The 41,670-nt window shown below is 40.7% G+C and carries 34 protein-coding genes and 1 riboswitch; of the genes, 18 read left to right on the forward strand and 16 right to left on the reverse strand.

Translation table 11 applies throughout. The features are described from left to right. Positions 1–148: 148 nt before the first annotated feature. The gene (locus tag AABI99_RS07920) at positions 149–1,168 is read left to right on the forward strand and encodes a GGDEF domain-containing protein (protein WP_338365104.1); all 1,020 of its coding nucleotides are present in this window, start codon (positions 149–151) and stop codon (positions 1,166–1,168) included. A 361-nt stretch (positions 1,169–1,529) separates the two neighbouring features. On the opposite strand, the gene recN is transcribed toward AABI99_RS07920, so the two are convergent. The 3 genes from recN to nadK form a co-directional block, all read right to left on the reverse strand. Next, positions 1,530–3,203, reverse strand: coding sequence for a DNA repair protein RecN (recN, locus tag AABI99_RS07925; protein WP_338365105.1), 1,674 nt, complete (start codon positions 3,201–3,203; stop codon positions 1,530–1,532). A 75-nt stretch (positions 3,204–3,278) separates the two neighbouring features. Then, positions 3,279–3,845: a hypothetical protein gene (locus AABI99_RS07930; RefSeq protein WP_338365106.1), complete on the reverse strand. Its 567-nt coding sequence runs from the start codon at positions 3,843–3,845 to the stop codon at positions 3,279–3,281. Positions 3,846–3,920: 75 nt separating this feature from the next. After that, positions 3,921–4,805: an NAD(+) kinase gene (gene nadK / locus AABI99_RS07935; protein WP_338365107.1), complete on the reverse strand. Its 885-nt coding sequence runs from the start codon at positions 4,803–4,805 to the stop codon at positions 3,921–3,923. Between the two features lie 278 nt (positions 4,806–5,083). On the opposite strand from nadK, the gene AABI99_RS07940 reads away from it, so the two are divergent. Together AABI99_RS07940 and grpE are read left to right on the forward strand one after the other, a co-directional pair. Next, positions 5,084–6,049, forward strand: a complete 966-nt coding sequence (locus AABI99_RS07940; protein WP_338365108.1) for an HrcA family transcriptional regulator — start codon at positions 5,084–5,086, stop codon at positions 6,047–6,049. A 58-nt stretch (positions 6,050–6,107) separates the two neighbouring features. Next, positions 6,108–6,722, forward strand: coding sequence for a nucleotide exchange factor GrpE (grpE, locus tag AABI99_RS07945; protein ID WP_338365109.1), 615 nt, complete (start codon positions 6,108–6,110; stop codon positions 6,720–6,722). A gap of 27 nt (positions 6,723–6,749) precedes the next feature. Here the strand turns inward: grpE and AABI99_RS07950 are convergent, their stop codons facing one another. Further along, complete coding sequence (locus AABI99_RS07950; RefSeq protein ID WP_338365110.1) at positions 6,750–7,949, reverse strand: Bcr/CflA family multidrug efflux MFS transporter; 1,200 nt, start codon at positions 7,947–7,949, stop codon at positions 6,750–6,752. Between the two features lie 195 nt (positions 7,950–8,144). Here AABI99_RS07950 and AABI99_RS07955 point away from each other — a divergent pair, with 195 nt between their 5' ends. Next, complete coding sequence (locus AABI99_RS07955) at positions 8,145–8,942, forward strand: M48 family metallopeptidase (RefSeq protein WP_338365111.1); 798 nt, start codon at positions 8,145–8,147, stop codon at positions 8,940–8,942. A 45-nt stretch (positions 8,943–8,987) separates the two neighbouring features. Here AABI99_RS07955 and AABI99_RS07960 read toward each other — a convergent pair whose 3' ends face one another. The 3 genes from AABI99_RS07960 to AABI99_RS07970 all read right to left on the reverse strand — a co-directional run bounded on the left by AABI99_RS07960 (position 8,988) and on the right by AABI99_RS07970 (position 12,388). Then, the gene (locus AABI99_RS07960) at positions 8,988–10,001 is read right to left on the reverse strand and encodes an alpha/beta hydrolase (protein WP_338365112.1); all 1,014 of its coding nucleotides are present in this window, start codon (positions 9,999–10,001) and stop codon (positions 8,988–8,990) included. 151 nt (positions 10,002–10,152) lie between these two features. Further along, positions 10,153–10,941 carry a nucleoside-binding protein gene (locus AABI99_RS07965; protein ID WP_338365113.1) on the reverse strand — a complete coding sequence of 263 codons (789 nt, stop codon included), beginning with the start codon at positions 10,939–10,941 and terminating at the stop codon, positions 10,153–10,155. Positions 10,942–11,074: 133 nt separating this feature from the next. Then, positions 11,075–12,388 carry a Na+/H+ antiporter NhaC family protein gene (locus AABI99_RS07970; protein ID WP_338365114.1) on the reverse strand — a complete coding sequence of 438 codons (1,314 nt, stop codon included), beginning with the start codon at positions 12,386–12,388 and terminating at the stop codon, positions 11,075–11,077. 339 nt (positions 12,389–12,727) lie between these two features. Here AABI99_RS07970 and dapB point away from each other — a divergent pair, with 339 nt between their 5' ends. From dapB to greA, 4 genes are all read left to right on the forward strand, one after another. Next, positions 12,728–13,525: a 4-hydroxy-tetrahydrodipicolinate reductase gene (gene dapB, locus AABI99_RS07975; protein ID WP_338365115.1), complete on the forward strand. Its 798-nt coding sequence runs from the start codon at positions 12,728–12,730 to the stop codon at positions 13,523–13,525. 362 nt (positions 13,526–13,887) lie between these two features. Then, entirely contained in the window at positions 13,888–15,024 is a 1,137-nt protein-coding gene (gene carA / locus AABI99_RS07980) for a glutamine-hydrolyzing carbamoyl-phosphate synthase small subunit (protein WP_338365116.1), read from the forward strand. 16 nt (positions 15,025–15,040) lie between these two features. Beyond that, positions 15,041–18,259 carry a carbamoyl-phosphate synthase large subunit gene (carB, locus tag AABI99_RS07985; RefSeq protein WP_338365117.1) on the forward strand — a complete coding sequence of 1,073 codons (3,219 nt, stop codon included), beginning with the start codon at positions 15,041–15,043 and terminating at the stop codon, positions 18,257–18,259. Between the two features lie 46 nt (positions 18,260–18,305). After that, complete coding sequence (gene greA, locus AABI99_RS07990; protein WP_338365118.1) at positions 18,306–18,782, forward strand: transcription elongation factor GreA; 477 nt, start codon at positions 18,306–18,308, stop codon at positions 18,780–18,782. Between the two features lie 332 nt (positions 18,783–19,114). Here the strand turns inward: greA and AABI99_RS07995 are convergent, their stop codons facing one another. Further along, positions 19,115–21,229, reverse strand: coding sequence for a TonB-dependent receptor (locus tag AABI99_RS07995; protein WP_338365119.1), 2,115 nt, complete (start codon positions 21,227–21,229; stop codon positions 19,115–19,117). A gap of 157 nt (positions 21,230–21,386) precedes the next feature. Between AABI99_RS07995 and AABI99_RS08000 the strand changes: the two genes are divergently transcribed. The 7 genes from AABI99_RS08000 to AABI99_RS08030 all read left to right on the forward strand — a co-directional run bounded on the left by AABI99_RS08000 (position 21,387) and on the right by AABI99_RS08030 (position 28,154). Continuing rightward, positions 21,387–22,379, forward strand: coding sequence for a helix-turn-helix transcriptional regulator (locus AABI99_RS08000; RefSeq protein WP_338365120.1), 993 nt, complete (start codon positions 21,387–21,389; stop codon positions 22,377–22,379). Between the two features lie 160 nt (positions 22,380–22,539). Further along, a complete protein-coding gene (locus AABI99_RS08005) occupies positions 22,540–23,598 on the forward strand; it encodes a S66 peptidase family protein (protein ID WP_338365121.1) in 1,059 nt (352 codons plus the stop codon). 67 nt (positions 23,599–23,665) lie between these two features. Continuing rightward, positions 23,666–23,846, forward strand: a riboswitch (FMN riboswitch). A 241-nt stretch (positions 23,847–24,087) separates the two neighbouring features. Next, positions 24,088–24,741 carry a 3,4-dihydroxy-2-butanone-4-phosphate synthase gene (ribB, locus tag AABI99_RS08010; RefSeq protein WP_138612293.1) on the forward strand — a complete coding sequence of 218 codons (654 nt, stop codon included), beginning with the start codon at positions 24,088–24,090 and terminating at the stop codon, positions 24,739–24,741. 189 nt (positions 24,742–24,930) lie between these two features. Next, complete coding sequence (locus AABI99_RS08015) at positions 24,931–25,422, forward strand: cupin domain-containing protein (protein WP_338365122.1); 492 nt, start codon at positions 24,931–24,933, stop codon at positions 25,420–25,422. An 8-nt stretch (positions 25,423–25,430) separates the two neighbouring features. Then, complete coding sequence (locus AABI99_RS08020; protein ID WP_338365123.1) at positions 25,431–26,564, forward strand: L-dopachrome tautomerase-related protein; 1,134 nt, start codon at positions 25,431–25,433, stop codon at positions 26,562–26,564. 189 nt (positions 26,565–26,753) lie between these two features. Beyond that, positions 26,754–27,386, forward strand: coding sequence for a glutaredoxin 2 (gene grxB / locus AABI99_RS08025; RefSeq protein WP_338365124.1), 633 nt, complete (start codon positions 26,754–26,756; stop codon positions 27,384–27,386). Between the two features lie 183 nt (positions 27,387–27,569). Continuing rightward, positions 27,570–28,154 carry a class I SAM-dependent methyltransferase gene (locus AABI99_RS08030; protein ID WP_338365125.1) on the forward strand — a complete coding sequence of 195 codons (585 nt, stop codon included), beginning with the start codon at positions 27,570–27,572 and terminating at the stop codon, positions 28,152–28,154. Between the two features lie 52 nt (positions 28,155–28,206). On the opposite strand, the gene AABI99_RS08035 is transcribed toward AABI99_RS08030, so the two are convergent. From AABI99_RS08035 to AABI99_RS08045, 3 genes are all read right to left on the reverse strand, one after another. Next, the gene (locus tag AABI99_RS08035) at positions 28,207–28,860 is read right to left on the reverse strand and encodes a nitroreductase family protein (protein ID WP_338365126.1); all 654 of its coding nucleotides are present in this window, start codon (positions 28,858–28,860) and stop codon (positions 28,207–28,209) included. A 78-nt stretch (positions 28,861–28,938) separates the two neighbouring features. After that, positions 28,939–29,727, reverse strand: coding sequence for a glycine betaine ABC transporter substrate-binding protein (locus AABI99_RS08040; protein ID WP_338365127.1), 789 nt, complete (start codon positions 29,725–29,727; stop codon positions 28,939–28,941). A gap of 102 nt (positions 29,728–29,829) precedes the next feature. Next, positions 29,830–30,933, reverse strand: coding sequence for an L-dopachrome tautomerase-related protein (locus AABI99_RS08045; RefSeq protein WP_338365128.1), 1,104 nt, complete (start codon positions 30,931–30,933; stop codon positions 29,830–29,832). 525 nt (positions 30,934–31,458) lie between these two features. Between AABI99_RS08045 and AABI99_RS08050 the strand changes: the two genes are divergently transcribed. Beyond that, positions 31,459–32,394 carry a LysR family transcriptional regulator gene (locus tag AABI99_RS08050; protein WP_338365129.1) on the forward strand — a complete coding sequence of 312 codons (936 nt, stop codon included), beginning with the start codon at positions 31,459–31,461 and terminating at the stop codon, positions 32,392–32,394. A 355-nt stretch (positions 32,395–32,749) separates the two neighbouring features. Then, positions 32,750–32,914, forward strand: coding sequence for a hypothetical protein (locus AABI99_RS08055; protein WP_338365130.1), 165 nt, complete (start codon positions 32,750–32,752; stop codon positions 32,912–32,914). A 45-nt stretch (positions 32,915–32,959) separates the two neighbouring features. On the opposite strand, the gene AABI99_RS08060 is transcribed toward AABI99_RS08055, so the two are convergent. The 5 genes from AABI99_RS08060 to AABI99_RS08080 all read right to left on the reverse strand — a co-directional run bounded on the left by AABI99_RS08060 (position 32,960) and on the right by AABI99_RS08080 (position 40,755). Next, on the reverse strand, positions 32,960–33,850 hold the full coding sequence (locus AABI99_RS08060; protein ID WP_338365131.1) for a dienelactone hydrolase family protein: 891 nt from the start codon (positions 33,848–33,850) through the stop codon (positions 32,960–32,962). Positions 33,851–33,983: 133 nt separating this feature from the next. Beyond that, the gene (locus AABI99_RS08065; RefSeq protein ID WP_338365132.1) at positions 33,984–34,151 is read right to left on the reverse strand and encodes a hypothetical protein; all 168 of its coding nucleotides are present in this window, start codon (positions 34,149–34,151) and stop codon (positions 33,984–33,986) included. Positions 34,152–34,283: 132 nt separating this feature from the next. Further along, positions 34,284–36,080: a SulP family inorganic anion transporter gene (locus AABI99_RS08070; RefSeq protein ID WP_338365133.1), complete on the reverse strand. Its 1,797-nt coding sequence runs from the start codon at positions 36,078–36,080 to the stop codon at positions 34,284–34,286. A gap of 347 nt (positions 36,081–36,427) precedes the next feature. Further along, positions 36,428–39,577, reverse strand: a complete 3,150-nt coding sequence (locus tag AABI99_RS08075; protein ID WP_338365134.1) for an efflux RND transporter permease subunit — start codon at positions 39,575–39,577, stop codon at positions 36,428–36,430. Beyond that, the gene (locus tag AABI99_RS08080; RefSeq protein WP_338365135.1) at positions 39,574–40,755 is read right to left on the reverse strand and encodes an efflux RND transporter periplasmic adaptor subunit; all 1,182 of its coding nucleotides are present in this window, start codon (positions 40,753–40,755) and stop codon (positions 39,574–39,576) included. Before AABI99_RS08080 ends, AABI99_RS08075 begins: the two co-directional genes overlap by 4 nt. Positions 40,756–40,924: 169 nt before the next feature. Here AABI99_RS08080 and AABI99_RS08085 point away from each other — a divergent pair, with 169 nt between their 5' ends. Beyond that, positions 40,925–41,188 (forward strand): YkgJ family cysteine cluster protein, encoded by a 264-nt coding sequence (locus AABI99_RS08085; protein WP_338365136.1) that lies wholly within the window; start codon positions 40,925–40,927, stop codon positions 41,186–41,188. Positions 41,189–41,670 lie beyond the last annotated feature (482 nt).

Below are 41,670 nucleotides of genomic sequence, written 5' to 3' on the forward strand. Positions count from 1 at the left end.
AAAAAGTATTAAAAAATTGTCATAAACCAATAATTAACGTGTAAATCTTGCTTAAAGTACTATTTCAGTACAAACTTGCTGCTAACTTCTTTTTTAAATCCTCGGAAAAAGAGCTTTTAAAGCTCGCTTGCGAATAAAAAATAATAATATGAATGCATACTCAGACAACAGAGAAAGAAAGCTAATTGTTCGCTTTTTTTCGACCATCGGATTTATAGCTACCTTCGCTATGGCGTGTAATGCATTATCTAATGCTAATGCAGTGCTTGGTATTATGTTGTTAGTTTCTGCAGGGTTTTATGCATGGGCATTTAGTCTCTATCGTGCAGTCGAAAAATCAGCGACGACCATTTTATATAATCTTTACTGTTTAATGCTCTATTTAGTGATCACGGGCGGAGCTGAAGGTACCGGACCCATTTGGATATTTATTGTATCACCGGTGACTTACTCTATTAGAGGCCTTAAAAAAGGAACATTTGATATTATTGCCTTTTTAATTGCCGTGATCGCCGGCTTTATTATTACAGATAACTTTAATATTTATGATTATCAACCGGAGGAACTTCCACTAAGGGTGGTCATTTCTTTTATTATTGTTGCTTTATTAAGTGGTTTTTATGAGCGGTCACGCGAGAAATACAATGAAAAAATAGTCGCGCTGAGTCAAAAAAATGAGCGCCTTGCCACAATAGATCACTTAACTGACTTACCTAACAGACGCTTTATGATGAAAGAACTTGCTGAGCTTAAACATCTTCATAAAAAAATTAAGCAGCCGTATGTAGTTTTGTTAGCTGATGTTGATAATTTCAAAAAAATTAATGACAACTTCGGGCACGACTTTGGTGATGAAGCGTTAACACAACTTGCCACTATTTTAAAAAAGAGCATGCCAAACCAAGGTATTGCTTCTCGGTGGGGCGGTGAAGAATTTTTAATGGCATTACCATGCAGTAATAAAGAGCAGGGGCAAAGTATTGCAGAAAAAATTCATACGGAATTACAAAAACACCCAGTGCGCATGAATGGAAAATCAGTGGTACTAACCCTAAGTATAGGGCTTGTGCAAAGCCAGTTAGATACAACCATCGCCCAAGACATAAAGCTGGCCGACGATCGATTATACAAAGCAAAAGAGCAAGGTAAAAATAGAACTTGCTCTTAACGCTGATGTTAGTTAATCCATAGAAAAACTATCAAGGTTGGGGCGGCTTTTACTTTTTCGCCGCTGCACACTTAAATAGCACATTACACTACAAAGTATTTGTGCTAATAAAAGTAACCATTGGTTATAAGCGAGTATGTTGCCAATAATAAACCACTGCCAAACACTCACCGTTACTTGATAAAACAATATCAGTTTTAAACAGCTAAAAAGTTTTAGCTTAAATTCTGCGTGCTTAAACTTACTAAAACCGATAAGCAAAAAGCTCAAAACAACAAGTAGCCACCCAATAACATGGCAAAAATTTATCATTATGCTTTGCATTTAAAACGTCTCTCCACTTTTGCAGCAAAAGTATAACTTAGGCGTGAGCCATAATAAGCTCTTTAGCATTTGCTTTAGCGGTTTTACTTATATTATCGCCACCAAGTAAGCGTGCAATTTCATTAATACGGCCGTCTTTGTTTAGGCTGAGCATTTGGGTAAATGTTTCGCCTTGTGCTATTTCTTTTGCTACAAAAAACTGCTGATGCGCACTACTTGCAACTTGCGGTAAGTGGGTTACACAAATAACCTGTGTTGATTTTCCTAGTTGGCGTAGTAGCTTCCCGACAGAGGAGGCGGTAGGGCCCGATATGCCTACATCCACTTCGTCAAAAATAAGCGTTGGCGTTGTCACTTTTTGGGCAATAATCACTTGTATTGCAAGGCTTATACGCGACAGCTCACCACCCGAGGCAACTTTAGCTAAAGGCTGTAATGGCTGCCCTGGGTTGGTAGAGACCAAAAATGAGACGCTATCAAACCCTAGTGCGTTAGGTTGGCGCTCAGCTTCTTGAGTCAGCTTAATTTCAAACAGACCATTTTCCATTGATAAATTAGCCATACTTTCACTAATTAATTGATTTAGTGTATTAGCATACTTACTACGGCTGTCGCTTAGTTCTTCGCTTGCGTGCTGGTAAGCGCTTAGCGCATTGTTTATTTCATCATCTAATTGCGCTAAACGTGAGCTATCGTTGCTAATTGACTCCAGCTCTTGTGTTAAACCTTGGTGAAATTCAACCAGCTCTTGTGGCTTTATATGGTGCTTGCGGGCTAAGTCCATAGCGCCACTTAAGCGTGCTTCTACTTCTGTTAATCGAGTGGGGTCTAAGTCTGCTTGATCAGCGTAGTTTCTTACTTCTCTACTTGCTTCTTCAACTTGTACGGCAGCTTCATCTAACAAAGTGGCTACGTTCGCTAAACTCTCATCATAGTTTGCAAGTTCGGCAAACTGTTGAGCGCTTTGTTTAAGCATCGAACAAGCATTTTGCTGATCACTTTCATACAAATGTTGCAGTTCACGCTGACAGGCTTCTAAAATAGTTTGGCTGTTGCTAAGTTTATAGTGCTCAGCTTCTATTTGTTCGAACTCACCGTCTTGCAACGCAAATTCGTCCAATTCGGCTACCTGATACTCGAGTAACTGTTTTTGGGCTGCTTGTTGTAATTGCTGTTGCTCAAGCAGTTTAAATTCTTTTTGTAAGTTTGCGTATTGTTTAAAGCTTTGACTCACCGCATTTACTAGTTGATTATGACCTGCGTAGGCGTCGAGTAGTTGTAGCTGGTGTTCTGCTTTTAAGAGGTGTTGATGAGCGTGTTGTCCGTGTATAGATATTAAATATTGTCCCAACTCTTTAAGCTGTGCTGCAGTAACAGCGCTACCATTGATATAGCTTTTACTGCGGCCATTTTTACATACAATGCGTCTAAGTAGGCATTCGTTGTCGCCACTTGTTAGCATGTGTTTTTCTAAAAATGCTTGGGCAAGGGGGAGGGCGGTTAAATCAAATTGTGCACACACCTCTGCTTTATCTGTACCAGGGCGAACTGCCGATGCTTCAGCACGCTCGCCTAGACACAATGACAGTGCATCAATGGCAATTGATTTACCTGCGCCGGTTTCACCCGTTATCGCCGTCATGCCGCTGTGCCATTCAGTGCTTAAGTTGCTTACAATTGCAAAATTTTTAATTTCTAAACCAATTAACATACTGTTCATCCATCCAGTGAATTAACTGTTAATTTATACAGTGTTTAGGTTTTTTGCAAATTAATTTTTTACTTTTTAAGCAACACTCGTATTTTGAGAAAACTGCGTATCCGAATCGCTACTTTCATCAAAAGGAGATTCGTCATTATTTTCAAGGCTTTCGCTTGGGTTAGTAGGTGTTTCAGTTTTTATTTGTACAATGAGTGAGGGTAAAATTTCGTGATAAAACGCCTTATTATAAAGTATGCCTTGCTGGGGTAGCTCTGAAACAAAGTACTGTATACTATCTTGAAGGGGCTGTATGTTGTCACTCTGTAATGCTTTTTGCAGCTCGCTATACAGTGTACTGACTAGGTTTTCATTAAGGTCTTCTAAGTGCTGAAGGTTATCTTCTGTGTGGGGCTGCACAACAAAGAAATTAGATACAATTGCCTGAATTTGTCCAACATATTTAGGCCTAATGACTTTGGCTTCTAACAAATTATTTAATTTACTCTTGAGGCGGTTATTTACGTGAGCGACACGATCGTTAAATAGCTTTTTCTTGGCCTCTAATGCTTTTTTTCTATTGTTTTCAACTTTTATATATGCGCCAAGCAACGTAATAAGCAATAATAGAGCAAAGATAACAACATAAGTCATTGCTAGATATTCCTAGTTTATTTAATTTTTATTTGCTTTGTATTTTGCGCTAAAGCACTGCGCTTGGCAATAAGATTAGTATAAACGGCTGCCCCAATTGAGTTTAGTACGTAAAACGTTGTAATAAGAGTAGTTTTTGGGGTGAATTAAGCGCAATTTTCTATCGGCTTTTTTTATAACCACCTCATCGCCGGGTAAAACGGCAAGGACTACATGGCTGTCGCAACTTACCTGTAAGCTATCGGTGTTCTCAAGACTTAACTTTAAGCGTACCTCGTTATCGGCATCAACGACTAAGGGTCTGCTTGATAATGTATGCGGAAACATTGGCACTAACGAAATTGCATTAAGCTCAGGCGTTAAAATGGGCCCGCCACCTGATAAAGAATACGCTGTAGAGCCGGTAGGGGTTGATACAATCAAACCATCAGAGCGCTGAGAAAACACAAAGTCATTATTGATAAAAGCTTCAAATTCGATCATGTGGGCAACTTTGTCGGCATGAAGTACTGCTTCGTTAACGGCTGAATTTGCGCTTTTCAATTCGCCATGGCGATAAACTTCTACCTCAAGCAAAAAACGTTTTTCTTCTAAATATTCGCCACTTAACACTTGCTCTAAGCTACCTTCAAAACCTTCTGGGTTTAGGTCGGTTAAAAACCCTAAGTTACCTCTGTTAACGCCTATTACTGCCACATCAAAGCGTGCCAAAACACGTGCTGCACCAAGCATATTGCCATCCCCCCCCACAACAATAGCAAGGTCTGCTTGCTCGCCTAAGCTAACCAAGTCAACTTGATGAGTATCCGGGACATCAGATAATTGCCCGCCGGTACGCTTTTCTAAAATCACGGTAAAGCCAAGTGCTGATAAAAACGTATATAAACGCTGTAACGTAGTCGCAGCTCGTGGGTGGTTTGGTTTTCCTATAAGACCAATAATTTTAAACGGTGAATGCATAATGGCTGCAATTAAAAAAGATAATATTTTTGTAGGGTAACTCAAAATAGAAGTGTTTGAAAACACAGAATTACCAATATGATAATGATTCAATTAAGCCTTTATGTGGTAAAGCGTAAGTACTATATATTGGTGTAATAAAGTAAAGCGGGGTTTAACTTTTATATGTAATGTTGAAAATAGCCGTAGTAGTCTTTAGCTGATGTACATATATCCACATATTCACTTAAAGCGTGCTTTAGGCTTGAATTTATTTTAACTGCCCCGATATCTCTTTCATGCAACAAGATGTAGATAACATGAATATAAATCCTCGAGATCAACAAATTTTTTCTGCGGTAATGAGCCTTTATTGCAATGGTGAAGGGCTACCTGTTCCTTCTACAAAAATAGCAAAGCAAAAAGGTATGGCAGTTTGCTCTGCGACAGTACGTAACGCAATGGCACGTCTTGAAAAAGTTGGCTTGCTTTACTCGCCTCATACATCTGCTGGACGAGTACCTACCAGCCAAGGCTTTGATTATTGGTTTGATGAGTTTTTCCCTTTGTCCGACATTGCTAACTATTGGCAACCAGCACAAGCACAGCTTGTAGAGCTTGCTCACAGCTTAAGTAAAAAGTACCAAGTATGTTGTTGTGTAGGTTTACCCCAAGCAAGCTCACAACAGGTGTTCAGAGTTGAAGTACTTGATTTTGACTCAAACAGTTGGTTGGTTTTATTAATTGATAGAGCAGGGCAAAGCCATAATATCTGTATCAATAAACCTGATGATTCATCCGATTCAGTGCGTTATCAATTTGCTACGTGGTTAAATACGGTATTTAGCCAACAAACGTTGATGGAAGGTTTGTACAGAATGCAGGCAATGGCAAATACCGCCCCGCAAAATTGCCATGATTCACTCACACAGTGGACGCGCCAGCTTAGTCAAAAATTAGGATCAGATAACAGCATTGTAGTAGGCGAAAACTATTTATATAAAAAAATCGATTGCGAACAAAGCTTGAATATTGGTGTCTCGTTTTTAAATTTTGTAGAAGACAAACTTGCATTTAAAAATGGGGTTTCGGTATTAAACACCGAAAATCTACCCTTTACACAGTGCGATGAACTTATTGTTATTAGTGTGCCGTATTTTCAAAATCAGGAATATCAGAGTCGCTTTTGCATTATTTGTCCTAAATCAGCGCAAATCGAACAATTAATCCAAGAATTTAAATTATTAGAGTCATCTAACTCTTGAATCTTTTTATTCAATCCCCATAATTACCGCAGTTGTAAAGAATTGGAGCACGTATTTTATGTCTGAGCAGACACAAAACCCAGAGCAAGAAGTAGAATTAAACGAAGAAGTCGCTCAAATGGAAGCTGACGTTGAAGCAGCAGTAGAGGCCGCAGAGCAACACGAAGCAGAGCAAGAGCAAAGACCTGAAGCTGAAATTGCAATGTTGTATGCTGAGCTTGAAACGGCCAAACAAACAATTGCAGATCAAAAAGACAGTGTTGTTCGTGCTGCTGCAGATGTTGACAATATTCGTCGTCGTGCTGCGCAAGATGTAGAAAAAGCGCATAAATTTGCACTTGAGAAGTTTGCAAATGAATTACTACCGGTAATTGATAACTTAGAACGTGCGATTGAGTTTTCTGACAAAGAAAATGAAACCTTAAAGCCAGTGCTTGAAGGGATTGATATGACAGTTAAGAGCTTTAACGATGCGGTTGCAAAGTTTGGTGTTGAAATTGTTAACCCACAAGGTGAGCAATTTAACCCAGAGTTTCATCAAGCTATGTCGATTCAGCCAAGCAACGATGTATCTCCAAACACAGTACTAGCGGTAATGCAAAAAGGGTACACATTAAATGGTCGTTTATTACGTCCTGCAATGGTTATGGTATCTAAAGCAGCTGATGCATAATAAGCCGATAATTTAAAAAATGCCTCATTATGAGGCATTTTTTTTGTCTGTTTTGTAGTGAATTAGCTGTGCAAGTATAGTCAAAAGTACAGCACTAAACATTAAGCTTGAAAACGGCACAGCACTTTTGGCATGCAGCATGGCAAGTAGAGGGCCAACGAGCGCACCACTACCAAATCGAAGCGTACCAATCACTGCTGTCGCAGTACCGGTGTTTTTTTCAAATTTGATTAGAATTAGAGAGTCTGCATTACTCGCTGTGACCCCTAAGCTCATCATTAAAGGCGCAATGGCCGCGACTATGTAATATAAAGATAAATGTAATAAGCTAAAGCTTAACAATAAAAGTCCCGATATAAACCCGCAAGTAAGCCCAATATAGAGCATTTTACGTGAGCCTATGCGAGGGACTATTCGAGTATTTAAAAAGTTACCGAACATCAGAGCCATTACATTAAAGGCAAATAAAATGCCAAATAACTGTTCTGATACATTATATAAGTCCAAATAAACGAAAGGGACTGAAGTTAAAAAACAAAAAAAGCCAAACGAGACAAACATAGAACTTAAAATATCTGCACGTGCACTTTTGTTGCTAAGCACAGTTTTGTAGCTATCAAAAAATAAGGCGAGGCCTTTTTTTTCATTTGTGTGAATGGGGATATCGATTAAATACAGCTGCACGAATGTAAGTATTAAAAAGCTATACGCCGCTAAAACTAAAAATATAGTCGACCAAACAGAGAACCCTAAAATAAAAGAGCCTACAGAAGGAGCAACTAAAGGGGCAACCATCATGATCATCGATACGTACGACATGCCTTTGGCTGTATTCTTTTGATAAATATGCCTTATGACACCAGGCACAATAACGGTTGCGGCAGCACCGGTAAATGCTTGTACAGCTCTAAGCGCCCAAAAAGTATGTATTTCACTGGTAAATGCTAGCGCACATGAACTTGCGCCAAATAAAGTTAAACCAATACGGGCTAGTTTTCGTCTGCCTAGCTGATCGGCAATAGGGCCAAAAAACAGCATACCAAGTGAATAACCCGCTAAATAAATACTTAAGGAGATTTGTACATTTGGCATAGACGTTTGTAAATCGTTCGCAATTACCAGCATGGCTGGCAGGTACATATCTATCGCCAGTGGTGTGATGGCAACAATACTGGCTAACAAAGGTAACAATATGCGGGTATTAAAAGACGAAGCTGAAGCGTCCATGTAATTACTCTACTATCACAAATACAGAGCCTATAGTGTAACAGGGCTATAGCAGGGTATAAACTTAGTTTGCCTGCTAAGTTAATTTATTTATGACTGAGCTTAAAATAGTCCTATTAAAGAGCAAATATTCTAAATTGGCACTGTGTTTGCTATTCTACAGCTAATAAAGAATAAAGAATTGAAGGAAGCACCATGAAAAAATTAGCCTTTGCCTTGCTTGCTACTGCAGTGTTAGCTGGCTGTAAGACATCGCCTACTGGGCGTACTCAAATAGCGTTATATTCAGATCAGCAAATGAGTGAAATGGGCAGTGCAAGTTTTGCGCAAATGAAGGAATCTCAGCCTATTAATAAAGATTCCAAAACAAATGCATACGTAAATTGTATTGCAGATAAAGTGGTGGCTGTTTTACCAAAAGAATATGCATCCCAAAAATGGGAAGTTGTGGTGTTTGAAGATGAGTCGGCTAATGCGTTTGCATTACCGGGCGGTTATATTGGTGTACACACAGGGCTTTTAAAAGTAGCGACTAATCAAGATCAGCTTGCAACCGTGATAGGCCACGAAGTCGGTCATGTTATTGCTGAGCACTCAAACGAGCGTGTATCACAAAGCTCAATTTTGAGCACAGGAATGCAACTAGGCAGTGCAGCCCTTGAAATGGGCAACGTACAATACCGCAACGAAATTATGCAAGGTCTTGGACTCGGCGCGCAGTATGGCGTAGTTTTACCGTTTAGCCGTTCACACGAATCAGAGGCTGACACCATTGGCTTAGATTTAATGGCGCAGGCAGGTTTTAACCCGCAAGAGTCGGTATCGCTTTGGCAAAACATGAGCGCAGCGGGTAGTGGTAGCACCCCTGAGTTTTTATCTACTCACCCAGCGCCGAGCAATCGTATCAAAAATTTACAGGCGCAAATGAGTGAAGCGTTAAGTGAGCAAAGCAAAGCTAAATCACAGGGTAAAAATCCGCAATGCACACTTTAATATCGTTTTAGTTAAAAACCTTTTTAGTAAGTCCCGCAAAGGGGCTTACTTATTTAGCGCAAGTTTAAACACCACCTTAAAACGTTCAAAATTTTCAACATGTGGTAAATGCCCTAAATTATCAAGCTCAAATAATTGTGCATCAGGAATAAGTTCAGCAGCGTGCCTACTTAGTTTGTCGTAACGGCCAAGCTTGTAATCAACCCCATCTTTTTTCCAGTTTCGGCCTGGGCCGGTTCTATCGCGCGTACCAATAATCAATTTAACGGGCACGGCTAGGTTTTTAAATTCAGTGATCACAGGTTGGGTAAAAATCATATCGTAGGTTTTAGCATTAACCCACGCTACTTGATCTTTGTCTGGGCCTTGTATTTGCCCTGTTATAAAGTCAGTAAGAGCGGAGTAGGTGGCATTCCACTTTCCATCGTAATAGTTTTTTTGCTGATATTTTTTAACGCCCTCGGGGGTTTTATTAAGCTCATTTTTATAGAAAAAGTTGGTGTCTTTGTACTTTACATAATGTAGGTAGTTTTCAAGCCCGATTGGGTTTAGCAAAATCAGTTTAGAGGTTGTATTTGGGTACATTAATGCAAAACGGCTCGCGAGCATGCCCCCCATAGAGTGGCCAACAACAATCGACTTTTGTAGATTTAGCGAGTCCATTAATGCATGGGTATGGTGCGCAAGCGCCGCAAATGAATATTGATAGTTAGTGGGTTTAGAAGACTTACCAAAACCAATTTGGTCCGGAATTAACACCCCAAAGCCAAGCGATTGTAAATAACGTGCTGTGGGGCTCCAGTAGTCAGCATTAAAGTTTTTACCGTGCATTAGCGTAACGATTGGCATATTTTCTTTAGTCGGCTTTAAATAAATATACGCCATTTTTAGTGATTGCTTTTGTGATTCAATGTTAAAGTAATTTACTTTAAAGTCGTATTGATAACTGCTTAAAAGCGCATCGTAAGAGAGAGACTCTGTATTTACTTCACTACTTGCTAAAGCATTATTAGTTAAAGCTAACAATGCAGAAAAACACATAACTTTAATTGGCGACATTTTGTTACTCCATTAAAAGGCAAGCCATTGGCTTACAAGGAGTACGACAATAACTAAGTATTAAAAGTGGTTCAATTAAATACTTTTCATGGCATAAAAAAACGGAGCACTGTAAAGGGCTCCGTTTATTTACGTTTTTTAAGCAAGCTACTTAAAAAGTCCACTCAACATGTATTTGTGGAACCGACTCGGTTACATCAGTACCTAGCTTGTTGTGCCAGTATTGTAGTTCCATACCCAGTAATAGGGTGTTTTCTTTCATTTCTAAAGCATGCCCCATATCCCACACTAAAATAGGTTGGGCAAGAATCCAGGCTTCTACATCGTTACCAAATTCATCTTCGCGCTCTGCGATGTACTCAGCATGGCCTTTAAAACTAAATTTTTGCGAGCCTACGGTAAACGGGTATTCAAAAGCGACATCAAACATCCAACTGTTTGTTTCAATAGGGGCACCGCCCTTAGCTACGCCCTCACTGTCGTCTATGTAGGCTGTTACTAATGTTTGGAAGAAATTAAAGCCAGGTACATCCCAACTAAACTTTACACCCGGTAAGTATTTCATCACTTTAGCGTCGCCAGCAACATTAATGCCGCCTGTAAGGCCTACATCTAATAATGCACCTGCGCCAATTTTCTCACCGCTAATAGCCGATAAGCTTAGCGTTGAATACCATTCGCCGTAAAAGTCGCTATCTTGGTAGCCGTCGGTTGTATCGTCTTTACTGTAATCAATAAAGAAAAAGTTATCACCATAATCATAGCCCGATGCATGTTGAATAGAGTAAACAGTGGTATCTGACTCTTGCTTAGTAAATGGGTTTTTTTGGTCGCCATTATTAACATGTAGCGCTGTGCTGCTCCAATTAGCTGCAAAGGCAGAAGATGATAAAGCGATTGACGATAGGGTAACTAGGGGAAGTAATTTTTTAAATTTCATAATCTGTATTTAACTATAATTTTAGTGACACGCGAAAGGCGTTATTATAGCACAGCAGTCTGATTTAGAGATTATTATTTTAACATATGTTGCAGCTTAACAAGTAAGCTGCAACATAAAGCGTTTGACTAAATTAAGCTTTATTGCGACGCAAACAAATAATGGCAATCGCAGTAAACGCTAAGATAAAGCAGTAGTAAGACGAGGTCGACACTTCCCACGGGCTAATTTTAAACGTAGCACCAAGCAGTAATGCTTGCGCACCATAGGGCAGTGAACCTTGAGTCACACAGGCAAAAATGTCGAGCAAACTTGCAGAGCGTTTACCACTAATTTTGCCATCATCAGCAAGCTTTTTAGCAATCGGGCCTGCAACGATAATTGATACTGTGTTATTGGCAATACACACGTTACTGGTTAAAACAAGTGCAGCTATACCAAGTTGATCTGCCACTTTTCGATGCCACTTAGCTATCACTTTTGTGATAGCTTGAATTTTTTGTGCCAGAAAATCTAAGCCACCATTAATACGAATAAATTCAGATAAGCCACCAATAAACATGGAAAGTAAAAATATTTCCTGCATATCAGTAAAGCCTTTATAAATATCTTTTACGAAGCTTGCGCCCTCATAGCTGCCTGTAAAGCCCATTAGCGCAGCAAATACAATACCGCTAAATAACACTACAAACACGTTCATACCAGCCACAGCCAACACTAAAATAAAGGCATAAGGCAGCACTAGTAATAAATCAAAGTCTTTCGTTTCTACAGCTTGTGGAGCAGGTGTTAAATAAAGCAATAAAGCAATGGTTAATATTGCAGCAGGCACTGCTATTTTTAAGTTTTCTTTAAATTTATCTTTCATTTCACAACCTTGCGTACGTGTAGCTGCAATAGTGGTATCTGAAATAATAGATAAGTTATCGCCGAACATTGCGCCCGAAACAATTGTACCGGCCATTAGTGCAGGGTCGATACCGGTTTTAACGGATACCGCATAAGCAATTGGCCCTATAGCGCCAATGGTTCCCATTGATGTACCCATAGCGGTAGAAACCACCGCTGCAATTAAAAATAGCCCAGGTAATAGCAGCGAAGGGGGAATAAGTGATAAACCAGCATTTACTACGGCATCAACACCACCGGTGGCACTTGCTACCGCCGAAAATGCCCCAGCAAGTAAATAAATTAAACACATGGTAATAATGTTGTTGTGTCCTGCACCTTTAATAAAGGTTTCAACACATTGGTTTACTGTGCCTTTGTTTAAAATAAAGGCGAGCATAATAGCGGGTAGTATAGCAACCGGCGCTGGGAGCTGATAAAAAGCGTAATCAACCCCTTGCGATTGTAAATATAAACCTGAGCCTAAAAATAGAGCGACAAAAGTCAGAAGGGGAAGCAAAGAAAGTATTGCTTTGTTTTTATTAAATGTTGGCTGCATTGTATTCCTCATAACCAGTTAGTGTAACCACAGCCAAAATTCCTCTTTTAGCTGAATTTAGTAGATCACTCTTTATAAACAAGAACGATGACCACAGCGCCCGCAAGCCAAAGACCAAATCGACGCGAAAGAGAAGTTTAAATGTATAGATGGCTAAAGTAAACGGGTATTGTTATTATTATTTAATAAAGTGCTGACCTGACTATTGCACGACTTTTAGATAATATCTACCGGTGTTCGACAAGATGCGACTAAAAATTGCTCATGGTGGATTTAGTTATGCAAATTAGTCGGGCTATGCAACAACAGATCCAATTTAATTAGATTAAGGCAATAACAATGAATCGAATAGGTGTTTTTGGTGCTAACGGCAGAATGGGCTTAGCCTTATTAGAAGCCGCGACAATTAAAGAGCAAACACAACTTGGTGGTGCGTATGTTCGCAGCAGCTCATCGTTATTGGGTATTAATGTAAATCAAGTAAACAGTGCAGCTGATAAAACCATTAGCTTTAGCGATGAGGACAAGGTTGCTAATGTTGATGTGCTTATTGACTTCACCTTACCAGCAGGTATGCGCAATCATTTAAAAACAGCAGTAGATAAAAAGCTTCCTATGGTGATTGGTACCACAGGCTTAACATCCGACGACATGGCATTATTAGAAAATGCTGCTAAACATATACCTATTGTATTTGCGCGTAACTACAGTGTTGGCGTTAATGTGCTACTTAACCTAGTACAAACAGCGGCTACTAAATTTGGTGACGACCTAGATATAGAAATTTTTGAAGCGCACCATCGCCATAAAATAGATGCGCCGTCGGGCACTGCATTAGCCATTGGTGAATCTATTGCACAAGCTAAGGGGTGGGATCACGATGAAGTCGCAGTCTATGACCGCAGCCAAGTAGAAACCGCAAAATCGCAAAATGAAATTGGCTATTCTGTGCTAAGAGGGGGTGACATAGTAGGTGAACACACCGCCTATTTTTCAACTATGGGAGAAAGGCTTGAATTAACCCACAAAGCAAGTTCAAGAATGACCTTTGCATTAGGTGCTATAAGGGCTGCACAGTGGTTACAAAATAAACCAGCAGGACTTTATGATATGCAAGATGTGCTAGATCTTAAGTAGTTTAGTTACTTTTTTAGCTGTTTGGGTCTATTTTTACCTAAAGTGACTTATTTATAGTGTTTATCTAAATAAGCATAGACCTAAATAGCATCTTCGTGTAGTATGCACCCAATTTGCCAAAAATTACTAAATGCGTGTTTCCAATTATACCCTAGTGGCTAGTAAAACCAGGGGTTTCAGTGGGAATAAAAAGAGTTTTAGGCAAGAGAAATGATTGAAGGTTTAGCGTTTTATATCGGCATCATTTAAGACTGCGTAAAACAATTTAAGCTCACAAAAATCTGGTTTTGACGATCCCTCTGGGTATTGGCGGGGTGTTAAGCATTTGCTTACTCCCGTTTTTTACTGTTAGGAGGTTTAACTTGACTAAATCCGCTCTGTTAGTCCTAGAAGACGGCACAGTGTTTCGCGGTACTGCAATCGGCGCTGACGGCATGTCAGTCGGTGAAGTAGTATTCAATACGTCTATGACTGGTTATCAAGAAATTTTGACTGATCCATCATACGCGGAACAAATCGTAACGTTAACGTACCCACATATCGGCAATACGGGTACCAACAGCGAAGACGAAGAAGCAAATCAAATTTGGGCTAAAGGCCTAGTGATCCGTGATTTGCCACTGCTAGCAAGTAACTTTCGTAACGAGCAATCGTTAGATGATTACTTAAAACAACGTAATATTTTAGGTATTGCGGATATCGACACCAGAAAGCTTACCCGTATTTTGCGCGACAAAGGTGCACAAAACGGCTGTATTATTGCCGGTGACGAGTTAGACGAAAACAAAGCGTTACAAGCCGCGCTAGCCTTCCCTGGCTTAAAAGGTATGGATTTAGCAAAAGTTGTCTCAACCAAGGAAAATTTTGAGTGGCGCGAATCAAGCTGGACATTAGGCCAAGGATTTAAAACCCTTAGCAGTGATGATGAAAAGTTTCATGTAGTGGCCTACGACTTCGGTGTTAAACGTAATATTTTACGTATGCTAGTTGACCGCGGTTGTAAATTAACCGTTGTACCAGCACAAACTCCAGCCGCCGATGTTCTTGCTTTAAACCCAGACGGTATCTTCTTATCTAATGGCCCTGGTGATCCAGAACCATGTACCTATGCTATTGATGCAATTAAAGCTTTTTTAGAAACCGATATACCTATTTTTGGTATTTGTTTAGGGCATCAATTACTCGCACTTGCCTCAGGTGCTAAAACAGTAAAAATGAAATTTGGCCACCATGGTGGTAACCATCCAGTAAAAGACTTAGACCGCGATGTAGTTATGATCACCGCTCAAAACCATGGTTTTGCGGCCGATGAAGACACACTACCGAGTAACTTACGTGCTACCCATAAATCGTTATTTGATGGAACGCTTCAAGGTATTCATCGTACCGACAAGCCAGCATTTAGCTTCCAAGGTCACCCTGAAGCAAGCCCAGGCCCGCACGATGCAGCCCCATTATTTGACCACTTCATCGATTTGATGCAAGCGCGTACTAACTAATTTAACTGGAGTAATAATGCCAAAACGTACTGATCTAAAAAGCATTCTTATCTTAGGCGCAGGTCCAATTGTAATTGGTCAAGCCTGTGAATTTGATTACTCTGGTGCTCAAGCGTGTAAAGCACTTAGAGAAGAAGGCTTTAGAGTTATCTTAGTTAACTCAAACCCAGCAACTATCATGACTGACCCTGAAATGGCCGATGCTACCTACATTGAGCCAATTCACTGGGAAGTGGTAGAAAAAATTATCGAAAAAGAAAAGCCAGATGCGGTATTGCCTACCATGGGTGGCCAAACAGCATTAAACTGTGCGCTTGATTTAGACAAGCACGGTGTACTGGCTAAGCACGGCGTAGAGCTCATTGGCGCAACGGCTGATGCAATCGATAAAGCAGAAAACCGTGAACGCTTTGACGTTGCCATGAAAAACATTGGCCTTGAGTGTCCACGCGCTGAAATTGCCCACTCAATGGATGAAGCACACGACACATTATCGCGCATTGGTTTTCCGTGTATCATTCGTCCTTCTTTCACTATGGGCGGCACCGGTGGCGGTGTGGCTTACAACATGGAAGAATTTAACGAAATTTGTGAACGTGGCCTAGATTTATCACCAACTAGCGAATTATTGATTGATGAGTCACTGATTGGCTGGAAAGAATATGAGATGGAAGTTGTTCGTGACAAAAAAGACAACTGTATCATTGTATGTTCTATCGAAAACTTTGACCCAATGGGCGTTCACACCGGTGATTCAATTACCGTTGCACCAGCACAAACGCTAACCGACAAAGAATACCAATTAATGCGTAATGCTTCTATGGCGGTACTGCGTGAAATTGGTGTTGAAACTGGTGGTTCAAACGTTCAATTTGGTGTCAACCCAGTTGACGGCCGTATGGTTATCATTGAAATGAACCCGCGTGTTTCTCGCTCATCAGCTCTTGCATCAAAAGCAACGGGTTTCCCTATTGCTAAAATTGCCGCTAAATTGGCGATTGGCTACACGTTAGATGAGCTTCAAAACGACATTACTGGTGGCAAAACACCCGCGTCATTTGAGCCTTCAATCGATTATGTAGTCACAAAAATACCTCGCTTTAACTTTGAAAAATTTGCCGGTGCGAACGACCGCTTAACAACGCAAATGAAATCAGTGGGCGAAGTTATGGCGATTGGTCGTAACCAGCAAGAGTCGTTACATAAAGCATTACGCGGCCTTGAAGTTGGCGCAACGGGCTTTAACCCAATTGTGGCACTTGATGACCCTAAAGCGCGCGAAAAAATCATTCGTGAACTACGTGAGCCAGGTGCTGAGCGTATTTGGTACATTGCCGATGCTATGCGCCACGGTATGAGCGTAGAAGAAGTATTTGAACTAACCAAAGTTGACCCTTGGTACTTAGTGCAAATAGAAGACATCTTAAAAGATGAAGCAAAAATTGCTGAAGTGGGCATGGCAGGTTTAAACGCAGAGTTTTTGCGCAAACTTAAGCGTAAAGGTTTCGCCGACCCAAGAATTGCTGATATTGCCGGTGTATCGGAAGCCGAAATCCGTAAAAAGCGTCATCAGCTAAACATCGTGCCTGTCTATAAACGTGTAGATACGTGTGCAGCTGAATTTAGCTCAGACACTGCTTACATGTATTCATCGTACGATGAAGAATGTGAAGCAAACCCGTCAGACAAAGATAAAATTATGGTTATTGGTGGCGGTCCTAACCGAATCGGCCAAGGTATTGAGTTTGACTACTGTTGTGTACACGCTGCGCTTGCAATGCGTGAAGACGGCTATGAAACCATCATGGTTAACTGTAACCCAGAAACGGTTTCTACTGATTACGATACTTCTGACCGTTTATTCTTTGAGCCAATAACCCTTGAAGATGTACTTGAAATTGTACGTGTTGAAAAACCAAAAGGCGTAATCGTGCAGTATGGTGGCCAAACACCACTTAAATTAGCACGTCAGCTTGAAGCTAACGGTGTGCCAGTTATTGGCACGTCACCAGATGCGATTGACCGCGCAGAAGACCGTGAGCGTTTCCAACAGTTAGTAGAGCGTCTTGATTTACTGCAACCAGAAAACGCAACAGTAACGTCAACTGAAGAAGCGCTACTGAAATCAGTCGAAATTGGTTTCCCACTGGTTGTACGTCCTTCGTATGTATTAGGTGGTCGTGCAATGGAAATAGTATACGATGAGCAAGACTTACGTCGCTATATGACTGAAGCTGTGCAAGCATCAAATGAAGCACCTGTATTACTAGATCACTTCTTAGATAACGCAATCGAAGTTGACGTTGATGCAATTTGTGATGGCGAGCAGGTGATTATTGGCGGTATCATGGAACACATTGAGCAAGCGGGTGTTCACTCGGGTGACTCAGCATGTTCATTACCGGCACACTCTTTATCGCAAGAAGTGCAAGATGTTATGCGTAAGCAAGTAACCGACATGGCACTTGAGCTTGGTGTAGTAGGCTTAATGAATACACAGTTTGCAGTAAAAGATGGCAAAGTGTATTTAATTGAAGTAAATCCACGTGCAGCGCGTACTGTGCCATTTGTATCTAAAGCGACGGGGATTGCCCTTGCAAAAGTAGCGGCACGTTGTATGGCAGGCCAGTCTTTAGCTAGCCAAGGCATTACTCAAGAAGTTATTCCACCTTACTACAGTGTTAAGGAAGTGGTTTTACCGTTTGCTAAATTCCAAGGTGTGGATCCAATCCGTGGTCCAGAGATGCGCTCTACAGGTGAAGTGATGGGTGTTGGTGATACTTTCGCCGAAGCGTTCGCAAAAGCACAATTAGGTGCAAGCAACACTTTACCACGCGGTGGTCGCGCGTTACTATCTGTACGTAACAGCGATAAGTCACGTGTTGTAGAACTTGCTAAGACCATGATAGAGCTTGGTTTTGAAATTGATGCAACAGGTGGCACAGCAGAAGCTTTAAAAGAGGCAGGGATTGAAGTACGCCGTGTAAACAAAGTATATGAAGGCCGCCCGCATATTCTTGATAACATCAAGAATAAAGAGTACAGCTATATCGTAAATACCACCGAAGGTCGCCAAGCGATCGAAGATTCGAAGGTGTTGCGTCGTGGTGCATTGCAAAACAAAACCAACTACACGACAACCTTGAACGCGGCATTTGCTAACTGTACTGCTAACCAAGCGGACGACCGTAGTAAAGTGACGTCAGTTCAAGAGCTACACCAGCGATTGAACTAAGGAAATGTACCAAGGCCGTTAGGCCTTGGTGTTAAGTGAGAAAAGTATGCAATCAATTCCGATGACAGTTCGCGGCGCAGAGTTACTGCGTGAAGAGCTTAACGAATTAAAAACAGTTACCCGTCCAAAAATCGTTGCTGATATAGCCGATGCACGTGAACACGGTGACTTAAAAGAAAACGCTGAATACCACGCTGCGCGTGAACAACAGGGTTTTTGTGAAGGCCGTATTCAAGAAATCGAAGCTAAGCTTTCAAATGTGCAGATTATTGACGTAACTAAAATGCCTAATACAGGTAAAGTTATTTTTGGTACGACCGTCACTATTGTAAATGTAGAGACAGATGCTGAAGTAAAATACCGTATTGTGGGTGATGACGAAGCAGATATTAAAAATAATTTAATTTCTGTTAATTCACCTATTGCGCGCGGGTTAATCGGTAAGCAAGTAGATGACGCAGTAACCATCAAAACGCCCAAAGGCGATGTTGAGTACGAAATTATCGAAGTTGAGTATATTTAGTACTTAGCGCTATAAAAAAGCCACACCTTAGCAATAGGGTGTGGTTTTTTTATGCGTGAATTTTACTATAAGCAATTTGCTTTTATACCAACCCGTAATAATACCCAATCTTTTTTGGGGCTAAATGTGCCGCTATTTGTGCTAAAAAGTTCGCTATAAAACCTTTAAAGTTAGACGTGGTTTAAGCTGCTAACCTGTTTGATCAAAGAGACTAAATTCAAATATCTCTATAACTCAATTGGCTAGCAGAATGCCTAACCAAGGGCGGGTAAATCATATAAACCAGTTAAGTTGTTAACTGGTTTATATGGCTGTGCTTAATACGAAGGGTATTAAAACTGATAAGCAAAGGTCGCTTTGATATTTCTGCCTGGTTCATAATCGAGTAGGTAGAGCTCGCCAAAGCGAGGATGAAATGAGGTCCCTGTTCGTGATGATTGTGAAGCGTAGTATTCATCAAATAGGTTATCTACGCCAAATACAATATTTATGTGTGGCTGGCTTTGTGGTTGCCAATTGAGTGAGATATTGTGTACCGTAAAGCCGTCTTTCTCGTTATTAAGTGTTGCGCCATCAAGGTCTGCGCCAGCGTCAACATCATCTACATTCATTAACTCCCAGTGTAGGGTTAAATCGACTGCTTTGAATACATAATCGGCACTGACTGTTAAGGTGTCACCTTGTTGGCGGTCTAGCCTTGCACCATCTAGGGTATCGTATTGCTCAAACGCGTCAAGCTCGCTTTCGGCTGATGAGTAAGTTATTTGGCTATTAAAGCCGTTTAATTTGTAGCCTAGATATGCCTCAAAGCCATCAATTTCCATATCACCAATATTGTCTTTAAATGAGCGGCTGGCATAGTCATAAATATAATCGTTTATTGACGTTTTAAAGAATGTTGCCCCTAAAGAAAACTGGTCATTATCTGTAATATGCGTTTGATACGCGAATGAAAACTCTGTGTTGGTGCCTGTTTCGGCTTTAATATCAGGGTTAGCTGTATCGTATAAGCCCGCACCAATAAATACTTCAGCGATTTCTGGTGCCTTAAAAATTTGTGTAGAGCTTAATTTAAAAATCAATTGCTCAGTGGGTGAGTACTCGGCAGCTAAAGCAAACGATGTTTCATTAAATGTATTATCCACTAAGCTTGAGTCAATATCGTAATGTTCGTAACGCACACCAGGAATGATCGCAAAACGCGGGCTAATTGCTATTTTATCTTGAATAAAAAGTGCCGTTGTTGTTGCTTCTTCTGCAGAAATGGCATCATCAACCGTTGTGTAATCAGCATGGTAGTGTGTTTCATGCTTTAGTAAATCTAGGCCGTAAGTAATATCATGCTCAATGTTGTTAGAAATTAACGTGTTGGCTAAAATATTAACCCCTGTGTTTTTGGCTTCACCGGTGATGATACCGGCAGAGCTGGCAAAGCTTTCGTTTTCGGCCCAGCCTAACTCATCACGCCATAATTCACTGGTATTGGAAAATACTGAGGCTTTAAGCATTGAGTCTTCTGACCAATGAAGTGTGTAGTTTAGTGTTAATGTGTCGCGTGTAAACTCTGTAGGCCACAACAGTGGGATCGACAAAGAGTTAGTGATAGCTAAATCGGTGGCTAAGCCCATATCAGGTCGGTAGCTGTAATCACCTTCATCTTTATAGCTTTCGTAGCTAAAGGCAATACGTTGATTATTATTTATATCCCAGCCTAGCTTAATTAGTGCGTCGGTAGTTGTTCCTTCTAAACCTTTTACTTCACCATCGGTGCCGTCAATTTCAACGCCACTGGCATCTTTGATTTTATTGCCACCTACATCATAATTTTTACGATCTACGTAGTTATAGTAGGCTAAAAAGTCAACGTTATCGGCAAGCAAGCCATAACCTGTTAATGAGTAATTGGTGCCAGAGTTATCACCCGCACTGACATGAACACGCCCACCAATTTTTTCATTTGCATTTAGCAGTTCTTGAGCTTGTTTAGTTTCAAACTTGACTGCGCCCCCTAAGCCGCCATTGATAACCGAGTTGGTACCAATTTCGATATCTACTGATTTTAAAATGTCGGCATGGATTTGTAGGTTACCCATATGATGATACATATAGGTATTTTGTGCTGCGCCATCAATACTTATTTTTAAGTCTTTATCATCCATACTACGAATAGTGATTCGTTGGTTTAAAGAGTGGGCTCCACCTACATCGACTCCTGGAATGGTGCGTAATAGGTCAGAAATATGATCCGCTTGTTTATTACTTATATCACCTTCATTAAGGTAAAGTGATGAAGTATTTACGGTTGTACTCCATACAGAAACACGTTCTATTTCATTATCAGCAGTATTGTTTTGCGCTTCATTTGCGTTTGCAGATATAACTGTTGCACTGAGTGCAGAGGCAACAGCGCCAGAAATAATGCGTTTAGAAAAACTAAAAGGGGCCATGCTTATCCTTAATTATTTTTAAATAGTAGAATTATTGCAAATAAGAATTGTTCGCACTATTTTACATGTGTGGTAGTATTTTATGCGGAAAATAATTAAGTAAAATCGCCAATTAATTTTGATTAATCGCCATTAATAACGTGAAAGTGAAAGAGCTATGAAATTAGCATCAAACTTAAACAAAGATAACCTTCATTCGGCACTTGTTTTGCAAGGCTACGATAATCATGTTTTACAACATAATGCGGATCACAAGCCATTATTTGTAGGTGATTTAACATTTGAAAGTGTAGCGCAGGGTATCACTATGCACTGTTGTGATGGTGAAGAAAAACAAGCGGCCAGCAGTACGGTTGCCATTGATGCCGGTATAAGTATTAATATTTTATACAGGGGAACGTTGTGCTTTAGTTTAGGTAAAAGTACTTACCAGCTTAGGGCAGACCCACACAGGCCGTTATTGTTTATTAATACAATTTCAGGCAAAGAGATGTTTACCCGCCATTTAAATAAAAATCAAAAAGTAAAAAAAATTAATGTATCAATTAACAAACAATGGCTTTATTCACGATGTAAAACCGGCGACGATAGAATAAAAATAGACAGAATTTTTGCTCACCCAAGTAGTGTTTTTACGTTTGACTGCGCGGATGAATTAACAGACATTGCAAATCAATTGTTTACATTAAAGTCTAGCCTTATGTTTGAAGATCAACTCAAGGCAGAGCAGTTATCAATCCAACTAATATATAAAAGTTTAATTTTACTACTCAATGAAGCTCGCCAAGCTAAGTCTACACCAATGACCCACTCACAGAGACAATTATTAACAGTGCCCTATAAATGTAAAATAGACAAAGCATTTGAGGATTTAGCTTTATCGCATGGTTGTTTAAGCCAAATTGCAGATTATTTGGGGGTTAGTGTCAGCACGTTGCAGCGCCGAGTTAAAGACAAGTATCAAGTCACGGCGATAGAATACTTAAGAAATAAACGCTTAGATAAAGCGAAGAGCTGGCTTGTTTTAGATGGCAAATCGATAGGTGAAGTCTCTTTCTTACTGGGTTACAGCCATGTTTCTTCATTCACTACCGCATTTAAAAAGCGTTTCGGTGTCACGCCTAATAATTTTAGAAAAACCCATATTTAAGTAATTAAAATCATTTAAACAACCCGTAGACTACACCAAATTTACCTCTTGCATTCATATTGTATAAAGAGTAAACGTGTTGATATAGGTACACATCCACAATACGTGTAGAAGGGGAAACTTTTCACGCACTGGAATTACTTTATCAAAAGGAACACTCATGGCTAATATACATTATCCAGCGCCTTTAAAAGTAGGCTCTAAAATTGCTATTTGCTCGCTTTCGTCGGGCTTAAAAGAAAAATACCATGCACGATTAGATAGAGTGATAGACGGTTTAAAACACCGAGGATACGAAATAGTAGAAGGGGAGTTTTTACGCCAAAATAAACCCCGCGATGAATTAGATGCAAAAGCCCATGCCAAGCAATTGATGGGCTTTTTGCTAGACGATGACGTTGCCGCCATTATGCCACCAATGGGTGGAGAGCTTGCAATGGAAATTTTACCACTACTTGATTTTAACGCCATTAAAGAGGCTAAGCCTAAATGGCTGGTGGGGTTTTCTGATGTGAGTACAATAGCCTGTGCACTTACGGCAAAATGCCAGTGGGCAACACTTCACAGTGCCAACTTAATGCAGCTTCACCCCGATGAAACAAATCCCTATAGTTTACAAATTTTTGAAACCATTACTTACGAGTTGGGAAGTAAATTTGAGCAAGGACCCTCTGTTTCTTATCTAAAGAATAAACCTAATTACGCGCAAAACCCCGATGAATTACTTGCGCCAAGTGAGCCTACCCAGTGGCAGTGCTTAAATTACACCGATGAGCGCACAATAGAGATGTCTGGGCGCTTATTTGGTGGCTGCCTTGATACCGTAGGGCTGTTATTAGATTCACCATTTTTGGCACTCCACGAATTTAAAAAGCACAGTGCAAATGAAGGCCTTATTCTATACCTAGAAAACTCAGAGCTTACCCCAACTACGGTGGCCCGTTTTTTACTTTCGCTCAAACTTGCCGGTGTATTTGATGATATTAACGGCCTTATTTTAGGGCGCAGTGAAATCACACAAAGTCATCACGATGCCTTTGATTACCGCCATGCGCTAGATGTGGCATTGGGTGGGTGCTTGTTTCCGGTAATAATAGATGCTGATATTGGCCATGTGCAGCCAAATTTAAACTTAGTTAATGGCGCAAAATGCTCACTCACGGCCGATATAAATCAAGGAAAAGTGCTTAATGCCTCACTGAACACTGAGCTTATTTAACGTTTATTTTTGAATAACATGGTCATACACGCGTATAATGCACAGGCCGTGAACAGATAAGTTCACGGTACATTCTCAGGGCGGGGTGAAATTCCCCACCGGCGGTATGTTTTACTCATGACTTTATGAATAAAATTAGCCCGCGAGCGCTTTATTTAATAATCGCTTTTAATGTATTAAATAAAGGTCAAGCAGATCTGGTGAGAGGCCAGAGCCGACGGTTATAGTCCGGATGAAAGAGAATATAGCTTGTTGCGTATGCAAACACCTGGCCTGTGGCTGCGTGTTTAATACCAATCTGCAATAATATTTAGCCATTTTGAGAGGCTAAACGTGTCGCTATTAACACGTTTTCCCGCCTTAAAATAGATCACTTAATTATGCGGACTGGTATAAGCTGTTTAGTGGTAAAAGTGTGCAATTTAGTTTGTGTGTTTTGCCATGTCTTTCAGTGTCCTGAATCTATTTATTTTTATGTGGAATATAATAATGATTCAGTCTTTACTTAGCCAATTTGGCGAAAGCCACACCCGCGTAGAAAACGCCATTGCTGCTTTGCAGCAAGGGCAAGGGGTACTTGTTGTTGATGATGAGGACCGCGAAAACGAAGGTGATTTTGTTTTTTCTGCCGAGCATTTAACGACCCAACAAATGGCCGAAATGATCCGCGAAGGCAGCGGTATTGTGTGCCTGTGTATGGGTGATGAGCGCATTAAGCAGCTCGATCTACCGCAAATGGTCACTAACAACACCAGCCAAAATAACACAGCTTACACAGTAACCATTGAAGCTAAACACGGTGTTACAACCGGCGTATCGGCAGCCGACAGAGTCACAACAATTAAAGCCGCCACAGCCGATAACGCAAAACCGAGTGATTTATCGCGCCCAGGGCATGTATTTGGCTTAAAAGCACAAACAGGTGGAGTTTTAGTTCGCCGTGGTCACACCGAGGCGTCTGTAGATTTAATGCAGCTGGCTGGTTTAAAACCGTTTGGGGTTATTTGTGAACTCACAAATCCAGATGGCACCATGGCACGCTTACCACAGATAAGCGAGTATGCTAATAAACACAGCATGACCGTGGTATCGATTGAAGACCTAGTTCAGTACATACAAATGCAAGAACTCAAGGTCAGTTAAGGTTTATTAAGCATGACCTAAGTAAAACCCAGCTTTATTGCTGGGTTTTTGTTTTTCAATAAATAATAAATTACTCGTTTTTATTTGAAAATGTTTCTCTGCTAAGCGGCTTTTTCAAAAATTCTCAGCCTGTAAACTTTGCCTAAATAGTCAGTGCAGCCGCACACAGTTTATTATTTAGGTGAAACTATGAAAATTAACACGCTTTTATTAGCATCTGCTTTAACAAGCAGTGGCGTATGGGCAGCGCAAAGTAAACTTGAACAGCAAATAACGCCTGCACCCCAAATGGGCATAATGGATAGCTATAATCAACACATTACCAACGCCCCTTTTTTACTTAATCTCGACAGCCAACCCAAAGAGCAAATGGGCCCATATTTAACACGCCAATATTTTCATGGTACGCAATCTACGTTTGTAAAATGGATGGCTAAAAAAGGCGGCAAAGTGCCGCTTCATAAACACCCTAATGAACAAGTAACGTGGATTATGTCGGGCGAGGCTAAAGTGTTTTCTGGCGGTAAACAGTATCTTATGAAAGCGGGTGACATGATGGTGATACCGGCCAATGTACCGCACGAATTTCACTTTACCCAAGATACCGTAGACATCGACTTTTTTGCCCCAGCTAGACAAGACTGGATAGACGGCACAGCTAATTACATTAAGCAAAAGTAGGGCAAATTATGTTTTTAAATAAATCTAAATTAGGGCTAAGCGCTATAGCCTTACTATTAAGTGCCTCGGCTTTTGCAAATGACACGGTACCCGCTGAAGTTTACGCACAAACCGACGGTGCTGTGGGCGGTATTACGTACACACAAAACAAGCGCTTTATTTTTAGTTATCACCCCTTTTACAACCCAAAAGTAAAAGTGGGGGAGCTTTTAAAAAGTGGTGAGGTAGTGCCATTTCCTAATGCGCAAATGCAAACCCCTTATAAAAGTGATGGCAGCTTAAAAAATCCCGCTAACTATTTAAATTGGGTATTGGGGGTAAGGGCTGATGATAGAGGTAACGTTTGGATACTCGACTCAGGTCAGGCGCAGCCGCGTATTACGCCAAAGCTGATAGCATGGGATGCGCTAAACAATAAGCTTAATAAAATTATTTATTTACCTCGCCCTATATCGGTTGCTCAATCTCAACTTAATGATTTAGCTATATCAAGCAAATACAATACATTAGTGATTGCAGACGAAGGGATTGCTGATGGCGGAATTGGCAAGCAAGCGGCTCTTATTGTTGTAAATACACAAACAGGTAAAAGCCGACGTGTGCTGCAAGGCCACGAAAGTGCGTTACCCGATTACACAATGCCAATAATGATTGATGAAGGTACAAGTGAAGAAAAGCAGCTAAATGCCTTTATTGGAGCAGATGGCATTGTACTTGATAACGCGCAGCAATGGCTTTACTTTGCTCCGCTTAATAAAAAGTATGTTTACCGTATTAAAATGGCTGATATTGCTAACGAGCAATTAACTGATGAGCAAATAGGTGAGCGGGTAGAGCAATATGCACAAAAACCCGTTAACGGTGGTTTAAGTATTGATGCTGATGATAATTTATATTTAACCATAGTGGGTGAGCGTACTGTGGGCGTTATTGATGCCAAAACACGTACCTACCGTGATTACACGTACGATAAAAACATGATTTGGCCAGATGGGGTAAGCATTGGACCAGAAGGTTACATGTACACCGGCGCTGCACAATTGCCGCTATCGGCACAGCTTAATAACGGCAATGCTCAAAATAAAGCACCTTATTATATATTTAGATTTAAACCCTTGGCTGAGGGTGTAATAGGGCGCTAATTATAGTGTGTAAATTGAGTACATTTTTAAACACGCCTTTATGGCGTGTTTTTTATGATATTTGCTTTTAAGCGCGTGATTATCAATTTTTACAATATAAAGTTTCAACCTAAATGCGGTTTTTCTGCGCTGACTATTTGGGTATCTTACGGGCATAGGTACTTAACCCGCTTTAGGCCTTAATTAATCATGAAATTATACACTTACTCACATTGTCCTTTTTGTGCGCGTGTTAAATATGTAGCAGGTAAATTAGGTATTAAGCTTGAAGATGTTGTCCTTGATTACGACGACATTGAAACGCCAATAAAACTAATTGGTAAAAAAATGGTGCCTATTCTTGAAAAAGACGACGGCACTATTATGAGTGAAAGCAACGATATCATTAGCTTGTTTATTGAACTTGCTGGCTCTAATGAGACAAAGAAACCAACAAAGGGCGCTATTGAGTGGCAAGGTGGCTCGTTTGCGCCTTTATTGCAAATTGGTTTGCCGCGCTGGCCATTATTGGATTTACAAGAGTTTAAAACAGAGTCTAGCCGTATAGCGTGGGAAGATAACAAGCAACCGACAGAGCTTAACTTTGTTCAATTAATTGAAGATACGGCCAACATAGTATTACAAGTAAATGAGTTTTTAATTGGCACCGAAAAACAGCTCAATATTAATAATGGTAAAACGTCATTAAGTTTGCTTGATAGCGCAATTTATTACTCTATATTACGCGGCTTATATTGCGAGCCAACCATTATATGGCCAGAGCAATTAAACCAATGGATGCATAATCAGGCACTTGAGTCAGGTGTGCCATTAGTTAAGTAAATAACCGTTTTTACAGCCAGTGCGACTCCCTTCGTATTGTCTTCTTTAGGCCAGTGATCCCGTCACTGGCTTTTTTTATTTAATCTTCTTTGTATTTACTCTCCAGGTTATTAGTGAAATTATTAAGCAACTAAAGCGCAATCTATACATGCTTGTGTAAACAAACTTAGCTTAGGAGTAATTATGTGGGATGAACGCTATAACACTCAGCAATATGCTTATGGCAAACAGCCAAACGATTTTTTAGCTCAGCAATATCATCAATTACCTAAAGGCAAGATTATAAGTTTGGCCGAAGGCGAAGGGCGAAATGCCGTATTTTTAGCAAAAATGGGCTACAGCGTGACCGCGGTTGATGGCTCAAAAGTAGGGCTTGAAAAAGCGGCAAAACTTGCCAAAGAGCACAATGTAAATATTGAGCTAGTACACGCCGATTTAGCGAAGTTTGATTTTGGAAAAGAAAAATGGGATGCAGTAGTGTCTATTTATTGCCCTTTACCAGGTGCCGTGCGTTCAGCGGTATATAAGCGCGCTGTTAAAGGTTTAAAGCCAGGTGGGGTGTTTTTACTTGAGGCCTATACGCCTGAGCAAGTAAATTATAATACCGGAGGCGGCCCAAGTGTCGATACTAAAACCTCAAAAAGTGATTTAGAAGGTGATCTAACAGAGCTTAGCTTTTTACATTTAGAAGAATTAAAGCGAGAAGTGTTGGAGGGCATATATCACACGGGTTTAGCAGCGGTAGTGCAGGCTATTGCTAAAAAATAACGTGTATATAAAAGCTTAGTGCTAATTGGCACTAAGCTTTTTCAATAGGTTTTTATAAAACCTGAATAACTTGCTCTTTTGCTAAGCGAGATTTAGGTAACTTAGCGTTATAATCTTCAGTGTCATCATGGTAGCCAAGTACTAACGCTACATCACAAATATAGCCATCGAGCTCTTCTTTAAACACTTCACCAATAAGCTGTGCATCTACACCTTCCATTGGCGTTGAATCAATACCTAAACGGGCTGCAGCGTGCATTGTGTTACCCAGGGCAATGTAAGTTTGCGCTTTGGTCCACATCGCATTGTTACCTTGCTCATCTGTATTCATATCAACAAAAGCAAACGCGCCAAATGCTTGCTCGCGGTTTTCACTTTGAGTACGGCCATTTTTAATATCTGCATCAATTACTTGTGCGTAGTCTTCACGTTTATATTTAGGGTTGTAAGCAAATAAAATAACGTGCGATGCGGTTTTAATATGTGGCTGATTAAATTGAAACTTATTAGCAAACGTAGAGTGCATACGCTCTTTGGCTTCATCCGATTCAATAACAATAAATTTCCAAGGCTGTGAGTTAATTGACGATGGAGAAAGGCGCATAGCTTCGTAAATTACATCTAAGTCATCTTGTGCAATACGCTGGGTTGTGTAGCGTTTAGTTGTATAGCGTTTTTCTAAATCATTAATAATTGGATGGGTCATGGTTATCTCCGTTAAGTGGCTAACTAAGCTGAATATTATTTATATTGCGCCTTTTTAAAAAAAACAAAGCATAAATTACTATTTAATTGGATTGTTATTAAGCCAATTACACGTTACCTCATCGAGGGGTTGTAAATCTTTACATACTTTATAATCAAGCTCGGCAATTATGTCATTTGAAAAGCGTAATTTATCAAGGGTGTTTAACTGTGCTTGGTTAAATAGCGCTTGTTTATCTTCTCGTAGAAGTAAAACAGCTCTATCAACACTGCCTAGTAAGCCTTTTGGTTCTTTAAGCTCACGTATTGTGTGCTTGTAATGCAAAAATTGTGGCTTCCATAATGGCACTACACACCAGCTTTGGGTGGCAACTGCGCTTTCAAACGCGCTAAAACAGTCATTTTCTGTGCCGGTTAAAAATTCATACCCTGCGCTCGCCAGCCCATATTCTTTCATCATATTAATAGAAAAACGGGTAATACCAGCACCGGCATTGATGCCCTGAATTGTTTTTTGCATTTTCGAAAGCACAGCTGGTTTAAGCAAATCACTAATTTCGCTCACTGCACTTTGCGGTACGTAATCTGGTACGCCCCAGTGTGCATAAGGCGCATAATGTAAACCAAGCTCAACAAGTGGCATAACTTGTTCAACATCTGCTTTATAAATACCGTGGCTTGAAGGCAGCCACGCTGAGGCAAGTAAATCGACTACACCCGATTTAAGGTTTTTAAAGTTATCTTGATGCGGCGCATAAACACGATCAACGTTGAAGCCCATATCAGTTAAAACGTGGCTCACTAAAGAGGCCGTAACATGGTGAAACGATAAATCGGTTACGCCTAATTTTAAAATTGGTTTACGCATAGGGTCTGCCTTATTTAAGTTGAACTAGAGCAAATATGTTGAAATATTTCGTTGGTAAAACCTTTAACGAGCCAGTACAAAAACTGGCTCTTAGGCACTTTTTTACTGATTAAAGCGAAAACGCGTTAATACGTATGGCGGTTTTGCATTACCAAAGCCTTGGCTAAAAGCAGGGTGCTGGTGGAGCTGATCTTGTGTTACATAAATCCAACCATTGCTCACTGCTAGGCTATCAGGCCATGATAATCGTTTGTCTTGAACAATTATTTCGTAGTGGCCTTTAGTCGTTAAGCCAATGGCATTGTTTTCAAGATCGGTTACTAAAATACCGCCACCTGGCGCGTAGGTCATGCCATCGCTTGGGTTTTTAGGTCCAAACACTTCAATGCTTTTTGCTTTTTTAGCATCTGAATACGTGCTATCAGCAAGCGTTTTTGCTGGAATACGGTAAACACTTGTGCCTGTAAATGCTCCAAAGTAGACCCACTCATTTTTATCATCAATGGTAATTGGGTTTAAACCAAAACGTAGGTTTGTTGTTTCACCTTTTGCTGATTTAGACGCAACAGGAGAGGCTTCGATGACAATATCGCGCTCCTCTGGCATTAGCTTAGCATTGCCTTCTAGTACGCGCGTTGATTCACCAGTTTTTAAGTCAACCACAATAAACGCAGGTTTAGTGGCGCCCATAAAGTTACCAAAAGACATATCGGCAATGTAAATTTTGTCGTTACGCTCATCAATTACAAAGTCTTGTAAAAATGAGTTAGCAAGTACGGCGTCTTTATTTAATTCAATTGTATTAACTAAGGTATTGGCAACGCTGTCCCAGGCTATAAGTTTTGGGGCTACTTGCTCGCTGCCCATGTCTAAAATCCACACCACACCTTTGCTGTCGCTATGCACGCCAATGACGGCTGCAAGGCCAACTTCGCCAAGCTCGGGGCCGTCTGCCCAATCGGCGGTAGGGAAAGGTTGCTCAGCACCATTTGCCATAATTTCAACTACGCGGGTTTTTGGTGCGTCAAGCGGATGCATGCTTACAATCATTCGTCCTGCAGGTGTTATAGTGATGCCTGCACCACGATATTTATTAAACGTAGTGACTGTTTCAAGAGGGCCGACCTCTGCTGCATTTACGCTTGAAAAAGTACTTGCTACTAGTGAAAGTGTTGCTATTGCTAAGGTGGTTTTTAATCGTTTCATACTGTGATACCCGTTATGCTAAAAATAGAGTAAAGCGATTTAAATAGCCTAAAAGCCATCGCTTTCGTTGAGGTGAATAATAGGTAAAAGTTTATGCTTAATAAACAGGGTAATAATTGAATCTTTATCAAATAATATTAGTTAATTGGTGAGGAGCGCTTACTCTAAATAAATTTGCTTTAAAAATATACTGCTAATGCCTAGTAAGCTTGGGTTTACAGGTACACATATAGTTAAAAGCGTTTAATAATAGAAGTGGTTTTAAGCCCCGTTGAGAGCAAGCAAGCTAATATAGTGTTACTAAAGATTGTCCTAATTTAATAAATAGTGGCTAGTGACTAACTGATGGGTACAGTGTAATATTTGCCTTTATATTGATAAACCGCGCAATAGCTAAGCATTGTCACATATAAAAAGACAATAAATCGCTTTTTGGTTGCTCAATACACTGTAAGCAAGCCTAAGGCGCTTAATTTTGCCAAAAATAATAATTAAATTATTAAGTTGATAATGGATTAATACGCAATGCTTTTAGAAGACTTACAGGTAATTTTAAAAGTGGCAGAGTTTAAAAGTATTACTGCTGCAGCATCAAATTTAGATATGCGCACCGCCACAGCAAGTGCTGCTGTAAAAAGGGTAGAGCAGGCTTTAGGTTTTGAATTATTTATACGCACTACTCGTCATTTAAGGCTTTCTGCAGCCGGCGAGCGTTACATTCCGCAATGCCAACAAGCAATAGCGATGCTCGAACAAGCCAAAAATACACTTAAAAGCGATGACGATATAATTGATGGCGAGTTGCGTATTGCACTTTCTTCTGATTTAGGGCGCAACATTGTGATCCCATGGCTTGACGAGTTTATGCACACTCACACCCAGCTCAGCTTGCGCGCCAATATTAGCGACAGTAATATCGACTTTTATCGTGACTCGGTCGACATTGCACTGCGTTATGGTAAACCTAACGATGCCAGCATGTACGGTTTTAAAATTTGCGACGTACCGCGTATTTTATGCGCAGCACAAAGCTACCTTGATACACACGGCACGCCTGTTCATCCACATGATTTAACTGAACATAAAGGGCTGTTTTATCAACTGCAAGATATAATTAAAGATGTATGGGTATTTAGTAATGGCAGCGAAGAGTTTAAAGTAAAATTGCACGGTGGCCATGCGGCTAACGATGGCGATTTAGTAAGGCGTTGGTGTGTGTCGGGCAAGGGGCTTGCGGTTAAATCGTGCTTAGATATGTCTAATGATTTACTTGCCGGTAATGTTGTAAGTGTTATGCAAGAGTATAAACCCACACCAACAGAGCTATGGTTAGTATGCCCAAGCAGGCAGTCAATCACCCCTGCAGTGCGCTTACTTCGTGATGCCTTTAGAGAAAAAAGCACCCTCATTTTAAAAGCCCTTATCGCAAAAGGGATTATTGACGAAAGCGTATTAAATTAACTGGTAAACAATTCTGCAAGTAGATGATATTAGGGTATTTGTGCCATGTAAAAACTATCAGCTATTGTGCGACTTTTATCAGTCGCTGGGCTTTAATGTTGAGCAGGCATCAGCTGATTTAAGTATTGCAACATCAGGTGAATGTAGCTTGTTTTTATACCAATCGTGTTAAGTTATTAGGCATTTATAGCGACAGATAAATAGCGTGATAACAAGGCATAAATATCGACATGTAGTTGTTCTACATGAGAAATTTATAACGCTGTTAGCGCTCTATTTAGCACGCTAGAATGATTAAATATTTAAGTCGATTGGTATTAAACGCTACTACAACAAAGAACTTGCTGAAAATTTAATGCTGCAAGTATGCGTGTTAAACATACACGAAGCCTTTAACACCATAAGTAAATTAACTCACTTTGATATTCGCTTTGAAGGGATAAAACAAGAGCCGTGGGGGAAAGAGATTTATTTATGGGGACCCACTGGTGAGCTTTTACACATTACACAGCTCAATTAACTTAAAAAATGCCACTCATTTTAAGCTGGCGGCATTATCTTATTATTAACTTAGCTTTTCATTAAAAAACGCTAAGGTACGCTGCCAAGCAAGTTCTGCTTTTTGCCCATCATAACGCCCAGTAGAGTCGTTATGAAAACCATGATTAGCGCCTGCGTACATATGCATAATGTACTCAACATTGTTAGCTTTTAAGCTCTTTTCATAATCAGGCCATGTCGCGTTAACACGTTTATCAAGCTCAGCTAATTGAATCATTAAAGGCGCTTTTATATTTTTGTGAAGTGACTCACTGGCAGGAGTGCCATAAAAGGGCACGCCAGCGCTGAGTAAGTCACTCTCAACCGCCGCTAAGTAATTAACAATATAACCGCCAAAACAAAAACCTACAGCCCCTAGCTTGCCATTACTATTTGAATGATTTTTTAAAAAGTGAGCCCCAGCTACAAAGTCGTTTTGAATTTTAGCTCTGTCCATGGCTTTTTGCATTGCACGGCCCTCGTCGTCATTACCTGGGTAGCCTCCCAGCGGGAAGAGTGCATCGGGGGCAAAGGCAATAAAGCCTTTTTTGGCTAAGCGCCTAGCTACATCTTTAATATAAGGGTTTAACCCCCGGTTTTCGTGAATCACTAATACAACCGGTAATTTACCTTCAATTTTGCTAGGCACTGCTAAGTAACCTTTGCCTTTACCATGCCCGTTTGGTGAGTCAAATTCTTCGTAGGTGGCTTTAATATCGTCATCATTAAACGATACTTGCTCTGCAAAGGCGTAGTTAGGTAGCAGGGCACTGGTTAGTACGCTCATTGAAAAACCAAGAGCGGCTAAACCGCCAAGTTTTTTCATAAATGTTCGTCGGTCCATTAAACCGTGGGCGTATTCGTCGTACCAATCAAAGGCTTCTTGGGGGATATGATCTGATTGCGGGGTATTCATGGCTGCTCCTTCCATTATTATTAGTTATGTATTGTTATTTACTACCATAACGTATTAGGAGTAAAAAACGAGCAGTTTATATTTTTATTTATCGAACCTTTTTTAATGCATAAATTAGGTATTGAGTTTTAACTTACCTACCTGATAACCCTTTATCTACGCCTATTAAAAAATCAAGCCCCACAAACGCGAACGATATTGCAATGGCGCCTAAAAGCATTAAGTTACGGTTATTCTTTTTGTAGCCAATGGTAGTTAACACGGCAAAAGCAATAAATAGAATAATTTGTACGAGAGGCATAGTTACATCCTTTTATGTGTGGGATTCCATATAAGTGCCTATCCTACCAGCTTAAAATAATTTAAACAATTGATTCAAAATAAAAAGCTCGGAAAACTCCGAGCTTTTTAAGTCAGTGACTCAAGTGCCTTATTACGCCATAGCGTCGTTGGCTACGGGGTATTTAGGGTCTTCAACAATGTTAATCTCAACCAAATCACCGGCTTTTTGTAATAACTTAGCTGACTCTGGGCTCAAATGGCGTAAATACAAGGTTTTGTTTAATGCTTTATAACGCTCGCTTAAGCTATGTATGGCCTCAATACTTGATTGATCACACACTTTGGCATTGGCAAAATCTATACACACTTTTTTTGGGTCGTTATGTGGGTTAAACCCTTCTTTAAACGAGGTAATTGAGCCAAAAAATAGATTACCCGTTACTTGATAGGTTTTATCGTTTTGCGATTCATCACTGCATTTAATACGAATTTCTTTTGCTGAGTTCCATGCATAAACCAAGGCAGAAATAACAATGCCTATGCCTACCGCTACGGCTAAATCAAGCAATACGGTAACGGTTGATACCACAATAATGATAAATATTTCAGACTTTGGAACGCGGCCAAATAAGCGCAAAGATGACCATTCAAAGGTTGCAATAACCACCATAAACATTACGCCAATTAATGATGCTACAGGGATCACTTCAATCAAGCTTGGGAAAAACAATATAAATACAAGCATAAATAGTGCGGTAGCAATGCCCGCTGCACGGCCACGGCCACCTGAGTTTAAACAAACCATGCTTTGGCCAATCATGGCGCAGCCACACATGCCGCCAAATAACCCACTTAAAATATTGCCTGAACCTTGCGCTACCGACTCGCGATTACCTTGGCCACGGGTTTGTGTTATTTCATCAATAAGCGAAAGGGTCATAAGGGTTTCTATTAGCCCTACAGATGACAAAATAAGCGCAAGCATCAGTACGGTAATAAGTGCGTCGAGCGAGTCGCTATTGGTTAAATCCCAGCTAATTTGCGGAAAGTGAAAACTTGGTAGTGCCCCTTTTAAGCTACCATCAAGTGGGTCGATGGTGTCTTTTAAGCCCTCCGCTACCTTTTGCGCTTCGTTTTCTTGCCATTTAGCCGTTATTTGTGCATCGGTTGGGCGCTCAAGCGCAATATTTTGCGCCACTTCGCTGTATTGTCCATGAGGGATTTGATTTTTTATAGCTGCAAAGTTTTCGGTTATGATTTCTTTTTCAATCATTGAAGTACGCTGCGTGTGCACAACATCACTAACAAGTTTTGACTCAAGCGGGGTAAATGTAACCAGCGCCGTGCATACTGCTATTGCAGCAAGGGGCGCAGGAATTGCTTTAGTAAAGCGCGGTAAAAAATACACAATCGCCATCGTTAGCGCAATTAGCCCCATCATAGTTAACATTGCAGGGCTAGTTAGCTGCATCCAATCGCCTGCATAGGTAAACATATCGTGTTGTTTATCGTATACCACATGTGTGTTTTCTTTAAATTGGCCAAACTGCGCCATACCAATCACAATTGCTAAGCCATTTACAAAGCCAAGCATTACAGGGTGAGGTAACAGCCGAATAAATTTGCCCATTTTAAACGCGCCAAACACAACTTGCAGTATGCCGGTTAACACCACGGCGGCTAATAAATACTCGAGGCCAAACATAATAATAAAGGCGGTAGTCACTACCGCCATAGAGCCAGCAGCACCGGATATCATACCAGGGCGGCCACCAAACACGGCGGTAATAAAACCCACAAAAAATGAGCCGTATAAGCCCATCATTGGATCAATTCCCGCTACAAAGGTAAACGCAACGGCTTCGGGAATGAGCGTTAGCACAGCCGTTAAGCCGGCTAATACATCATTTTTTAAATTAGCGCTGCGTTTGCTTATTAAATCAAACATAGGGTTCCTTAGGGTGCATAAATAAACTAGATGCCATAGCGCTTTAAGCGAATAGCTGCATGTTTAGGTGTTTTAAATTTACGTGTATCACAGAGCTAAGTGGAGGGCACTTAACTGACAAGCGGCTCAAAACCATTGCGGTGTGAGCTAATGCTAAGCAATAAAATTATAATGCGTTAGCGATGCTTTAAATTAAGGACGCATAATACGCTGATATAATTAAAATAATTATCCATAATTTATTTGAAACACTTTATAAAAGTTCTTAATAATGACGGGCAATGTACTGGTAAATAAAAAGCTCGGCGTACTAGGCCGAGCTTTTTTTGGTTGGGGTTGAAGATGACTTAGTTTTGTGTAGGTGTTGGTTGAGCACTTACTGATTGTGATTTACCGCGTAGTTTACGACTCAGGCGCTTAGCATCTTCGAGTGCAACATACTGGCAAGGTATAAGTATTAACGTAATTACAGTGGCAAATAGCACACCAAAGGCCAGCGATACCGCCATAGGAATCACTATTTTAGCCTGTAAGCTGGTTTCCATAATAATCGGCATTACCCCAATAAAGGTGGTGATTGAGGTAAGTAAAATGGCTCTGAAACGCTTTGCACCGGCTTGCATTACAGCCTGTTTAATAGCCATGCCTTCGGCGCGGGCTTTGTTTACAAAATCAACCATTACGAGGGAGTCATTTACTACTATGCCCGCTACGGCAATAATGCCAAACATAGACAGCCCGCTCATGGTCATGCCTAATATTACGTGACCAAACATGGCACCTACTACACCAAATGGAATAACCGACATAATAATAAGCGGCTGCGAATAAGAGCGAAGCGGAATAGCCAATAAAGCAAATATAATCATTAACGAAATAATAAAATCACGAAATTGTTCATCAGCGCTATCCATTTCCTCTTGTACGCGCCCAGCAACATTACTTTTAACGCCCGGGTAGCTTTTTAGCAATGCAGGTAAATAGTTATCGCGAATTTCTTGCGCAATGGCGAACGGCTCAACTTGGTCTGTATTGACTGCTGCCCACACATTAACGGTACGGTTTGAGTTTTCGCGGCGAATACGGTTTACACCGTCAACAAGCCTCACCTCAGCAACTTCGCTCAGTGGTACTTCCACACCGCTTGGCGTAATAATACGTACATTTTGAATGTTGCTAATTGAGTTACGCTCGCTTTGTGGGTAGCGTATCATCACTTTAATTTCTTCACCTTCGCGTAAAATACGCTGTGCTTCTAATCCGTAGTAACTAAAGCTTACTTGCGATGCTACATCGGCAAGGGTTAGCCCCATGCTGTAGGCCAGTGGTTTTAAATCTAGCTGTACTTCGTCGGTGGCACTTTGCAGTGAGTCGTTTACATCGCCTACACCTTCCATGCTTTGTAGTTTAGCTTTTAATTTACCGGCCACTTCTTTTAGATCATCAGCATCTTTGCCTTGCAGTCTAAAACTAACGTCGCCGTCATCGCGTCCGCCACTAAAAATATTATCTTGAATATTGAGCGTTTTTAATCCTGGCAGCGGGGGCATTTGCTCACGCCACAGGGTACTGAGTGCAAAGGTGTCGATAGGGCGCAAATGTGGCTCAACTAAAATAGCCATAATGCTTGCCTCTGTACGTCCTCGTAGGCTTACCGATAAATCGCGGATCATGCTTTGGCCGTATTGCTCTTCAAGTTCTTTATCTACTTTGAGTAAAACGTCTTCTATTTTACGGGCAGTTTCAAGGGTTGCCTGCTCCGAAGAGGCCAAGTTCATTTCAAGGGTAATGCGTGGGAAGTCATGCGGTATTTTAGGGTTAGGCACAAACTTAACTAAGCCGCCTGCAAACATTCCTGCGCTCACTATTAATATACATACAAAGCCAATAATCACGGTATAACGATAATGTATACAATGGCCTATAAACGGTGTGTAATAGTGTTGTACAAAGTGTTTCAACCCGCTATCAACCACATTACGCAGTTTATGTAATGGGTTTTTAGGATTAGGTTTACGGGGATTCATCGCTGCTATATGCGCAGGCAATATCAGCTTTGATTCAATCAGTGAAAAAATCAAACATAAAATAATAACCACACCAATGGCTTTAGAAAACGCAGCGCCTGGGCCCGATGCCATAGCTTGCGGTAAAAACGCTGCAATAGTGGTTAGCACCCCAAAAGTGGCAGGCATTGCAACGCGTTTAACACCACGAATAACGTTATCAAGACTATGGCCGTGTTTTTCTATTTCGGCACTCGCTGACTCCCCTACGACTATGGCATCGTCGACCACAATGCCAAGTACAATAATAAAGGCAAATAACGACACCATGTTGATGGTGATGTCTAAAAAGCCGACTGGCATAAATAAAAAGGCACCTAAAAAAGATACCGGTAAGCCCATCATTACCCAAAACGCTAAACGCAGCGGTAAAAATAGCGCTAGCACTATCATGACTAAAATACCGCCCCATACCATGTTGTCGATCATCATATCGAGACGACCTTCAAGGTAGTAAGTTAAATCAACAATAGGTGAGAGCTTTAAGCCTTGTGGAAGTTTTGACTGTTTTTCGGCCATGTAGCCTTTAAGAATTTTAGCTACATCGGTAATGTCTTGATCTTTTGAGGCATCTACTTCAAACGAAAGTGAGTTTTTACCGTTATATTTAGAGTAAAGTAGACCTTCTTCAAAGCCATCGTTAATCGTCGCTACATCGCCTAAATAAATTTGTGCACCATCGCCAAGCGTTATAAGCGGCAGTTTTGCAAATTCGCCACCACGGTATGCCTGCTTTTCAACGCGCATTGAGATATAGCCTGTATCAGAGCGAATTTGCCCTGCAGACATATTGGTAGAAAAGCTTTGTACCGCGTTTGAAACATCTCTAAAAGTGAGGCCGTATTCACGCAGTTTGTCAGGGCTTATCTCTATGCTTATTTCGTAATCTAGGCCACTGTAAAAATCAACTAAGTTAACGCCAGGTAAGGCGAGTAGTTCATCTTTTATGTCGTTACCTAGCTCCTTAAGCTGGTAATAACTCATGTCGCCATAAAGCGCGAGGATCATAACTTCTTGCTGAAATTTTTCACGCTGAACGACTGGGCGCTCCATTCCGGCAGGAAAGGTATTAATAGAATCTACTTGTGCTTTTATTTCATCTAGGGCTTCTTGTAGGTCGTATTTTTCTTCTATTTCTATCCATGCTTGAGAATAACCTCGATTAGAGTAAGTAATTAAACGTTTTATACCCTCAGTCCCTTCAAGGTTTTCTTCTATTTTTATGGTTATACCTTCTTCAACCTCTTGCGGGGCGGCGCCAGGATATACCGCTTGAATACTCACCCAGTTACTTTCAAATTGCGGAAATGCTTGCTTACGAATAGTGAGCGCTGTTAATAGCCCGCCAACTAGAATAAAAATCATAATAAGGTTTGCCGCAACTGGGTTACGTGCAAACCAAGCAATTAAGCCTTTTTCTGAGGTACTCATGGCGTATCCTCTTTAAGTGCTAATTGGGTTACATCGCTGTTAGGTTCAGCACCTTCAAGTTTAACTGCCATGCCCTCTGTTGGGTACTCAAGGGCTGAGGTAATAAGTTGCTCGCCACTGCTTAAGCCTTGGTCGGCAATCACCATACCGTTTTGTTCACGTACAATATTAAGGGTTTTAAAGCTGAGGGTGTGATCCTCGTTTAAAATAGCAATTTTGTTATTTTTAACTAAATGGTGCGGCACAATAATCGCGTTATCCAATGCGCGGCCTTCAATGGTGGCGTTAATGTACGAACCAAAACGCAGTGGTTTGGTGTTATCAGCGTAAGGGGTAGGTAATTGCGCAACTAAGTAACTCATGCGGCTAGCCTGATCAACAACGCCTTCACTACGGACCACTTTGGCTTGCCAAGTAGTTTGCTTACCGGCAAATTTTGCGTTTAGTGTTACCAGAGAGCCAATACCGCCATTGTTGAGGTATTGCAGCTCTTTATCAGCAACCGGCAAACGTACCTCTGCAACCGAGGTCGCGCTCAGCTCTCCAAACTTACTGCCTGCACTCACCACCGAGCCTAAGCTAATAGTGCGCTCGTTAATAATGGCATCATAGGGGGCTCTAATGTAGGTGCGTTCTAAGTTACGTTTAGTGCGTTTTACACGGGCTTGAGCAGATTTAAAATTTGCCATTTTTTCGGCAAGTTGTGGTTTACGTAAATAAAGCTCTGATGCAATTGCATCGCCTGAGTCTGATTTAATACGTTCCCATTCAGCTTTAGCAACATGAGCTTGCGCGCGTTCTATTTCAAGCGCCGAACTTGCTTGTGCAAGGCCTGCTTGTGCCTCAATTAAGTCAGCTTCGTAATCATTTGGATCAATTCGTGCTAAAATGTCGCCTTGCTTAACAAATGCGCCTTCAACAAATTGTTCGGCTACTGAAATAACTTGCCCGCTTACTTGTGCAACCAGCTCAGTACGGTCTTTAGGTTTTACAACGCCGTACGATTTTACATCAAGTGTTATTGCATCAATGTTTACGTTTTGCGCAGCAACAAGTGGGCGAGTGTCTTGCTCTGGTTTTTCTTCTGGTGGCGCTTTCATTGATGAAAGGCCAATTGCCAGTGCAATTCCGGCAGCTAAAACTGCGACAGGTAATAAAATTTGTTTTTTAGTAGCCACAAGGCATTCCTTCATATATTTGGTGACAAGCCAATAATACGCAATAAAGTGTTTACAAGGCGTTTGAAGATGTAACAAAGCATTACATATGTATATGACAGAGAAATAATGGGCTAGTCAGGGCGTAAATTTAAATACAAAAGCAAAGCTTTATCTAACAGAGGTGGTTATGAAAACAGAGCCTATGGCATGTCGTTTAGGCTGCGGTGCGTGCTGCATTGCACCAAGTATTAGTTCTCCAATTCCAGGGATGCCAAACGGTAAAAAAGCCGGAGAGCGTTGTATTCAGCTAGATGAGCGTAATTTATGTAAATTATTTGGCGATGAAAGCCGCCCTAAAGTATGTAGTGATTTTAGCGCCACACGCGATGTGTGTGGGTCAACTAATGCAGAGGCTCTAGCGCTAATAACCGAGCTTGAGCAATTAACCTAGCTGACGAGGTTAATACACATATATTTACATTTAACTGTTACCGAGTAATCTTTTAAGTAATTAAAAGCTGCGCATTTCACGCGAGCAAGTTCAGCGCCTACCGCAAATGTGCAGATATACAGTTATCTTAAACATGAAGCTTGCTTACGTGACAGGCAAAGCCTGCAAAAGTGATTTATTCATAAAGAGGGTAAGAGGCGCCGCGCTTTTCGAGGAAGAGATTAGCTTTAAGTAATAGTTGGTTTGTGTTTTCTCATTTACTCCTCATTCGCTTCTCTTTGTGCAACTTTTTAGCTTTGCTATCTATAAAAGCGCGCTGCTTTTTTTGGCTTAATACCATAAAGTGAATAACTCACAAAGAGGTTAAGAGGCGCTGTGCTTTTAGAGGGAGAGATCAACTTTAAATAATAGTTGGTTTGGTAATTTCCTCATTTACTCCTCATTCGCTTCTCTTTGTGCAACTTTTTAGCTTTGCTATATAT

The organism is uncultured Pseudoalteromonas sp. (assembly GCF_963922945.1).
Classification (GTDB): domain Bacteria; phylum Pseudomonadota; class Gammaproteobacteria; order Enterobacterales; family Alteromonadaceae; genus Pseudoalteromonas.

Bases quoted from the DNA above. Each gene is read 5' to 3' on its own strand.
- AABI99_RS07920 (WP_338365104.1), top strand. From the start codon at position 149: ATGAATGCATACTCAGACAACAGAGAAAGAAAGCTAATTGTTCGCTTT.
- recN (WP_338365105.1), bottom strand. From the start codon at position 3,203: ATGTTAATTGGTTTAGAAATTAAAAATTTTGCAATTGTAAGCAACTTA.
- AABI99_RS07930 (WP_338365106.1), bottom strand. From the start codon at position 3,845: ATGACTTATGTTGTTATCTTTGCTCTATTATTGCTTATTACGTTGCTT.
- nadK (WP_338365107.1), bottom strand. From the start codon at position 4,805: ATGCATTCACCGTTTAAAATTATTGGTCTTATAGGAAAACCAAACCAC.
- AABI99_RS07940 (WP_338365108.1), top strand. From the start codon at position 5,084: ATGCAACAAGATGTAGATAACATGAATATAAATCCTCGAGATCAACAA.
- grpE (WP_338365109.1), top strand. From the start codon at position 6,108: ATGTCTGAGCAGACACAAAACCCAGAGCAAGAAGTAGAATTAAACGAA.
- AABI99_RS07950 (WP_338365110.1), bottom strand. From the start codon at position 7,949: ATGGACGCTTCAGCTTCGTCTTTTAATACCCGCATATTGTTACCTTTG.
- AABI99_RS07955 (WP_338365111.1), top strand. From the start codon at position 8,145: ATGAAAAAATTAGCCTTTGCCTTGCTTGCTACTGCAGTGTTAGCTGGC.
- AABI99_RS07960 (WP_338365112.1), bottom strand. From the start codon at position 10,001: ATGTCGCCAATTAAAGTTATGTGTTTTTCTGCATTGTTAGCTTTAACT.
- AABI99_RS07965 (WP_338365113.1), bottom strand. From the start codon at position 10,941: ATGAAATTTAAAAAATTACTTCCCCTAGTTACCCTATCGTCAATCGCT.
- AABI99_RS07970 (WP_338365114.1), bottom strand. From the start codon at position 12,388: ATGCAGCCAACATTTAATAAAAACAAAGCAATACTTTCTTTGCTTCCC.
- dapB (WP_338365115.1), top strand. From the start codon at position 12,728: ATGAATCGAATAGGTGTTTTTGGTGCTAACGGCAGAATGGGCTTAGCC.
- carB (WP_338365117.1), top strand. From the start codon at position 15,041: ATGCCAAAACGTACTGATCTAAAAAGCATTCTTATCTTAGGCGCAGGT.
- greA (WP_338365118.1), top strand. From the start codon at position 18,306: ATGCAATCAATTCCGATGACAGTTCGCGGCGCAGAGTTACTGCGTGAA.
- AABI99_RS07995 (WP_338365119.1), bottom strand. From the start codon at position 21,229: ATGGCCCCTTTTAGTTTTTCTAAACGCATTATTTCTGGCGCTGTTGCC.
- AABI99_RS08000 (WP_338365120.1), top strand. From the start codon at position 21,387: ATGAAATTAGCATCAAACTTAAACAAAGATAACCTTCATTCGGCACTT.
- AABI99_RS08005 (WP_338365121.1), top strand. From the start codon at position 22,540: ATGGCTAATATACATTATCCAGCGCCTTTAAAAGTAGGCTCTAAAATT.
- ribB (WP_138612293.1), top strand. From the start codon at position 24,088: ATGATTCAGTCTTTACTTAGCCAATTTGGCGAAAGCCACACCCGCGTA.
- AABI99_RS08015 (WP_338365122.1), top strand. From the start codon at position 24,931: ATGAAAATTAACACGCTTTTATTAGCATCTGCTTTAACAAGCAGTGGC.
- AABI99_RS08020 (WP_338365123.1), top strand. From the start codon at position 25,431: ATGTTTTTAAATAAATCTAAATTAGGGCTAAGCGCTATAGCCTTACTA.
- grxB (WP_338365124.1), top strand. From the start codon at position 26,754: ATGAAATTATACACTTACTCACATTGTCCTTTTTGTGCGCGTGTTAAA.
- AABI99_RS08030 (WP_338365125.1), top strand. From the start codon at position 27,570: ATGTGGGATGAACGCTATAACACTCAGCAATATGCTTATGGCAAACAG.
- AABI99_RS08035 (WP_338365126.1), bottom strand. From the start codon at position 28,860: ATGACCCATCCAATTATTAATGATTTAGAAAAACGCTATACAACTAAA.
- AABI99_RS08040 (WP_338365127.1), bottom strand. From the start codon at position 29,727: ATGCGTAAACCAATTTTAAAATTAGGCGTAACCGATTTATCGTTTCAC.
- AABI99_RS08045 (WP_338365128.1), bottom strand. From the start codon at position 30,933: ATGAAACGATTAAAAACCACCTTAGCAATAGCAACACTTTCACTAGTA.
- AABI99_RS08050 (WP_338365129.1), top strand. From the start codon at position 31,459: ATGCTTTTAGAAGACTTACAGGTAATTTTAAAAGTGGCAGAGTTTAAA.
- AABI99_RS08055 (WP_338365130.1), top strand. From the start codon at position 32,750: ATGCTGCAAGTATGCGTGTTAAACATACACGAAGCCTTTAACACCATA.
- AABI99_RS08060 (WP_338365131.1), bottom strand. From the start codon at position 33,850: ATGAATACCCCGCAATCAGATCATATCCCCCAAGAAGCCTTTGATTGG.
- AABI99_RS08065 (WP_338365132.1), bottom strand. From the start codon at position 34,151: ATGCCTCTCGTACAAATTATTCTATTTATTGCTTTTGCCGTGTTAACT.
- AABI99_RS08070 (WP_338365133.1), bottom strand. From the start codon at position 36,080: ATGTTTGATTTAATAAGCAAACGCAGCGCTAATTTAAAAAATGATGTA.
- AABI99_RS08075 (WP_338365134.1), bottom strand. From the start codon at position 39,577: ATGAGTACCTCAGAAAAAGGCTTAATTGCTTGGTTTGCACGTAACCCA.
- AABI99_RS08085 (WP_338365136.1), top strand. From the start codon at position 40,925: ATGAAAACAGAGCCTATGGCATGTCGTTTAGGCTGCGGTGCGTGCTGC.